Raw genomic sequence first — 56,208 nt, 5'->3', positions numbered from 1 at the left:
TTTCGGTCTTGTCGGTGGTGGTGGCAGGCGTCCGTGCTTCTGACATGAGAGCATCCTTTCGAGGGGCGGATCTGCGGATCATAGCGCGGCAATCATGGCATCGATTGATGACAGCATCATTCGCCGCTGCGATCGGAACGAGCATCTGCTGCGCTGCAGCAAAGATCAAGGGCCGGAATGTCGCGGGGTGCGAGGAGGGCTGTCAAATAAGTGTCATCGGCCTGATATAAATCCCCCACATTCCCATAAGACTACGCCAGTCCAGGGCTGAAACCGAAGCCGGAGATGATTGATATCATGTCGACGCTCCAGCAGATCGCCTTCCGCGCCGGCTGTTCCGTCGCGACCGCCAGCCGCGTGATGAATCGCAGCGGTCCGGTCAGCGACGAGATGGTGCGGCGCGTGCGCCGGGCGGCGGCGGAGCTTGGCTATCGGACAGGTGGGCGTACCGGCACCGGCCGACCGGCGATCGGCGTGCTCATTCCGAGCATCACCAATCCGGTTTTCGCGGCTTCGCTTTCCAGCATCCAGAACCGAGCTCTTCACGCGGGGCATAGCGTGCTGATCGCGCAATCGAACTACGATCCGGCGCAGGAGGTCGATGCCGTCGCCTCGCTGCTCCAGCAGCAGCCGACTGGGTTGATCCTGACGCTTTGCGATCCCGAGCGCAGTCTTGTTCTGTCCTCCGCCCTGCCGCCGACCGTATTGCTCGGTAACCTGCCGACCGCCCGCTTTACCGCCGCGGTCGCGACCAATAATTTCGGCGCGGGCCGGGATCTGACCGATCACCTCCTAGGCAAGGGTCATCGCCGCATCCTGTTCATATCAGGCCACTTCTCCGCGTCGGATCGGGCGAAGCTGCGCTATCTCGGCTATATCAGGGCCATGGAAGCGGCGGGGCAACAGCCCCTCGATGCGCTCGAAATTTCCTTCGTAAACAGCCTGGAACAGCTCGATCTTTCCGATGCGATTTCGCGGTTCGACCCGACGGCGATCATTGCTTCCAACGATCTTCTGGCGCTCGGCGTCATGGGCGCGCTTCGCCGTCAGGGTCTTTCGATTCCGCGCGATATTTCGGTCGCCGGCTTCGACGGGATTTCCCTCGGTTTTCTGGGCGAAGTGTCTCTGACGACGGTGGAAATTCCGGATGGAACCATGGGGGCCGCTGCCGCCTCGCTGCTGCTGGATATGGCGGAAAATGCCGCGCCCCCGCGTCATCTGACTGTGCCCTATCGAATGCGTGCGGGTGGCACAGTGCGCGATCTCACCATACAATCCTGACCCTTGCCCGGGAATGGAAACGCCGCCTCTTGTTGGGAGGCGGCGCAGGTTGCTCAGCCGGTTCGAATGATCAGCTGCGCGGCAGCAGGCCTTCGACGTCAGAAGCGGCGTCCTCGAGCGCTTCCTTCGGAGCGGCTGAGCCATCGACGATGCGCGAGAGGTTGTCGACGATGGTCTGAGTGACCTTGACGCCGTTGGCTCCCGGGAAGGCATACCAGGGAACCATGATCGACATCTGGCTGAGGCCAGCCTGGAACAGCGGGTTCTTCTTGTAGAAGTCGCCGAGATATTCGGCTGACTTGGCGGCAAGTTCGTTGTTCGGAACATAGCCGGTGCCGGGAACGACGACCGAGGCGCCGTAAGGGCCGGCGGCGAACTTGGCGAACTTCCAGGCTGCTTCTTCCTTGACCGGATCATGGGTCAGGATGACGACGGCGTTGCCGCCCGTCGGCAGGCGGCCGTTGACCGGGTCGATCAGCGGCAGCTTGGCGGTGCGCAGGTCGAACTTGGTACCGACATTCTTGATGGTGTTGACGAGAGCACCCGTGGTCTGGAATTCGAAGCCGACCTTGCCGGCAGCGAAGGCCTGTTCGCCGGCAGCCTTGGTGAAGACCGGCATGCCGCCTTCCTTGACGAAGCGCTGGATCAGTTCGACGGCCTTCTGGCCCTCGGGACCGTTGAAGGCAACCTTGCTTTCGTCGTCGTTCAGCATCTTGCCGCCGGCGCCGAAGAGGAGGGCGGAGAACATCCAGTCGTCGCCCTGCCAGCGGAAGTCCATGCCATCGACGCCGTTGCCGAGCGCCTTGATCTTGCCGGCAAGCGTAATGACCTCGTCCCAGGTCTTCGGCGGGTTGTCCGGGTTGCCGCCGGCAGCCTTCACTAGGTCGGCATTGTAGTACATGATCGGGTTGGACGTCGCGAAGGCGAGGCCGACCTGCTTGCCCTTGACCTGGGCGAGCTTCAGGATCGTGTCCGAGAAGCCTTTCTCGGCCATATTGCCCTCCTTCTTGACGAGGGGGCCGAGGTCGACGGCGACGTTGCGCTCGTCGATCATGCGCAGGCGGTTGAGGCCGATGAAGGTGACATCCGGCATTTCGCTGGTGCCGGCCTGACGCAGGATGGTCTGGATGCCTTCCTCATAGGTGGCCGAGGGAGCGGCGAACTGAATCTTGATGTCGGGATTTTCTTCCATGAACTTCTTCGAGATCGTGTCCATCACGTTCTTGAAGAAACCCGGCATGGGATAATGAACCGTCAGGGTGGTTTCGGCATAGGCCGGGACCGTCACGACCATAGAAATGGCCGCAGCGGCGAGAATCTGGGTGATATGCTTCATCGCTCGTTCTCCGTTGTCGAATTTCGAACCGGTCAGCCTTTGAGACCGGTCATGGTGATGCCCTCGACGAAGCGCTTCTGTGCCAGAAGGAACGCCGCGACGAGCGGAAGGGTGATGATCAGGGTTGCCGCCATGAGTGCGCCGTAGTCGTCCCCGGCTTCGGCGGCGCGGAAATACATGAGACCCAGCGGCGGCGTGAAATATTCCTGCTTGGTGATGACGATCAGCGGCCAGTAGAGGTCGTTCCAGTGCGCGACGACCGAGAAGATCGCAAAGGCGGTGACTGCCGGCCAGGCATTCGGCACGATGACACGGGCGACGATGCCGATTTCCGACATGCCGTCGAGGCGGGCGGCATGGATCAGATCGTCGGGCATCGAACGGAAGAACTGCAGGAACATGAAGATCGCAAAGACCGAGATCGAGAAGGGTGCGACGAGAGCCGTATAGCTGTTCAGGAGCGACAGGCTGTTGAAGCCGACATAGAGCGGCAGCGCCGTCGCATGGATCGGGATCAGCAGGCCGAGCATGACCAGCACCATCATCATGCGCGCCGCCGGGAATTTCAGCTTGGCCATGGCATAGGCGCAGGGGATGGCGATCAGCACCTGGAAGAAGAAGATCAGGCCGCAGACGAGGACGCCATTGAACAACAGCCTGCCCATATCGACCTTGCTCAGCGCCTTGGTGATGTTCTCGATATAGAAGAAGTGCGTCGGGATCAGCCTCAGCGCCGAGGTGAAGATATCGTCCTGCGCCTTGCCGGCGGTCGAGATCATGAAGATGTAGGGCGCCAGGAAGATGAGCGAGCCGATAATCAGCAGAGAGAGGCGCAGGATGCGGCCGGGAGTGAAGCCTGTCGAGGTCATGTGTAATGCACCTGCCGGTCTTGGACGCGATATTGCAGGAAGGTCAGCACCACGAGGATGGCGAGGAACACTGTCGTCATCGCCGAGGCATAGCCGACCCGGAGATAGACGAAGCCTTCCTGGTAGATGGTGAAAAGCAGCACCTCGGACGCATGGTTCGGGCCGCCGTCGGTCAGGGCCTTCACCGTGTCGAACACCTTCACCGCATTGATGATGCTGATCGTGGTCACGAAGAGCGTCGTCGGCCCGAGCATTGGCCAGGTGACGAGCCAGAAGCGGTCCCATGCCGATTTCGCGCCGTCGACTTCGGCCGCCGCGTAGAGTTCTCGCGGAATGGCGGTAAGGCCGGCGAGAAACAGCACCATGTTGAAGCCGACGGATTGCCAGACGCCGATGATAGACAGACTATAGAGCGCTGTTGCCGACGAGCCGAGCCAGTTCGGACCGTGCACGCCGATCTCGCCAAGTAGGGCGTTGATCGGGCCGATCGTCGGATGGAAGAGATACTGCCAGACGGTCGCCATCGCGACGATCAGCGAAGCGACGGGCAGGAAGTAGGCGGTGCGGAAGAAGCTGCGGCCGATGCCTTCGCTTTCAATCAGCAGCGCGACGCCGAGGCCGAGCGCGATCGAGACGGGCGCGACGATGGCCGTATAAGTCGCAGTGTTCCAGAGCGACTTTACGAAGGCGCGGTCACGCAGCAGATGCGCGTAGTTTTCGAAGGCGACGAAGCGCAGGCTCTTGTCGCCGAGCTGGAAATCCGTGAAGCCGAGCACGACGACGGCGACGATCGGCACCAGGATGAACAGCACGATCAGGACGATGGCGGGCAGCGCGAAGAGCAGGGCCGTGCGGGCCTCATTTCGCTCGCGGGCCGCGGCCGCCTGCATCGGCAGGGAGGTGGCGACAATGCTAGCCATGCGCTTTCTCCCGCGTGGCGTCGACGGTCGTCGAGCTCGCGCGCAAACGGCGGCCGTCTTCGGCGAAGACCATCGCCTGTTCGGCTGCAAGCGTCAGCGCAACGGGCATTCCTGCGGAAAGGCCGGCAGCTTCGGCCGGCGAGAGCTTGACGACCATGGTTTCGCCGATGGCATCGAGCTTGGCGTAGAGGATGACTTCGGAGCCGAGGAACTCCATTCGCTCGATATGGGCGGCGAGCGCATCCTGGCGGTTTTGCGTGAGGCTCACGAATTCCGGCCGGATGCCGAGGGTCACGTTCTTGCCGGTAACACCGCCGTCTTCCAGCGCAAGCCGGATGCCACCGAAGGCAACGATGCCGTTTTCGGCGAGCGCCGGCAAAAGGTTGATGCGCGGCTGACCGACGAAGCGGGCCACTTCAACATGGGCCGGGTCGTCATAGATCGTCTGGGGAGAGGCAAGCTGCAGCAGCTGACCGCCGATCATGACGGCGACGCGGTCGGCCATCGACAGTGCCTCGGCCTGATCATGTGTCACGTAGACAGTCGGCACGCCGGCGCGGCGATGCAGATCGACGATTTCGCCACGGGCATGGACACGCAGATTGGCATCGAGATTGGAAAGCGGCTCGTCCATGAGGAAGACGGCGGGGCGCACCATGGCACGGGCAAGCGCCACGCGCTGACGCTGGCCACCGGACATCTGCCCGGGCTTGCGGTCGAGCAGGTGATCGATCTTCAGCGAAACAGCCATTTCGCGGACGTCGCGGATGATGCCGGAGCGGGCAGCGCGCTGACCGGGGATCAGCGAGCCGATGAAGGGCAGACGCTGGACGCGCGACAGGCGGCGCATGGCGAGCGGCACGGCAATGTTTTCCGAGGTCGTCAGATGCGGATAGAGCGCGTAGGACTGGAAGACCATGGCGATGTTGCGGTCGGCCGCCGCGACGGCTGATACGTCGCTGCCGCCGAGGATGATTTCGCCGCTGTCGGCATGGTCGAGACCGGCGAGGATGCGCAATAGCGTGCTCTTGCCGCAGCCGGACGGGCCGACGAGCGCAATGAACTCACCGGGCTGGACATCGAGATCGACGCCCTTGAGAATGGCGTTGCCGCCGAAGGATTTGGCGATGCCGCGAAGCGAAAGCGCACTCATTCGGTCGGCTCCTTTGCCTCGGGGGCGGCCTGCGGATAGACTTCCATGACGACGTCATCGAGGAAGTAAGCGCTCATGCCGGGTACCGCGACGAGCTCGGTCGAGACCATCTCGCCAAGTTCGTGAATTGCTGCGCCGATCAGGCGTTCGCCCGGCATTTCGCGCTCCATCTCGCCGAGGATAAAGGCTGCGGGCGGTGCCCAGACCAGGTTGGTATCGTTGAAGCGGCCTTCCCAGGTCCAGTGCAGGTGGCCGCTGCCGAAGAGAGCCACGTCATGGGCCGCGATCAGATCATAGAGCCGGCGGCGCTGCGCCGGACGAACGCTCCAGTAGCCGGTATCGCCCTCATCCGGCGCATCGACGAAGAGCGGCTTATGGGCAAAGAGGGCAATGCGGCGCTCGCCACGGTTTTCGAGCTTCTCCTGCAGCCAGTCGAACTGCTTCTGCTCCTCGGCATCCTCGAAGCCCATCAGTAGGCTGTTGAGGCCGATCAGGCGCCAGTTGCCGACGTCCTTCGCCCAGTAGTCCGGGCCAACGAGGCGGCGCCAGCGGTCCAACCGTTCGGGATTGACCGGCTGATAGGAGCCGGGCAGGTGGCCGACATCGTGGTTGCCGGGCACGATCAGCATCGGCACCGACACCTGTCGCATCAGATCCATGGAAAAGAGGAGATCTTCGTCCTTGTCGGCGCCATCGACGCTGAGATCGCCAGTGTGAACGACGAGATCGGCGCCGCTTGCCTCGATCCATTTCGCCAGCGGCTCCCAATTGCCGTTGAAATGCGGCTTGTTGGGGCTCAAATGCGTGTCGGTGATCTGGATGATCTTCAAGGCGCTTCTCCGCAGTCTTCAGAAAGGGTGCGCCCGCGGAAGGAATGGCCTTCAAAACCGGCGCGTCTCTGCGCTCTCTTTAGAAGGCCGCCATGTCATTTAGGTAACGGGTCTTTTCAGCTGTTTTTCAGTTTTGTCACATTACCGTCAAACGACGCTGCAGCTCGCCTCATGCGGAATGGAAGGGCTGTACGCGACGGTACCGGTGCTATAGATCGTTGCGAAAGGGATCAGACATGTCAGACGAACAGAGCCGCATCACCAGACTTGAGGAAACGGTCGCCTACCAGGCCAAGACGATCGAGGAACTTTCCGATCAACTCGCCGAACAATGGAAGGTAGTCGAGCAGACCAGGCAGAAGCTCGACCGCCTGACCGAGCGGTTTCTGACGCTGGAGGAGCAGTCGCTCGACGCACCGGCCATTACCAAGCCGCCGCACTACTGAGCTGCGTTCGGCGTTCACGTTTCGGTGTTGCACGCGGGCGTGTGTAACAAAAATGCCCGTCTTCCCGTATTTCCTTGTGACTGTCGCATTTACAATCGCGGTCGAGAGGAAATCACCATGAAGATTTTATCGAAGGACACGATCCGCATTTATTCATCGCGCGTCACCCGCTTGGCCGGCTTTACGGCGCTCGCGGTGTTACTCGGCGGCGTTGCGCTGCAATTCGTCGGCCGCGCCTCGGCAGAGGATGCACGCGTCATTCCCGCGCCGAGTATGGATGAAAAGGCGATTACCGCCAGCACGGAAACAGCGGTGCTTGCCGGCGGCTGCTTCTGGGGCGTCCAGGGCGTCTTCCAGCACGTCAATGGCGTGATCAGCGCGACTTCGGGCTATACGGGCGGCAGCAAGGATGCGGCTCATTATGAAACGGTAAGCGCGGGTGACACCGGTCATGCCGAATCCGTGCGTATCGTCTTCGATCCCCATAAGGTCAGCTACGGGCATCTACTGCAGATCTATTTTTCAGTGGCGCATGATCCGACGGAGCTGAACTATCAGGGGCCGGATACCGGGACGCAGTACCGTTCGGCGATCTTCCCGACCAGTCAGTCGCAGGCTGATATCGCCAAGGCCTATATCGAGCCGCTCAACCACGCCAAGGTCTTCGATGCGGCTGTTGTCACCAAGATCGAGCCTGCGCGGCAATTCTATGCGGCCGAGGCCTATCATCAGGATTTCCTGACGACGCATCCGACCTATCCCTATATCGTCATCAACGACCTGCCCAAGATCAAGAACCTGCAGCATCTCTTTCCCGGCGATTATCGCGCCGATCCGGTTCTGGTGACGGCAAGCGCCAGTGTGAAATGATGGCCTGCCCTGACCGGCGAGCGATATCAGCCGGTCAGGGCCGCCTTGCAAGAAATGCTCGTTACTCCCGGCTCGTCTGGTGTATTGCTGCGCCGTCAGACATTCATCGAGAGTGCGTTTCGTCATGATCGTCCGCGACCGGCCGAATCTCTTCCAGCTTTTCTTCATCGTCCGCGGGTCGATCATCCGCCGCATCCTGCCGCAAATCATCGCTATCTTTTTGCTATCGGCGCTGATCGTCTGGGGTCATGAGGCTCGGCCGAACCTCATCGTTTCCTTCAACGGCTCGGCACTATCGCTGCTCGGTATCGCGCTTTCGATCTTCCTCGGCTTCCGCAACAATGCCTGCTACGATCGTTGGTGGGAGGGCAGGCGCGATTGGGGGCAGCTCGTCCATCTCGCGCGCGGCTTCGCCCGGCAGACGCTGGTGCTGGAGAGTGCAGGGGAGGCCGGTATCGAGGCGCGCAATAACCTGCTGCGCCTGACCATCGCCTTCACACAGGCGCTCGTCTGTCTTCTGCGGCCTGGCAGCGACGAGGGCAAGGTGTTTCGCCTGCTGATCGCAAGCGAGGCGGAATTCTACCACGCGGCCCGCAACAAGCCTGATCTCATTCTGCGCCTGATGTCCGCCGATCTCGCACGGCTGAAAGCATCGGGTGTGATTTCGGATATCCAATATCAGATGCTGGATATCACGATCGGCCAGATGGGTGCGGTGCAGGCGGCGTGCGAGCGGCTGCGCAACACCCCGCTGCCCTTCGGCTACACGCTGCTTCTGCATCGCACGGCCTATCTCTTCTGTTTCCTGCTGCCTTTCGGTTATGTCGATACGCTCGGCTGGGGCTCGCCCTTCGTGACTGCCCTCATCGCCTACACCTTCTTCGGTCTGGATGCGCTGGGCGACGAATTGGAAGACCCTTTCGGCAAGCGCCCCAATGCGCTCGCCATCGGCGCGCTTGCCGATACGATCGAGATCAATCTGCGCGAAGCGCTTGGGGAAACCGACCTGCCGCCGTTGCCGCAGCCCAAGGATTTCCTGCTGATGTAAAAAATCAGCAAAAAATATTCGCCGGGCGATGGAATAGAATCCGGAGTGCTTCCGTATATAGGTGTATGGAACGCAAAGGACGCACATTCGATGTTTTGGGGCAGCTCGGTTCGCTGAGACGTTACGCCCGCTCGCTTGTGCGCAATGCGGACGAGGCCGAGGATCTGGTGCATGATGCGCTGGTTAAGGCGTATGAGCGCAAGGCATCGTTCAGGCGCGACGGCAATCTGCGCACCTGGCTGCTGTCGATCCTGCACAATGTGCATATTGACCGCCTGCGCCAGAAAAAGTCGCTGAGCCGTCGTCACGAGGAGGCTGCGGCCGACCTCGAAACGGCATTGCCGGCATCGCAGGACCATACGGTGCGTTTGAGCCAGGTCAGCGAAGCCTTCTTCAGTCTGCCCGAGGAGCAGCGCGAGGCGCTGCATCTCGTGGCGATCGAGGATCTTTCTTATCAGGAGGCGGCATCAGCGCTTGGCATTCCCGTCGGCACGCTGATGTCCCGCATTGCCCGGGCTCGCGCGACGCTGCGTAGTTTCGAGGAGACCGCCTCCAAGGTTTCGCATCTCAGGCTTATCGAGGGGGGCGGCAATGAAAATCGTTGATCCGATCATCGATACCGATCTCGACGCCTATGTCGACGGCGAGCTCACGCTTGCGCGCCGTGTCGAGGTGGAATCCTATCTTTCGGAGCATCCGGAGATCGCCGCCAAGGTGATGGCCGACATGAGCATCCGTGGCGAGCTGCGCATGGCTCTGGCCGGAGAAGGCCATGTGGTCCGGGCGGAAACGCGGGAGGCCGCACGGCGGCTGGAGCGCGGGCTGGCCTATGGCCGCGTGCTGGGCTCGTTTCAGCGTATCGCCGCCATCGCCGTGCTGGTGACCACCGGCTGGGTTGCGCATACGTCCTTCGGCGCCTTCACGGCGAGCGAGGTTAGTGCGTCGACACGTCCACCGGCCTTCGTCGATGACGCGGTACGCGCTTACAAGACGACGGCCGTGCGCGAGGAGCTCAAGCCGCAGTCGGCGTCTGCGAATTACAATCCGGATGAAATCCGCGCATCGACGGCAATCATATTGCCGGAGCTGCCGGGTGGCTGGCGTGTCACCGATGCGCAAATCTATCCGTCCGAATTCGGGCCGAGCGTCGAAATGATGGTCGATGCCGGCGAAGACGGACATTTGTCACTGTTTGCCGTCCGTCCGGGCAATTTCGCCGTCCAGGATGTCAGTCACATCAAGCGTGACGATGTCCAGGCTGCCTACTGGCAGATTGGCGAAGTCGCCTATGCGCTGATCGGCAACGGCAAGGCGGGTCAGCTTGACGGCGATGCCGAAAAGCTTGCCCGCAGCCTCTACTAGTTTGGATTAAAGGAGAACGACCATGAACCCGACTAATCCGCGATACGGCTACGGAGCCGCCGCCGGCTCTCAGGCGCTCTTCGACGAGGGGCTGCGCCGGCACATGCTGCGCGTCTACAACTACATGGGTATCGGCCTTGTCGTGACGGGAATCGTCGCGCTGATCGTCGGCACGACGCCGGCGCTCTATGTGCCGATCTTCCAGAGCCCGCTGAAGTGGGTCGTCATGCTGGCGCCGCTTGCCTTCGTATTCTTCTTCTCGTTCCGCATCCAGTCGATGTCGGCGGGAACGGCGCAGATGATGTTCTGGGCCTTCTGCGCGGTCATGGGTCTGTCGCTGGCCTCGGTCTTCCTGGTCTTCACCGGTACGAGCATCGCGCGCACCTTCTTCATTGCCGCGACCATGTTCGGCGCGACCAGCCTCTACGGCTATACGACCAAGCGTGACCTTTCCAACATCGGCTCGTTCCTGATGATGGGTCTGTTCGGTGTGATCATCGCCAGCATCGTCAATATCTTCCTGGGTTCGAGCGCGCTGCAGTTCGCCATCTCGGTCATCGGTATCGTGGTCTTCGTCGGCCTGACCGCCTGGGATACGCAGAACATCAAGGAACAGTATGCCGAAAACTACGATCAGGAATCGCAGCAGAAGCTCGCCGTCTTCGGTGCCCTGTCGCTCTACCTGAACTTCGTCAACATCTTCCAGCTGTTGCTGAACTTCACCGGCGAGCGGGAGTAGTTTGAAATTGCCTGCTTGAGCATGGTCCAAGCTAAAGGGCACTCCACGCCTTTGGTGATCATGCTCCGGTAATGCGTCTCCCTGGGGGCTTGTTGAGACGCATGACGCGCCTGCAGTATCTGCGCCGATACTGCAGGCGCAACTTTTTTGAGGGCGAGCCAACTTGGCTAAACCGCTCGAAAATCACCTTCGCCGCCAGGCGGCAAAGGGGGAAGGTGCCGGACCAAGAGAGCACCGTCTAAAGAAAAGGCCCGATAGCGCAGATCTGCTGCCATCGGGCCTTTCATCATTGGAGATATGCGGTGTCTCGTCCGTCAGGTGACGAGCGTGGTCTTACCACTCCGCAACGCTGCCGTCCTCGTGGCGCCAGACGGGATTGCGCCAGCGATGGCCTTCCTTGGCACGCTCGATGACATAGGCTTCGTCGACTTCGATGCCGAGGCCGGGACCCTGGGGAATGCTGACGAAGCCGTCGGCATATTGGAACACCTCCTTGTTGGAGATGTAGTCGAGGATGTCGTTGCCCTTGTTGTAGTGGATGCCGAGGCTTTGTTCCTGGATGAAGGCATTGTAGCTGACGGCATCGACCTGCAGGCAGGCGGCAAGCGCGATCGGGCCGAGCGGGCAATGCGGGGCAAGCGCCACGTCATAAGCTTCGGCCATCGCCGCGATCTTGCGGCACTCGGTGATACCGCCGGCGTGCGACAGGTCGGGCTGCAGAATGTCGACATAGCCGTCCGACAGAACCGACTTGAAGTCCCAGCGAGAATACAGGCGCTCGCCGAGCGCAATCGGCGTCGAGCAATGATTGGCGATTTCCTTCAGCGCCTCGCGGTTTTCCGACAGCACCGGCTCTTCGATAAAGAGCAGCTTGTAAGGCTCGAGCTCCTTGGCGAGAACCTTGGCCATCGGCCGATGGACGCGGCCGTGGAAATCGACGCCGATGCCGATATATGGCCCGATCGCCTCGCGGATAGTGGCGATGGTTTCGACGGCCTTCTCCACCTTGTCATAGGTGTCGACGATCTGCATTTCCTCGCAGCCATTGAGCTTGATCGCCTTGAAGCCGCGGGCGACGACGTCCTTGGCATTGTTGGCAACGTCCGAGGGACGGTCGCCGCCGATCCAGGAATAGACCTTGATCTTGTCGCGCACCTGGCCGCCGAGCAGCGAATGGATCGGCTGTCCCAGCGCCTTGCCCTTGATGTCCCAGAGCGCCTGGTCGATGCCGGCGAGCGCCGACATGTGGACGGCGCCGCCACGATAGAAGCCGGCGCGGTACATGACGTTCCAATGATCTTCGATCAGGAACGGATCCTTGCCGATCAGATAATCTTCCAGCTCGTGGACAGCCGCCTGTACGGTCAGTGCACGGCCTTCGACCACGGGCTCACCCCAGCCGACGATGCCTTCATCGGTCTCGATCTTCAGGAACAGCCAGCGCGGGGGAACGATATAGGTCGTCAGCTTGGTGATTTTCATGGGAATGATTCCGTTTGGCTTTGGGTTGTGTCAGCGGCGCGATGCCGCAGATCTCTGGGTTGCGGGATTTGTTTTCCGGCCTTTGTCCAGCCGTCGTTCGACGGCGAGATCACGGGCGGCAAGATCGAGCATGCGGTGAGCGCAGACGCGCGCCGCATCGCGGTCGCGAAGGCGCAGGGCCTCGACGAGTTCGCCGTGCACGGCGATTGCTTCGTCGCGGCTGTCGGCGGCGACGTTGGAGGCGTGCAGCGCATATTTCAGGCCGGCATGCATGGCGCTGGAAAGACGGCGAAACACCTGGTTGTGACTGGCGTTGAGCAGCAGCTTGTGGAACGTCACGTCGGCTTCGGTAAAGCCTTCCGGATCATCGCCGCTGTCGCGCATCTGCTGCCATGCGCTCTCCAGGTCGGCAATTTCGCGAGCCGTGGCGCGCTCGGCTGCATATTCTGCCGCGGCGGGTTCTATGGTGCGGCGTGCCTCGAGGATGGAGCCGAGAATATCGAAATCGGCGATATAGGGACCCATCCATTCCAGCACGTCCTGGTCGAGAATGTTCCAGTCATCCCTGTCGCAGACAGTGGTGCCGATGCGCGGCTTGCCGCGCACGAGGCCCTTGGATTCCAGCACCTTGAGGGATTCGCGGATAACAGTGCGGCTGACGCCGTACATTTCGCAAAGATCGTTTTCGCGCGGCAGGGTCGAGCCGGATGAATAGCGTTCGGCGCAGATGTCTTCAGCGATTGCCGCCGTCACATTCTTGCGCACACGGGGACGACGCTCAGGCTTGGCCGACGCGCCATGCTCCTGCCCTTGCAGCGATTCCACGCTTTTTCCTCCGCACCATTCCGCATTCTCTGCGGAAACCTCTCGCTGCGAAGGAGCTGGACGTATTGGCACCTTCCCTTTTCGCATTGAGATGAAGATACGCTAATCATCATACATTGGCAATATTCTTGTATGATGATTTAGCCTGCTGCATTCCGGCCGTTTGGGAACAATCCGGGACCACCAGGCTTTTCAAAGTCGGCGCCCCTGCTGTTACTGCGGCGTCGTCTTCGAGAGATAGAAGGATTATGGTGACGACGCAGGCGGCCGTTCCGCCTGCCGTCGATCGTTACCGGGAGGCGGGACCGCCTCCCCAAGTTCATTCAACGACAAGGAGAACGACATGCAGATCAATCGTACGGGTTCGGCTCAATGGTCGGGCGGTCTGAAGGATGGCAAGGGTCAGATCTCGACCCAAAGCGGCGCACTCAATCACTATCCTTACGGCTTCGCCAGCCGTTTCGAAGGCGTTGCTGGCACCAATCCGGAAGAGCTGATCGGCGCGGCTCATGCGGGTTGCTTCACCATGGCCTTGTCGCTGATCCTCAACGAGGCCGGTTTCACCGCCGAAAGCATGGAGACGACGGCCAAGGTCACGCTCGAAAGCGTCGAAGGCGGCTTCGCCATCACCGCTATCCACCTGACGTTGACCGGCAAGGTGCCTGGCGTCGATGAAGCGACCTTCACCGAGCTTGCCAACAAGGCGAAAGCCGGTTGCCCGGTTTCCAAGGCGCTTGCCTCAGTTCCGATCTCCCTGGAAGTTCACGCCGCCTAAGTGGCCTTTTCAGGCCTTCGCGTCGCGCTGGCTGGCGCGGCGCGTTTCGTATATATTCCGCATTCGGGGCGTTGGGCTGTCATTTCTATCGGAATGCAATGCCCCTTGGAGGGGCGAATGTCTGGAATTCTCTTGATTCACGTCGTCATCAGCTTGGTCGCCATCATCAGCGGCATCGTGGTAGCCTACGGCTTTCTCACCGCCGATCGTCATAACCGCTCGACGCTCGTCTATATGCTGACGACGGCTCTCACCAGCTTGACGGGTTTTCTGTTCCCGTTTCATGGCGTGACGCCGGCGATCATCGTCGGCATCATCTGTCTGCTGATCTTCATTCCGACGGCGCTGGCGCGTTACACATTCCATCTTGCCGGCTTATGGCGTGCCGTCTTCGTGATCGGCGCGCTCGTGCTGCTGTTCTTCAACTGTCTGGTGCTCATCATCCAATCGTTCCAGAAGATTCCGACGCTCAATGCGCTGGCGCCTACCGGTAACGAGCCGCCGATCCTTGCGGCGCAGGTGGCGCTTTTGGTGGCCTGCCTGTTTGTTGGCTATTTCAGCATTCGGCGTTTCCATCCGGCTTTTGTAGGCGCCTGATCACGCGGCGATCAGCCTGCGGCAAAATGCCTGACACTTTTAGCCCGTTCCGCAAGGAGCATTGTTGAACGTTTAACTGTTGTTTCAAGTTCTTCGCCACATCATCGGTTTATTCAGTAGCATCTGAAGCTGCCTACGGTTGTGGGCGGCTTCTTGACATCGGCACTCTGATAGATTACGAGTGACGAAAATTGAAAATCGTCACTCGTAATCTATCAGGCTTCCTTCATGCTCGAGCTTTCCGATGTCAACGCCGATCCTGCCCGTCAGGAAAACATCACGCGCATTCTCGATGCCGCTGAAAGGCTGTTTCGCCACTACGGATACGGCAAGACGAACGTAGCCGATATTGCGCGCGATCTCGGCATGTCGACGGCGAATATCTATCGGTTCTTCGGTTCCAAGACGGAAATCCACCAGGCTATCTGTGGGCGTATGCTCGGCCAGAGCTACCAGATGGCTCTCGCCATCCGCAATCAGCCAATCAGCGCGACCGAGCGGCTGCGGACCTACGCGCTATCCCAGTACAAGATGATATTGGAGACCATGCTCGATGAGCAGAAGGTTCACGAGATGGTCATCGTGGCCATCGAGCGCGACTGGCACGTCATCGAAAAACATATCGAGCGCACGCAGGCGTTGGTCGCAGAGATCATCGCGGAGGGAATTGCTGCCGGCGAATTCGCCGAACAGGACCCGCATCTTGCCGCCAAATGCTTTGCTGCGACCACCGTCGATCTCTGTCATCCGCAGATGGTGGCGCAATGCCTTGCCAAGCCCTACCAGGCGGATCCCGAGGATATCATCGAATTTGTCATTAGGGCTTTGAAGAAATAACGGTGCGCTCCGGATGTCCGGCGTGCTCTCACTCTTTGTTCGACTTTAGGAGAGCGACATGGTTTCGCTGACGACCAACACTTTACGGACCATTGCCGGTGCGGCTCTCTTTGCCGCTTTCGGGCTTGGGCTTACGGGCTGCAATGAGAAGAAAGAGGAGACGGCGGAGGTGGTCCGGCCGGTCAAGGTCGTTGAAATCGCTCAAGCTGACACGACGCGCAAGCTTGATTATTCCGGCGTCGTTCGCGCGCGAACGGACATGAATCTCGGCTTTCGCGTCAACGGTAAGATCGTCGAGCGCAAGGTGGATATCGGCCAGAGGGTAAAACCCGGCGATGTGATCGCCCGCATGGACGCCACCGACTATATTCTCGCGGTGCGCCGCTCACAGGCCGATCTGGATGCGGCCGAGAAACAGGTGCAGACGACCGAGCTTGCCCGCACGCGTGCGCAGACACTCTTTAACAAGAATGTCACCTCCAAGTCGCAGCTCGAACAGGCGGAGCTCTCCTATGAGCAGGCCGTCTCGACCCGGGATTCTGCGGTGTCGGCACTTAGCGAAGCCAAGAACCAGGTCGCCTATGCCGACCTGACCTCCGACATGAACGGTATCGTGACCGCAATCAATGCCGATGTCGGCCAAGTGGTCAGTTCCGGCACACCCGTCATCACCGTTGCTGTCGATGGCGAGAAGGAAGTGCAAGTCGCTGTCCCGGAAATGGACATCGCCCAATTCAAGGTCGGCAAGGACGTCAAGGCGCGCTTCTGGTCCGACGCCGCCCTCGTGCTCAATGGAAAGGTGCGGGAAGTGTCCGGCAGTGCCGATCAGTCGCGCACCTTCGCTGTGCGCGTGAGCGTGCCGAACGATCCGCGCGTGCTGCTTGGCATGACCGCGACTATCGAGGCGCTTGCTGACAATACCCAGCCCTATGTTTCCATTCCGCTCAGCGCTCTCGCGCAGAAGGACGGAAAGCAGATCGTCTGGCTGGTCGATCGCAGCGCCGGCACGGTTCATTCCCGCGCGATCAAGGTTGCCGATTTCGCCGATGACGGCGTAAGGGTCGCCGATGGCCTGAAAGCCGGCGATGTCGTCGTTGCCGCCGGCACGCAATTCATGACCGAGAACATGAAGGTCAAGCTTGCGGCTTCATCAGCCCAGCAGGCCTCCGCTGAAACCAACGCCGCCTCGGCGGATATCGTACGCTGACCCGGATCGAGGGGGACGAGATTATGTCCATCAATAGCACCTCCGGTGAGAGGAAGCGTTTCAACCTGTCGCGGTGGGCGATCGCTCATCCAAGCATCGCTCGTTTTCTGTTCGGGCTCATCATCATCGCCGGCGCGCTCGGCCTGACCCATATGGGTCAGAAGGAAGACCCGGATTTCACCTTCCGCGTCATGGTCGTGCAGACCGTCTGGCCCGGCGCCTCGCTGCAGGACATGGAAGACCAGGTGGTCAACAAGATCGAGCGCAAGCTGCAGGAAACGCCGCATCTCGATTGGGTCAAATCCTATACCCGCGCCGGCTTTGCCATCACCACCATCCAGATCAAGGGCGACACCAACACCGCCGAGGTGAAGGACGCCTTCTACCAGATCCGCAAGAAGGTCGGCGATATCGGCAACGAGCTGCCCTCCGGCTTGCTCGGCCCCTATTTCAACGATGAATTCGGCGATACTTTCATCACGCTGCATTCGATCAGCGGCGACGGCTATAGCTATCCGGAGCTTAAGAAATTCGCCATCCAGGCGCGCGACATGCTGCTTTCGACACCGGGTGTCGAGAAGGCCACCATCATCGGCGACCAGGCGGAACAGATCTATATCGATGTCTCCTCCAAGGTTCTGGCCGAACGCGGACTGACGCTCAACGACCTGAAGAACGCCATTGTCGGCCAGAACAACGTCGATCCGGCCGGTAATGTCGATACCAGCACGCGCTCCGTGCGCATCTCGGTCGAGGGCGATGTCAACAAGATAGAGGATATCAAGAACCTGCGGCTCAACGCCGGCGGCCAGGTGACCCGTCTCGGCGATATCGCCACCGTCACCGCGGGGCTGCAAGACCCCTATACGGCCAAGTTCCTCTACAACGGCCATCCAAGCGTGCAGCTCGGGGTCGTCATGGCCCCAGGCTTCAAGGTGACCGATGTCGGTACGTCGGTCGAGGAAACCTATAAGCGCTTCGAAGCCTCGCTGCCGGTCGGCGTTCAGGTCGATCAGATCGCCAACCAGCCTGACGTCGTCACCGATGCCATCAGCGAATTCATGCATGCGCTCGGCGAAGCTCTCGTCATTGTGTTGATCGTCTCGTTCCTGTCGATCGGCTGGCGTTCCGGCCTCGTGATCGCCATCGCCATTCCGCTAGTGCTGGCCGCAACCTTCGCCATCATGTACGAGTTGGGCATCGACCTACAGCGCATTTCGCTCGGCGCTCTCATCATCGCGCTCGGCCTGCTCGTCGACGACGCCATGATCGTGGTCGAGCTCATGGAGCGCAAGCTGGAAGAGGGGCTGGTGAAGCTCGATGCTGCCAGCTTCGCCTATTCCTCGACTGCCTTCCCGATGCTGACGGGCACGCTGATTACCACCGCCGGCTTCATCCCGGTGGGATTTGCAGCGTCAACGGCGGGCGAATATGTCCGCTCGCTCTTCTATGTCGTCGGCATCGCACTGGTCGTCTCCTGGTTCGTGGCGGTCTATTTCACGCCATGGCTCGGCTACATGATCCTCAGGCAGCGCCATCATGCCGGCGAGCACCATGACGTGTTCGACACCCGCTTTTATCGGCGTCTGCACTCCTCGGTTGCCTGGGCCGTGCGCCACCGCGTTATTGTTCTGCTTCTGACGCTTGCCGCCTTCGTCGGCAGCCTATGGTCCTTCCAGTTCATTCCGCAGAACTTCTTCCCGCAGTCCTCGCGTCCGGAAATCCTTGTGGACTTGTGGCTGCCTGAAGGCACCAGCATCAAGGAAGTCGAGCGTCAGGCGCAGGCGCTCGAGGCACGCATGGCCGATGATCCGGACAAGCGCTTCATCGCCACCTATGTCGGCCAAGGTGCGCCGCGCTTCTTCCTGCCGCTCGACCAGCAGCTGACGAACCCGAACTATGCCCAGATGCTGGTCATGGCGAAGGACGAGCCGGCTCGCGAGCGGCTGATCACCAAGCTACGCGGTATCCTGGCGGCGGATTTCCCATCCGTGCGCGGCAAGGTAGACCGGCTGTTCCTCGGTCCTCCCACCGGCTGGCCCGTACAGCTGCGCGTCATGGGTCCCGACCGGCAGGAGGTTCGCCATATTGCCGACGAGGTGAAGCAGCGCTTTGCCCAAAACCCGCTGCTCGGCGCCATCCATGACGACTGGCTGGAGCCGGTGCCGGCCATGAAGCTGGTGATCGATCAGGACCGCGCCCGCGCTCTCGGCGTCACGTCACAGCGGATCCGCCAGATGCTGCAGGCCTCGATGTCCGGCTTCACCCTCGACAATTATCGCGAGGGCGAGGAAACCGTCGGGATCGTCGCCCGCGAGCCTGATGCGAGCCGCCATCTGCTGACCTCGGTGAACTCGGTCTATATTCCGACCGATAGCGGCGGGTTCGTGCCGCTGTCGCAGGTCGCCAAGATCGTGCCTGTCATGGAGCAGGGCATAGAATGGCGCCGTGACCGCCTGCCGACCATCAGCGTACGGGCAACCCTGCCCGACAATGTGCAGTCGAACGATGTGACAGCCAAGCTCTACAACGACATGGCCGATCTCAGGAACAGCCTGCCGGCCGGCTACAAGATCGAGATCCAGGGCGGTGCTGAAGACAGCGCTGAAAGCCAGGCTTCGATCGCCGCCAAGGCGCCGATCATGCTCGTCATCATCGTCGTGCTCCTGATGGCGCAGCTGCAGCACTTCGGCAAGGCGATGCTGGTGCTGGCAACCGGCCCGCTCGGCATCATCGGCGCGGCCGGTGCCCTCCTGATCAGCGGTGCGCCCTTCGGCTTCGTCGCGATCCTCGGCGTCATCGCGCTGCTCGGCATCATCATTCGCAACTCGATCATTCTCGTCGACCAGATCGACCAGGATATCGCGGCGGGCATGGACCGGAAGGAAGCGATCATCGGCTCGGCCGTGCGTCGTTTCCGGCCGATCATGCTGACGGCGCTGACGGCTGTGCTGGCGCTGATCCCGATCTCGCGCGGTGTCTTCTGGGGGCCACTCGCCTATGCCATGATGGGCGGTATCCTGGTTGCGACCGTGCTGACGATCTTCGTGCTGCCTGCCGGCTATGCCCTGTTCTTCGGCCGCGATCCCAAGAGCAAGTCGGCGGAGCCGGTTGCCAGCGATCAGGCCGACGAGGAAGAGGGCGATACGGTTCAGCTGCCGCCGGCGGTGGCGGCGGAGTAGGACGCCTGAAAGAAACAAATATCCCGGCTTCGAGCCGGGATATTTGTTTGAACCGTTCAGATCGACCGCAGGATTGTCGGCCTGCCGTCGGCGACCTTGAGGATCGTCAGGCTTCCGCCCATGGAAACGGCGGTGTCGATGCCAATGCGGCCCAAGCCGAAAGTGGGGTGCGAATGCGGCGTGTGACCGTGGACCACCAGCAGCGGCAGCTGCGGTCCTTCCGACAGGAAGGGTTCGCGGATCCACATCAGATCCTCATCTGTCTGATCGCTCAAGGGGATGCCGGGCTTGATGCCAGCATGGACAAAGAGCGTCGAGCCGAAACTGACGGCTACAGCCAGTGAACGCAGCAGATCGACATGCGTCGGCGGCATGGCGTTCAATATCACGTCGCGCAATTGCCGGACGTCATAGCCAAGGTCGAAGAGAAGATGTCTGGCATCGACGCCATAAGAGGCGAGTGTCGGCAGTGCGCCGAATTCGAGCCAGTGGCTGTTGGTTTCGGGATCATCGAGAAAGCGCAGGAAGACATCGTCGTGATTGCCGCAAAGCGCATAGCGGTCGAAGCCCTCGGGCGGCGGCGCGCTGAGATGCGCGAGCACATCGCTGGAACGTGGGCCGCGATCAACATAATCGCCGAGAAACATCAGCAGTTTTCGGCCTGGATGATTGCGGGCATCCGCAACGATGCGTCTTTCCGCTTCCACCATTTCGTCATGGCAGCCGTGGATGTCGCTGAGCGCATAGATCGCGGTATAGTCGCGTCCGGTGAGATCGATGCGGTCTCTTTGCTGCTGCATGAAATCAGCCGTTTCCTGCCGGTCGTGTCTAAACGGCGCGGCAGCCAATCCCTTGAGTGGTGTCGAGAAACTCGCCTTTGACGAGCCTATAACGAACGGTATTCCAAGCATCGAGTTGCCGCAAGTCTTACGGGCGCCGGCATTGGTCTGAACCGCTGAAATTGCAGAAAGATTCGGCATCCTCTTCGGGAGGTCGCACCTTGTGTAACTTCTCGAAGGGGTACCCCGCTCAGCCGCGATAGGCGGCTTCGAGGCCGGCAATGTCGAGTTTGACCATCCCCATAAGGGCTCGCATGACGCGGGCCGCCTTGGTCGGATCCGGATCGGCGATATACTTGCTGAGCACCGTCGGAACGACCTGCCAGTAGACACCGTAGCGATCCGTCACCCAACCGCATTCCACCGGCCTGCCGCCATCAACAAGACCGTCCCAAAGGCGGTCGACCTCAGCCTGGTCGGCGCAATCCACCTCCAGCGAGATCGCATGATTGTATTCGATGCGGTCGCCGCCGTTCAGTGCCATGAAGCGCTGGCCGGCAAGCGTGAAGTTGACGACCAGAACCTCGTCGGGTTTGCCGGCGGGCGTGTCGACAATGTTCTTCTGCACATGATCGATCCGGGAATTGGGGAAGAGCGAGACATAGAAGTTCGCTGCTTCCTCCGCTTCTCGCGCAAACCACAGGCATGGGGCAATCTTGGACATTTGGTACTCCTCTCTCCGATTGGATGCCCTTAGGACGAAGGAGAAGCGGCAGGGCCGACAAAGCTTTTGAAAATTTTTCGGCGACCTCGGTCGAGCCGAAACCAAAATGTCAGCCGGCTGCCAACCTTTCAGCGAATTCGATCGCCTCGATCAGGCTTCGCTCGTTGGCGATGCCCTTGCCGGCGATATCGAAGGCGGTGCCGTGATCGACCGAGGTGCGCACGATCGGCAGGCCGAGCGTGATGTTGACGCCGGAAAGATCCATCCATTTACCCGTCGCGGGATCGATCTCGAAACCCAGCAGCTTGACCGGGATATGCCCTTGGTCGTGATACATGGCAATAACGGCGTCATACTGGCCCGCGCGGAGCTTGACGAAGACGGTATCACCGGGAACGGGACCGACGATATCGAGCCCATCGGATACCGCCTTGGCGATGGTCGGCGCGGAGATGTCGATATCCTGCCGGCCGAAGAGGCCGCCTTCGCCGGCATGCGGATTAAGCGCTGCTACCGCAATCTTCGGGGTGGCGATGCCGAGGTTTTTGAGTGCCTTGTGCGTGAGGTCGAGGACGAGCCGCAGCCGTTCGGGCGTCAGGCGTTTCGGCACATCCTCCAGCGCGACATGGGTCGTGACGTGGCTGACGCGCATATTGCCATGGGCGAGCATCATGACAGAACCGCGCGCGCCGGTCAGTTCCGCCAACAGCTCGGTATGGCCGGCATAATGGAAGCCGGCCTTGTTGAGGGCTTCCTTGTTGAGCGGCGCCGTGACGATGCCGCCGACTTTGCCCGATAGCGCCAGCTGGACGCCCTTTTCGATCGCCTTGAACGCCATGCGTCCACCATCGGCGGAAAGCCGGCCCGGCAGGATCGGTTCTCCCTCGGCATCAGCCTGGATGAAGCAGAGGTTCGGCCAGTCGCCCTCCATCTCAGTCTCGGGAATCTCGATATCGAGGCCAAGCTGCTTTTCAGCGAGCCGCAGGGCAGGTCCGCTGCCGATAATTGTAAGTTTCAACTTACCCTGCTCAAGCCGACCCTTCAGCCGCATCGCAGCCTTGACGATGATTTCCGGGCCAATGCCGGCGGGGTCACCCATGGTGATCGCCAGATGCCGCGTCATGGTTCTTCTCCTCCAGCAATCAGCCCGTTTTCATTCAAGAGGTCGCGCCACAGGGTCGGGCCGCCGAAGGCACCAGACTTGGAGATGACCGTGGTGCCTTGCCACGGACCGCCAACGATCGTCGAGCGGGGGAGGCCGGGTGCGGCCTGGCCGGTGATGCTGAGGGCGGTCACGGCAAGCGCCGAGCAGAGATTGCGCAAGGTCTCGCCGCCGGCGACGATCAGCGTGCCCGGGGCCGGCAATGCCCTAACCATGCCGCCGAAAGTCGCCGCGATACGCGTGGCCGCATCGTCGCGTTCAAGCCCCGTCGGCAGGTCGAGACTGACCATGGCGACGCCGCTTTGCCGGATTTGATGATCGATGGCGTCGGCATCCGCGCCTTCCGCAAGCCTCAGCCAGTTAGGACCGCAGGCCTGGAGCTGCGCGAGCGTGATCGGCTGGTCCGAGCCGAAGAGGCCGAGCACCGGCCTTTGCAGCTTGCGCGAGATAGGGACCGATGGCGCGGAGCGTCGTTCACCCGCGCTTTTCTGGGCGCGAGGCAGATGATGCGTTGCCAACTCGATATTGCGTGCCAGCGCTCGGGCCAGCCCGCCGGTGCCGCTCCAGAGGACTGGCCCTTCCAGCTGCGACGACACCCATGCGATGACGGCATCGAGATCGTCATCTGTTTGCGCATCGAAAACATGGATGCCATCCGGAATGGACTGGTTTTCGAGGCTATCGGGCGTCGCGTTGAAGGCCGGCAATCCCTCGGCTCGCAGATGCGCGACGAGATCGCCGCTGATGTCGCGCCAGGCGTCCTTGCCGGCATAAAGCACCTGCCGGCCGCCGCGTGTATGCCGCCCGTGATGCGGAAAGGCCGGCGCGAGGATGCAATGCCGCCAGTGGCCGAGCCGGAAACAGGCGGCCAATTCCGCCGCCCAAGGGCCGCGAAACAGGCTGTCCACCTTCTTGAAGGCGAGATCGGCGCCTTGCAGCAACGGCGCAATGCCGCCGACGATCGCCTCTGCTTCGGCGGCCGTTTTCTCTCGGGTGCCGCTGTCGATCGCCAGGCAATCCGGCAGCTTCGTGGAAAGCGCATCGCTGCGCTCGACCGCGATCGGCCCGTAGACACCGACGAATTCGACGGCGGTATCGAGCGCGCCGGTCAAATCATCGGCAATGAGGCGGAGAGTGGGCATTGGCGGAAAAGCCTTCGGCGGGCCTTGCGGGTATCGGATATGGAAATGGACGTGAGGCCTTGCGGCGGCTCGGATGAAGCGCAATCTTCAGCCTTCCATGAAGGATGTCAACGGATTGCTTTGTCACCGAGTCATGTCGGGCCGCTGGATATGAAATATAAAAATGCCCCTCACCCCAGCCCTCTCCCCGTTTTGACGGGAGAGGGGGCGATCCAGTCAAACCCCTTCGCCCCGCGTGCGGGGAGAAGGTGGACTCGAACAATCGAGCGAAGCGAGACTGTGAGAGGACGGATGAGGGGCTCTTCTGTCCATATGCAATTCCCCCGCCGATACATCGATCGCGACTGCGACGTCTGCCCACGTTTACCCACTGGCGCATATGCGGATATGCTTGTAAGTGAACGGCGCGGCAGATCGCTTCAGTCGCTTCAAGGAGGGCAGGGTGAGTTACGATTTCCATGTGGGCCAGAAGGTCGTCTGCATCGATGACAAGTTCAAGCATGTCAGCATCGATCAGCTGATCCGCAAGGGGACGATCTACACCATCCGCTGGGTCGGCGAGTACACGCATTATGTCGATGGCACCTTCATCGGCGTGAAGCTGGAAGAGATCCATCGCGGCAATGATGACGGGCCGGAGGGCTATGGCGCCGCCGACATGCCCTATCGCGCCAGCCGCTTCCGCCCGCTGGTGGAGGACAAGATCGCCTCGCTCAGAAAGCTGCTCGCGCCGACGCCGGATGCGCCCGCCGAGCCGAAGGTCAAGACCAAGAAGAAAGAAAAGGTCTGACGGGCGGGCGGCATTAAAGCCAGCCGCCCCTTTGCATTACCCCTGCCGCGCCCGCGCAAGCCCGTGCTCGATCAGCCGGCTGATAAGCTCCGGATAGGAAATGCCCGAGGCGTCCATGGCCTTGGGATACATGCTGATATTGGTGAAGCCGGGCATGGTGTTGATCTCGTTGATGACAGCGCTGCCGTCCGGCCGCAAAAAGAAATCGACGCGCGCCAGCCCTTCGCATCCGAGCGCGCGAAAACCATCCGCCGCCATACGCTTCATCGCCTCCGCCGTGCCAGCCGGAATATCCGCCGGCGCGGTGACGACGGCGCCGTTCTGATCGAGATATTTCGCCTCGTAGGAATAGAAGCCGTGGGTCGCCGCCGTGGCGATTTCGCCCGGCACGGAGACGAAGAGCGTACTGTCAGGCTCTTCCAGCACCGCGCATTCGATCTCGCGGGCGCGCACGAATTCTTCCACCAGCACCTTGCGGTCATGCCGGAAGGCTTCGGCAAGCGCTCTCTCGAACGCCGCTGTATCCTGCACCTTGCTGACGCCGACCGACGAGCCCTGGCGGGTGGGCTTGACGAAGACGGGCGAGCCGAGCGTGCTCACGATCTCATCGAAATCAGGCTTGTCGCCGCGCGTCAGCGTTAGGGAGAGCGCCACCGGCAGGCCGGCCTCGCGCAGCAGGCGCTTTGCCATATCCTTGTCGATCGCGTTCGCCGAGCCGAGAATGCCGCAGCCGACGAGAGGCAGGCCGACGATCTGGGCAAGGCCCTGAATGGAGCCATCCTCGCCGTTCAGCCCATGCAGCACCGGAAACAGCACATCGACCGCAGGCAGCGCGCGAGCGCCAGACCCTTCCAGCGCCAGCAGCCGCCCCTTGCCGCCGGGAGCGAGGCAAACTTCCGTGCCTTCATAGGCAAGCGGCTCCGGCAACACGCCGCCCTTTTCCTCCACCAGCAGCCAGCGCCCGCCGCGATCGATCAGGATCGGCACAATCTCATATCGCCCGCCATCGATAGCCTTGACGACATTGCGGGCCGACATGACGGAAACCTCATGCTCGCTGGACTGACCGCCAAACAGAACGGCGACGCGTAGTTTCGACATCGAGGGTTGCTCTCCCGGGCAAGAAGGATGTGATGGGAGAAGGGTTTAAGCGGGGGATTGTAGCGGAATTGGGGTGGGTGGCTTCGCTCGTGTGATTGGCCGATTGTTACATCTAAGTGTTGGTACCATTGGGCATCAAGGAAAAGCCTATGAAACTGCGCTTTCGATGGATATCAATTGTTCACGCCACCAGTAGACTGTTTGTCTGAACATTTCGAAGGCGTCATAGCCGTCCTCGAACTCGAGAGCTGCTAGCTGCCCATCAGTTGAAATTATTCGTAGATCCGCTTTAAGTTGTCGCAACCTTGCATCATTCCGCCACCACATGCCTGTTTGTAAAGCCGCGTGGCAATGGTAGAATCCTGCGGCATGCCTTGCCCAAGTTCGTATATTGCACCAAGATTGTTACAGCCCGCCATGCTTCCACCGTCACATGCCTGTTTGTAGAGCTGTGCGGCGACGGCATAATTTTGTAGTATACCTCTTCCGGTGTAATACATCTGCCCAAGATTGTTGCAACCTCGCATCGCTTTACCATCGCAAGCCAGTTTGTAAAACCGCGCAGCAGTGGCGTAGTCCTGTGGCATGCCTCTGCCGTTCTCGGAGAATACTCCAAGGTTGAAGCAACTTTGCATCTCTCCGCCATTACACGCCTTTGTGTATAGCGATACCGCCGTACCGTAATCTTGCAGCACGCCCTTACCATCCGCGTACATGATCCCAAGTCCTCCGCAACCTGTCATCTCTCCGCTATCACAGGCTCTTTGAAAAAGCCGTGCGGCGATGGCGTAGTTCTGTGGTACCCCGTTGCCCCTCGCGTACATAAGCCCAAGCTCTACACATTCTGTTTTAATTCCGTTGTCACAGAGCCTCTTCTCTAGCTCGGCTTCGATGTTTGCCGAATTCTGTCCGGCGAAAGCTACGTCAGGAATCCAGAACAGCAATAGCAACGGCAGGAGCGCGCAGCGAAGAGTGCGGTGCAAAATGGGTGAGGCAACCTGAAACATTGCAAAGCTCCCGGACTTAGAAGGAATTTATTCTGCCGCGCGGACTGCAGCCTGTTCACACATCAGATTATCATTTTCTCCTTCGTTCGCGGAAGGGAAGATGACGATCTCCTGGGCTGCGTCAAAATAAAGGGCTGGTTCTAAGACGCCGTTTGCCAATTAACCTGACGAAATATCAAATCGTTCCGAGTGTCGTGTTTTACAGCCCCATTGATCTCAAACAGCTTTTTGAATGGGGATGGGCGAATTTTACAGCTAAGCCTTTGTGCTAAAGACAATAAGTCGAGTTTCCCAAGCTGATGCTCTCTCAATAGGATGAACGGTTTAATTGGATATAGGAAGCAGCTCACCAATGGCGCGCCCGATTCGTGGATTGTCCATGACGGCAGCAAATATAGCGACCGCGCTCTTCTGACACGAGGCGCTGTATTTACGATATACCTCAGTTCGATCTTGCGGGCCGTATTCGCTTTTTGCCGCCAGGTATTTTGAATACGCGGCGTCAAAGCCAGAATCCAACTTCATGTCGGTAATTTCCAAGAGGTATATCATGGCCTGCCGCGCCTGATCTTCCCTGAGCCAGAACGCAGCATATCTCCAATTCTGCTTGGCCTTTGAAAATAGACGATCAAAATCGGCAGGGATCGAGGCGCCCTGTTTGGAAGCCGCTTGGTCTGCTAACGCGCTAAATTGCTCGCAGATAGCAAAAGTGCTCTCCATGGCCTGTTCAACTAAGTGATTTTTGTCTGAGGACGTGAGGGCTTCGGTCATTCCGGCGGTTTGCCTTGCCGACATATAAAGTGCGGCGCATGAGACGATAAGGGCCGCAAAAGCCACTCGATCAACATCCTTTGCAGCGGATCGGAACCTTCTCCATATATTACGCATTTGCTTGCCGCCTTCTAAAACGATAAGGCGAATTTATTTGAGCGTTTTGCAACTGTCCACAAACCCTCTAGCTCGCACTCCAGAACTTTCCGCGAACATTGTGCGCGGATTCTGCGCGGATATGCTGCGCAATTCACGCTATGTTCTGTGCGTTTGGATAAGGTTAGGAGCGGCTATGTCTGGGAATGTAAAAGATAACTGTTTGAAAAATCTTGGAGAAACTGGTGCTGCTAGAGAGATTTGAATTTCCTCAAGCCAGCCATTAATTTCATGAAAATCAATGATTTATGTTCGTCTGCGTTGCGCCAGATGTAGCAGAGTGCTGTAGCAGTTGCAACCGCGGTTTGACCATAGTCTCGCCGACGCAATGTCGGCCTAGCCAATGGAAAGGTCGAAATGTATTCGGCAGTAAAGTTCGAGGCGGCATCATTTAGAATGCTTCGCGCGGACTCCCCCCGTGCCCCCCCCCGGGTTCGCTTATCCAAGGGGGCGCGAGCGGCGTACATCGCGTTCTCCAAGTTCTGCCGTTCGTTATTTAGGACAACACAATCAGAGCTTGGTCTAGCGGGTATCAAGTGCAATCGTCAGACTGACATGGCGGTCAACGCCAAAATCGCAAAAAGCGTAGTTACCAGGATTGTGACGCGATATGCAGTTTTTCGTGCGAGCATTCTGGAAAAGATGAGGTCCGACGGCAATGTCTTTTCAATGACCCACAGTATTCCGACACCTATTAGCACGCCTGCATAGGCGGAGAGGGCGGGCGTCGCAAAGAGGGAATTAGCTGGCCAGATCGATGTATACTTGGCCATAAGAACAGCTAGCAAGACAGCGAAGATGAAATCCGCTGCCGCATCCGACCAAAATGATTTCTTGGGATTAGTGTCTTCGGTGATTTTGGCGGTCTCTGTCCCTCTCAATACCCTTTGAGCAGCGTAACAGGTGAGTAGAGATAGTGCGATGCAAAGAAATGCGTAAAAGACGTAAAGCATTGAACCCTCAAATGTATTTTCAATGACGCGTTTTTTGCACGCATTCCTATAACGTCCGATAAATAGTGTCGTTAAAATTGTCTCCAGGCCGGATCGTCACGATATGCAGGAAATTTGCGCGACGGTCTCAAATTGTATACCTCGGATATGCATTAGTTTGCTCAAGGTTGTCGGCGCCCCACATATGTCTCCGTCGATGGTATCGAAACACCTTTGCCATGAGAAACGAACCCCTCGACTTCACGACATTGGCTCCTCTCCGACCGCAACTCGCGGGTACCCATTTCAATCTTATTCTGACAGCACTTGCCGAATACGGCGTGAAACCCACTCGGAGTCACATGGGTCCGAAGTGTAGGGTGCTTAAGGGCGCGTTTGTTTTCATCGCAGAAATTCTAGGTGGCATCATGAAGGTTAGCCGCGCGGCATCACCCCGTGGCCCCGTCGCCGCCTATCGAACGAGGTCGATCCGAGTAGGCGACCGATGCTTCGTTACGAAGTCTGCTGGCAAATCAATTTACTGAAATTGCTAATTTTTACATGCACAACGAACGTTGATGTTAGATAATTTCTGATGTAGACCTCTCTTTGCGGGCACAAGGGGGCAGAGTGACAAGGGTGAAGTACGTTCGATACACACGAGTTTCTACGGCGCGGCAAGGTGAGAGCGGCTTGGGTCTAGAGGCGCAGAACCTCGACATAGACGTCTATCTCCAGAACTACAGCGATGTACCCTACGAGGTCATCGGGTGCTTTCAGGACATCGAAAGTGGCGCCAATGACGATCGCCCAGAACTCCAGAAAGCGCTCGATCAATGCCGGAAGACGGGTGCGACGCTCCTCGTGGCGAAGCTTGATAGATTGAGTCGCAAGGTCGCTCGCATTGCCACGTTGATGGAAGACAGGCGGGTAAAGTTTGCCGTCGCAAACCTACCAAGAGCGGACAAGGCGATGTTGCACATGTATGCAGTGATGGCGGAGATGGAACGGGATTTCATCTCGGCTCGTACCAAGGCGGCATTGGCAGTCGCCAGGAAACGAGGCAGTCGGCTAGGTGGTCTGCGCGACAAGACGATGAAACGCAATGAGGCCGTTCAAAACAAGGCAGCAGCGGAGGCGCGGAAGCTCATGGGAACCATTGGCCCCATGCGGGACGGCGGGGCGACCCTAACGCAGATCGCGTCTGCACTCGACGCAAGTGGCGTGAAGACGTCGCGAGGCGGAACGTGGACGGCAACTCAGGTGTCGAGGGTGATCGCGAGGGGATTGAAGTAGGCCTGAGATGGCTCCCGGCTCATTTTAAATTCTCCCAAATTGGGAAAAATTATTATCGCGGGCATCTTTGAAGCTCTTGATTTCGTTCGGCGCCGGACAAGATTTAGCGTCTTGCGTATCTACTAACTACATGTTTTATTTATATTTTTTACTTGACCAGGATGTTCCCGCGAGACATATATGTCCTTGCCTGATGGTCTGGGGATAAAACCCTGGCGCAGGGGCCGGTAATGGCTCCGTAGAGCGGAAACAAAACACTAAATCGGGTACGGTCGAATGATCGTAAGCAATGGCAAGGCGAGCGGCAGGTGGCCGGAACGTTGAACCGAGCGGTGAGGGATTGGCAGGGAAGTGACCCGAGCCCCCTGGGATGCACCGACGGACGACCACAGTTGCAAGACATGACCTCATAGATCATCGAGACTGCTCAACTAAGTCCTGCCCCCGTGCCTCAGGGTCCAGGTACGGTTTCGGCCATGCAGTATGCTGCATGAACAGAGCGAGAAGACACCTCTCTCTGCCACGACCTATTTCCCAAACGAGATCATCAACACAAATGACAATCTGCAAGGCCTATGGCTGCACCACGCAGACCAATGGCTTCAGCTCCCTATGCGAGCGCCATAAGAGAACCAAAGCCCGCCATGGTCATCCTCATCAGGCCGGCGTGAAGAAATCGGACCTCAAACCATACCTCAAGGAGATCGACATATACCTGACTACTGTGTCAGCCGCCAACGCTGATGACATCATGAACGATATTTGGAGCCGAACGGTAGCCAAGGCTCAGGCGTGCGTCGACGGTTCAGACCGAGGGGTTCCGGTCAACGTGCATGAACTCCAGGCATCTAGATCAATCCTTTCGCTATCCAAAGAGACCAATAGCCGTACCGTATGCAGGCTCTTGATGGCCATGGGCTTCTGGTACGAAGACGACCAGCGCCGTTGGAAATACGATGAAGGCTTCCGCTTCCAGACTGTGCGGATGTTGCTGCGCCTCAACCCACGAGAGGCCGCCTACAAATGGTCGGCAACGGGCCTCGCCCGCACGGTCTACCGGGAAATACCACCAAGAACCATAAGGGCACTTTGGTCGATCATCGAGGATACCAAGCTTACCGGCTACGGCGTAGAGATCGCCCGTCGCAAGGCGCGAGCCTTGGAAGTTGCACGACAGAAAGCCAGAGCCGAGCGCGATGCCATCCTTGGACCAGAGCAGACCGGAGGTGCAGCATGAAGGTCCACCGGACACGCGACGAGTATGCCCTAATGCGTAAAGCTGCGGCGGTGGTGCGGCGGAAGCAAGCAAACAGGATCGACAAGGCAATACGAGCCGCACTCGACAAAGAAGAGCGGAGGGAGGAACGCGCTGCACGACGGTTGCAGGAAGCGGCCCAAGCACTTATGGCAAGCTCCCAAGCCCTACAAAACGCGGTGGAGGCGCTGCATAGTGATCGCCACTGAGATCACGCATGCGGGAAGCGATCGGGCACTGATTGTCAGACATCTCGAAATTGCCCGCAGTAACGATGATGCACCTGCCAACACCTTGCTCAGGGATACTTGGCACGAGTCATGTAGTTCCGATCACGACTGGCGTGTGCGACTAGGGACAGAGGTCGTCAACGCGGCAACGGGCGAAGTTACCGTCGTACCGGGTCCCGTCTCGTACCGGGGCGGAGACCTGACGATGGGCCAACTGGCCAAGCAGCTTGGGATGGGACCACGGAAAGCCCGCGCCGTCCTTGTAGACCTTGGCATCCTCCATGGGGAGACGGAGGTCAAGATGGTGTCAATGGTCTCCGATCCGAGGCAGGCAAAGCCAGAGTATTCAAGCCGTCTTAGGCTGTCCGAATGGGCCGTGAAGATGCGCTACGGTCGCCGGGTGACGGCTGGTAAGGGCTACGACCTGGATTGGGTTACTCCGACAGGGCGAGCCTACGTCAACGAGATGCTTGCCATGATTGCGACGCCGAGGGAACCACCGAAGAAGGAACCTAAGGCAGTCGAGGTTATCGGCCAGTTGCTCGCCGACGATCCCACGCTGCGGCAGGTGGACATTGTCCGGTTGACAGGGTTTTCGAAGATGACCGTGCACCGAAACCTGCGGCTTATGGGCAAAAGGTAACATCGAACCGTCCTTCCGCCATATACACCATAGTGGACACAGGTGGCCTGAACACCTCCGGAACATCGAACCGGACACCATCCTAACGATGGATAACCCGGAACGGGACTGAGACCAACCCCACCGGGCAGACCTCAACAACCCCGTAACGCCATCGTAACGATGACCGACGTGGAGAAGGCCCCCGGCCCTAGAGACCAATCCTTCAAACATCGACCAAGGATGTAGAGGCAACGCTTACATCCACCGTAACATAGCTTCTCTGCGCCCTTGGTCTGTTCATAGGTGAAGGGCTTCGCCCGTTCTGATCGGGGTGGTCCCTCACGCGGTGAATATCTGAGCATCGACGCTGGAGCCACTGAGGCCAACCTTAGAGTGTGACTTCAACCAACCAGCGTTCCATCCAATTCGATGGCAATTCCGCCTTCAGACAACACCCCGTTATAGAAAATATCGGAGAAAGAAAGCGAGATGGATAGTTTCGTCCTATCTGGAATGGCTGCATTTACAACGCTGTTCGAAACGACACGCTATTTGGTTCAGAGCAACTCAACTTGCAAAATCATCAGTGACATTCAATCGGGCGGCCCGGGCACTGAGGGGCCGCTATCCTACTGGTCGCAAAGGGGACGAAGGCTACTAAGCGGCTCTCCCGTAGTTAACGTTGAAGCCTCGTCTTTACCCAATCATAAAGTAGAGCATCGACAACAAGCGGAGCGACCGTCAACCTCGGCACCCAGACGTTCAACGATATCCTCGAAGGACTGACTCTGCCGTTTCACGGGATATAGTTTGTCCAGGAGCGAGATCGAACCGTCGAATAGCCCTCTCCAGCACTCGTTTACAGTCTATGAACAAGTTTCTGGGCGTAAGCGTGGTGGTATTCTCGATGATAAAGGCGATGGCCTCATTCGAAAATGGATAAAACTGCCCATTGTATTCGCTGTTTTCCGTTCGGAAGAAATTCAACTGAGTCCTTAAGAACGAAACTGCGTCACCATCGGCCAGCATTGGCACTTCGATATACGGTCTGGTCATACGTCGAAGAAGATGCTGTGGCATGATGGCTTCAATAAGAGCCGTCGCTGCTGAAAAGCTCATGATCAGGCCAAACCGATACGGAAGTCCATTGATCAGCTCCCGGAGACCGGTGAAAACGAGTTCACTTTCGGATGCCTTCGCTTCCGCTAACACTTCGCATTCATCTATAAACAGATAGATAGATTCCAAAATACGGATATTTGGTCGCAATTCTGAGGTTAAAACCCGGAAGAAATCGGACAAGACCTTTGCCGCTATAAAGTCGGAGTCTATCTTTCCCTCGTATCCGTCCTCGTCGCTTTTATCGACGCCTGAGAGAACTTCAAATATGTTTGATCCCTCCTCAGCGCCATTGACCAGCATTTTGATCATGGGCCGATCATCGAGCGGTAGATTACTCACTGCTTGATCAAAGAACGACGATTTGTTCTTCAGGTCGGCCATTCCGGCCTTTGTGGCTAAATCGATAGTTATTTCGTCGAGGTGGGCTTTCATCTGACCGCAATAGCTCTTGATCTGCTCGCGACCGATTATCTTTATGATGTATTTGTAGAGTTCTAAAAAGTTGAGTTTGTTTGCTACACGTGGACGTTCGAGATAAAGGGCAAGCGAATTATATTCAGCCTTGTCTTCCACAATCTGAGTTTTCAGATATCGTAAAGCATGACTCTTTCCTGCGCCGTATTCGCCGTGCAAAACGACGAATTCACTAATCCCGATGTCGCGAGCACGTATTCCTTTTATCAAGTCGATAAGGTCAAGCCTCAAATCTTCATGGCCGGCCCAATTGTGCACCGGCCCATCAGGGACGATAGGAAATGGGTCTTGGGTGAGATCGAATTCTTCAAGCTTCATTTGTGTTCCTTATCCCCTTCTGGTTGTCCCCTTGCCACCCAAGCGTTGTAGCTGAGTGCGCCGGTCTGAGCCATCCGCGCGATTTCAACATGACAAGGGCTCGCATCACCGACACCCTCCATTTCCGTTACCAACTCATGATTCCGCTCAAAGCCACCCAGTGTGAAGTTCGCCGAACCGACGAAAGTCCGAAAGAATCCGACCTCATATTCGAAGTGATACATCTTTGCGTGAAGATAAGGTTTAGCTCGGATAAATATCTCAACTCCCTGAGCGGCCAGAAGTTTTGCCATTTCTTTTGTCATTGCTTGGGCATCAGTTCCCGGCGGCCGGGTAATGATGTGAATGCTCTTTGTTCCTCTGACATTGAGAAACCGGCAAAAACCGGCAACGTCGCCAAAAGGCGAGGGCAGCTTGTCAAAAAAGGGCGAGCAGATGACAGCATGAGAAATCGCGGGGCTCATCGAAGATATAAATCGATTCTTGAACTCGCGAGTGTGATAAAGATTCTGAAAGGTAATCCGTCCAAACTTACTTGTTGCCATCGTTAAACTCAGCTTTAAGTCGGTAAAAGCCGACTTGCCCCCTATGTGCTGAAAAACGTTCTATCAGACCTCTCTTAACGGAAAATAGTCTTTGTATTACTGTTTCCCACGGGTAGAGGCGTTTATCTCGATAAGATCTGTAATGGATATACTCAATCGGAAGCTTCAAGGACGCTTGACTCGCATGGACAAGCTTTGCGTAAGGGAAGCCTCTGATCATAATCTCTGCGATGTCATCGAGTATCGATTCTATCTCCTCTTCAGAGGCTATCGGGTTACCGCCAGAGAGGTTGAACGTATCTTCGAAGGGGCCGCCCTTGCGCACTGCGGGAGCTAACTGGAGAGTCTCTTCAACGCCCTCGAGAGGGCCAAGCCAAAAGTAAGGTGAGCACGGCACTAGCGCCTTTATTACAGCTCTGCCAAAATCAGTAACTTTCTTGTTTTCGTCACGCATCCCAAGATAATAAAGCCACCCCTGTCTTGGAGTTGCATGATGCCTTGCAGTGTTGCGACTTGGGATTTCTATTTTGTGGGCAGCGCCAATACCTTTGCCAAGCTTCAGCCACGTAATCTGCCGAACGATCCGATCAAGTAATACTTTTTCCGGGATTGCCTCCGCCAGCCACCGCATCCGCCGCTCGCGCAAATCCTCTTGAAAGGATATGAAAGACGAGTGCAGATCAGCGCTATCTTGAGGGCCGTCATATAGGAGGATGGGCGTTAAATAATCGGCATCAGCTAAGAGAACGACTTTGGTGGCGAAGTAGGTAAAGAACTTATCGTTACCGAGATGCCGCGCCCCGAGAAGGGATCGACCATATTCAGTTGGCGCGAGACGCTGAAGGCGTGCATCCCTGGAAGAAACAGTTTCAATCAGCCGCATTGACTGGGCAAAATTGGTGATTTCAGCAAGATATGCTTCGGATGACTCCTCGTTGTCGTTGGCGCGAAGGTGTGCAATCACTTCCTCCTTGTAAGCAGACGGATTGTCGCTGAAGACGTCCAATACCGAGAATATTCTCGCTAGGTCGTATGCGCCGCTTGTGTAACCAATCTGCCGCGACAGGGCGTGCGCAAGTTCCTTCTCTGCATCGGCCCGTCCCCCGAGAAACATCACTTCGGCGTTGCTCCGCCGTGGGCGCTCACACGGGGACGTATCTTCGCAACGAATGCTCGGCTGCTGGAGCCGTCGGCGATGATCGCTTCGCCCGGCCCCAAACTGCGAATTACATCCGTTAGCGAGGCGGCTTTTTGATTGTCGACATCATAGTCAACCGTGGTTCGCGTGGGCATCCGCGCAGTCGCGGCCGTGAGGTCCGCGTCAAATCCAAGCATGTGAGTAATTGTTAAATCGACTTGGCTCATGAGCTTCGAGTTAACCGCTGAAGGTTGTTGTGTCGCAAAGACTAGGGATAGGCCGGCATCTCTCCCTCGCTTCACGTAGTCGATCAACGGCTCGGTTGCTGCTGTATAGCCGTCTGACGGAACAAGGACGTGTGCTTCATCCAGAACAAGCCAGAGCCTATTAGTCAATTCACCGTCGCGATCCACTTGAACCTGCGATGTTCTCATGGCGACTTTGCGAGCTTGTTGGATTCGCCCCATTCTGTCGGCGACAAGACGAGATATGACACCGACTACTAGGCCTCGAACTGCTTCGGGCAGATTCCGCATCAGAATCACCGAAAGTCGTCCGGGAATGAGCAGCTCGTCCACAGATACACCTTGGGAAGCGATTACAGATGTATTAGCCAAACTTTCTAAGCGCCATCTTAGAGCGTCTAAAGTTGCCTGTTGGAATGATGATAGGGGTCCGTTCGGAATGCAGCGTACTGCAAGTTCCGCTGGGGGTTTGGGGCCATCAATCCCTAGTAGGGTTAGCAGGGCTTGGCCCATGGCGCTAAACCGTTCCAAATCTAGAATCGCCAACCAGTCTCCAAGGTTTAGTTGACCCGGGGCCAACGAGAATTGTTCCGCATGGGGAACCTGAGTGTCACTCCCTGCAGGAACGAAAACCCGAACGCCCGAGACGGCGGCAGGTACCAGACCCCAGCGCCGAAGCTCGGACATCTGCCCCTGATCAGCGTCAATATCCGCTTTTGGCTCATACCTCAGGGTCCAAAATTGATCCTGAACGTCGAATACTATGGCTGCATCTCGCGTATCAGCATTCCGAGTAAGTTCTTCATTAAGAAAAATCCCTTCGAGGAAGACCCCCAAATCAAAACTTTTCCCGCTTCCGCGGCTTCCGAAAATACCCACAACGTGGGGGAAGCTTACGTCACAAAAAACATTGTGGTCCAGCAAGTTGCTTGACTTCCCTTGTTCAAGCACCTTCCCGATCATAGCCGTTCGCCGACGGTCCTCGCTACGAATCCCCACAAAAAGCTGCTTGTCGCGGGGTTCAACAGAAAAGCCATTAGGTGAACGAGTCTGAAATCGAGTTGAGTTAAAGACCTTTGTGTACTTCATCTCTTGCCTTGAAATTTGTCACGGGCTTGTCCCCACGGCGAAGCAAAATTGTCTGATTAACATCACCAAGCGGAAGAATTCGGTCGTAGGTGGCAGTTGCTACCACTACTGCAACGTTTAATTCTTTCGCCAACTGACGAACGCCTTTGGAGACGGCGATGGCTGTATATCTATCCAAAGGCTCGCAGAAATTGTCAATGAGAAGAACTTCTGGGTTGTTTAAGAATGCTAGGGCAATTTGAAGACGATATTGTTGCCCTGAACTCAGGCTTTCAACTGGTCTGACAAACATCTGCGGTTCTGCGAGACCACATTTTGCGGCAAGTCGGATGAAATCTTCGAGGCTTGCTCGACCTCGTAACGCGATAGGAACGCTCCCTTCTGGAAGAGCTGGTAGCTCTCCGACCTTAGCCCTGTGATCTACCTCACCTGATATTAGTAGGCTGGCAGAGTCAGTATCATACAAATCCACTGCGTGCCCCTGAAGAAGTGACGATAGAGCATTGAGTAATAGAGATTTCCCCGAACCGCTTGCTCCACAAACTAAGGTGACTTCTCCTGAGGTTAACTGCAGGTCGAGCTTTTGCACGACGGTTGATTTTAAGTCCGACCCGACGAAACCGAACGCATCTTGGAGAAGCCTTGCGTCTGAGGTTTGTGCCATCTTAGCAATGGCTCTGACCTCTACCCCCTCAAATTTCCACTGCCTAGTACGACCAATTGCCAATTTAGGGGCGGGTAAGCCGTGGAGGAATTTGCGTCGAATATCAATATAAGCCGTTGCGCAGGGGGTTAAACCCGACACGAAAGAAGGTTTGGGCCTACGATTCAGACGGTGGAGCGCTTCCCACATGTCTTGGTCCAGTACGGCCGCGTCATGTCGAAGTGTGCTGATAACGTCATGCAGTGATTGGTTCTTGGCCTCCAGATACTTCAACAATGTTTTCGCATAAGCGCGTTGTAACGTCATGATGCCGCCGCCGCCCTGTGGCATACCTTTGGTACCGAGATCTGATCGCGATTTGCGGATCAGATACGTCATATCTTTTGCGAGGCGGTGTTCGTTGCCTTCAGTTTCGCCCATTAGAGCAAATGACGGGTCCACGAATTTGTAGTACCGCAACATGTCGGCTGTGATTTCAAGAAATCGAGGGCGATAGCCTCCGAAATGCCAACGGGAGGCGGCGTATTCCCGAGCCGCTGCGGTGAAGTGTTTTGCTATCCCGAGGCCCCTGATTTCGGGATGAATGACGAATCGAGAGATCCTGCATATGATGTTGGAAAACTTCTTAGTCGCTGCGCGATCCCATGACTTCCAATGCGGCCCGCCGGGTTCGCCATAAGGAAAGTCGAAGAAGCGCTTTCGGGCAGTGTTTGCGATCATGCTGGAAGAGATTTCGATAAAACCGAGCACTGATGGCAAATCCCATTGATCAGACGTGCCAATCAAAGGAACGGTCCGGCCAATGCCGCCGCCGCCTCGGTAGTGAAATTTCCGCAGTTCATCATACAGAGCCAATTCCTCTGCCGTCTCTATCTCTTTGAAGGTGATAGTGGTTCGCGCGTTTGGCATCTCTAGCTGAAATTGACATGACCACGCCTTGCCAATCTCCAAGAACCGATTTTCGTTTTTTACCCAAACTAGAGTAGAGTCGCCATCGACGACTATATAGTCCTCGGTGCCTGCTGGAAAGAACCGCCGCATCGTCAGGCGCTGGCCGTCGGCGAGCTTCAAAATAGACTTATCATCCTTTATCATCCGACTGACAATTCGGATGCCCGGAGAAGCCTGATTGTGGTCGACGCTGTACGAAATGATCAAATCCTCAAGTAACCGTAGAAACGCTCCCAAGATACATCGAAGAAGGTGTGAGCGCCAGGAGCAAGTACCCGCCTCATGGAACTTTATCCGGCAGCGAGCTTCTAGGACACCAAACGATCGAACGATATTTCGACCGTTCCAACTTGGCCTTCAATAACGGTCGGCATCGATCTGATTGTACCGTAATAGCGCGGCACCACACCAATATCTGAAGTGGCTTGGGTCCTCGGGCCGGTTTAACCAGAAGATCGCCCGGGAGTGACCTCATAGGATTAGGTAACGCGCGGGTCAATTCCGGTTCTTTGCCCCTATCTCGCGTATATCTGTCATCAGAGCGCGAACCGAGATTTTCCAAGGCTACGAAAGTATAGGTAGCATCAGTCAAATTTATAATAATCTAAGATTGCAATTTCAGTTTCGAGCTGTTATCAAGTGAGATAAGTCTAGGCCGCTATAGTGTAGTTTTTCCATCTCCTCTTTCAGCAACTGAAGTCCAAAGAGCCCGTGGCCATATCGCCCCGCCATTCCTTGCTGGGCATGACCTTGCAGTGCGTTGGTGAAATCGAGCGGAATGCGACTGTTGCGGCAGGCGTCCTCGAACGAATGGCGGAAGCTGTGGAAGGCATTTTTGTCATGCTTGACGCCCAGCGCCTTCAGCGTGTTGCCAAATTTCGTCGAATAAGCAGTCGAATAGGTGCCGTCCGAAGCCTTGGGCATTTCCGGAAATATCCGCTTCTGCTTCTGCTGCCGCTGCTGCTCTACGAACCGCAAGAAGCCAATGTCCTTGAGGGCCTTGTGGATGGGAACGCGCCGCCGCGAACCACTGTTCTTAACGTTCAGGCCTTCGCCCTCGTCGGTGACCTCAAGGTAGGCGATGCCGCCTTCCACCTTTACATCCTCAGTGCGCAACTGGATGATTTCGCCAGACCGGCATCCCGTGAAGAGGCCGACCAAAGGAACCCAATAGACGCCTTGGTCACTTGGGACGAGGTCGCCGGGAGTATTGTGATAGCGGACGCTCTTACAGCCTGTGTAGATTGGAGAGCGGAAGATCGTCGAGAGTTCGTCGGGGGTGAATGGATGACGCTCGTCGCGAGCCTTGCCGCTGATCTTGATGTTCAACCCGTCGAAGGGATTGCTCGGAACATCGTCATAATTGGATTTGGACCAATTCCAGAACGCACGGAGGAAGCCGAGCACCTTGTTAACGTTCTTGCCAGCCATAGGCATTAGCTTCATTTCGGCTGCTCGCTTGGCCGCCTCCTTCATCGATAGTTTCTCAAAGCCCTTCGTTTTCGTCCAGTTAGGCGGGAGCGACAGTAGTGCTGCCTTGAACTCGCGGGCATCTCCCTTCGTATAGTCGCCCATCGGCTTGTCGCCGGCCATCTCAATGAAGCGTCCCGTCCACAGCCGGTTCGCCTCAGTAGTCTTAGGTGTCCAGCCGCCGTTGGCTCGGGTCTTCTCGGTAACCCAGGCTTCCATGATCTTGGATGCGTGAGGGCGCGTGTCGATTGGGTCTGCCTTGGGCATGACCGGTGTTTCTATGGGTGTCCCCTCGTTCCGTTGCCGTTTGGCGGTCGCCGCGCGGACGCTAGCGCTTAGGATTGCTCGGACGAGCTTCGGCCAGCTTGGAGAGGCCGGGTCGAGCCGCAAGTCGACATTGTCCCATGTGAGTACCTCGACAGCTTCAGCCTGCGCAAAGATTGAAGGTCTGCCTCGTGCGAGATCGAACCTGTTCACTTCATCCATGTCTTCGATCAGTTCCGCGTATCTATCGAAGTCCCGATCATTGAGACCGTCAAGGCGAACCTCGCCATCTTCGTCCAGCAGGTGGGCAAAATAGACGTCCTCGACATGCTTGATTTGGGCGTCAGACAATTCTGCCAGTGCGGGTTCCAATTGTCGGGCCAATAGCTGCCGATGCTCGTCAAACCGGTCGTCAACTTCCGCTGAGGCTTTCCGAAGCTTCTTTAGTGCCTCTTGGTAGTCTCGGGTCTCCAGAGAGAACGTTTCCTCCGTCTTGGGATAGGACTTCTTGATGTTACGCGGGATCGAACATCTGAACCAATAGACGTTTCCGCGTTTGATGAGGCGAGGGGGCAATGGCATGTCGTTCATGGCTCCGCTGTAGCAGTGTGCTGGAGCAAACGAAACTGTAACCCATTGATTTTCTGGTAAGTCCTTGAAGAAAAACAAGGAAAACTGGTGCTGCTAGAGAGATTTGAACTCTCGGCCTCTCCCTTACCAAGGGAGTGCTCTACCCCTGAGCTATAGCAGCATTCCGTGGCGCGGTGTGGTGCGCCGTATTGGGCGAGGCGGCTATTGCCATAGGTCGGGGCGGAGTGCAAGCCGCAAATTGCAAGTTCTGTGAAAGATCGTTGGAAAAAATGTGTCGGTCTTTTGACGCCTAAGGTTTTCCGCTATGAGGAAGCCATGGGTGCGGACAAGACGAAAATCGATGAGGGGCAGGCTTTGCAGGGCGGTTCTGCTCCAAGCGGGGCCGGCGGCGAGGCGGGCGAGCCCGTGGGCGGCAGGCAGGTTACGGAAGCGGATCGGCGGCGCGAGCGAGCGGCGCAGAAGCTGCGGGAGAATCTGTCCCGCCGCAAGCAGCAGGTCCGGGCGCGCCGCGCTGGCCAGGCCGACGAGACGGATGGGCTGCCGGCTGCAAAGGCTGGGGATAATGCCGATTCCGCCGCAAAAAGGGACGAATCGCAATGATTGATGTCGTCCATCATCAAACGAATTGATGCGTTAATCTATTTCGTCTAAAGAGCGCCTTTTACCAAGGTGCACGAAACTTAGGTGCGCAAAACTCGGCGCCCGCAACCTGGGCGCTCGGAACTATCAGGAAAGGCGGGCCTCGCCCGTATTGCTTATATGGATCGTATCAGGATTGTCGGCGGCAACGAGCTCAACGGTATCATTCCGATCTCCGGCGCCAAGAATGCCGCGCTGCCGCTGATGATCGCCTCGCTTCTGACAAGCGATACCCTGACGCTCGAAAACGTGCCGCATCTGGCCGATGTCGAGCTTTTGATGCGCATCCTCGGCAATCACGGCGTCGATGTCGCCGTCAACGGCCGGCGCGAGCGCCAGGAAGACGGCTATTCCCGCACGATCCATTTCACCTGCCGCACCATCGTCGATACGACCGCGCCTTATGAGCTCGTCGCCAAGATGCGCGCGAGCTTCTGGGTCATCGGACCGCTGCTCGCCCGCGAGGGCCAGGCGCGTGTGTCGCTGCCCGGCGGCTGCGCCATCGGCACGCGTCCGGTCGATCTCTTCATCGAAGGCCTGCAGGCGCTCGGCGCCACCATGGAAATCGACGGCGGCTATATCAACGCCACGGCGCCGAAGGGCGGCCTCATCGGCGCCCGCTATGACTTCCCGAAGGTTTCCGTCGGTGCGACGCATGTGCTGATGATGGCGGCCACGCTTGCCCGCGGCACCACCGTCATCGGCAATGCTGCCCGCGAGCCCGAGATCGTCGATCTCGCCAACTGCCTGATCGCCATGGGCGCCAAGATTTCCGGCGCCGGCACCAGCACGATCACCATCGAGGGCGTCACCTCGCTCTCCGGCGCGCGCCATCGCGTGCTACCCGACCGTATCGAGACCGGCACCTATGCCATGGCCGTCGCCATGGCCGGCGGCGATGTCACGCTGGAAAATACCGATGTGGCGCTACTCGACACGGCGCTTGAAAGTCTGCGCCGCGCCGGCGCCACGGTTTCGCCGACCAACAACGGCATCCGCGTCATGCGCAATGGCGGCGGTATCCAGCCGGTCGACGTCGTCACCGATCCGTTCCCCGGCTTCCCGACAGACCTGCAGGCGCAGTTCATGGCGCTGATGACCCGTTCTTCGGGCGTCTCGCATATCACCGAGACCATCTTCGAAAACCGCTTCATGCATGTGCAGGAACTCGCCCGCCTCGGCGCCAAGATTTCCCTTTCTGGCCAGACCGCGCGCATCGAGGGCGTCGAGAAGCTGAAGGGCGCGCCCGTGATGGCGACCGATCTTCGCGCTTCCGTCTCGCTCGTGATCGCTGGCCTTGCCGCCGAAGGCGAGACGCTGGTGTCGCGCATCTATCACCTCGATCGCGGTTTCGAGCGGCTCGAAGACAAGCTGACGCGCTGTGGTGCAGTGGTCGAGCGCATCAGCGACTAAGATCGTCGCGCTCCCCCCGAGCAGCGCTCCGGTTTTTGCATCCCGCTGTCGCAAAAGCGCGACAGCATTTTGCGGGATCCGGCCTATTTCCATCCATCGGCGAGAAGAGAGCGGACAACCCCGCTTTCTTCGGTTGCGTCTTTTGCGCTCGCATTTTATGTCCAGAATGGAGAAACCTCGGTAATCGTGCTTGCCGGGCGTTCTAGAGCAATTCCAGGAAAAGTGCGTAGCGGTTTTCCGTCCGGAATTGCGTAAGTAGAAAGGATAGAGCGTTTTCGCGATTCGAAGAAAAGCAGAAACGCTCTATTGGCGCGATTAGGGATAAAAGGACGAATGAGCGATCTCAAGCTAATGGCACTCGACACCGAGGACCTGGATGTCATCTCTGCCTATATGCAGGATAGCGTCTTCAAGGTCGGCGACATGTCCTTTGCGCCGAAGCAGGAGCAGTTTTCGCTCGCGGCCAACCGTTTCGTGTGGGAGCAGTTGGATCAGCGCAGCAAGCCTTACGAACGCCATCGTTCCGCGCTGGTGTTCAAGCGCGTCAAGGCAGTCCGCTCCAGTGGCATCGACCGGCGCAAGCGTGACGAGGTGCTGTCGCTGCTTGCCATCCGCTTCGAGCAGAAGGGCGAGGGGCCTGACGGCACGATCGAGCTTGCCCTTGCTGCCAACGCCACGATTGCGCTTGATGTCGAATGCATCGAGGCCCAGCTTGCGGATATCGGCGGCGCATGGGAAACGGCCCATAAGCCTCGACATCCCGACGCGGGCGAATAGATAGCGACGGTTGGATTTTTGCCGCCGCAGGCGGCCGCAGTGAAAGAGGAATATCAGTTTGGCTATCTGGCTGGATCAGGCGTCGGAAGGGTTCGAGCAGCAGTTCGCCGCATTCCTGACGACCAAGCGGGAAGTGTCCGAGGATGTGAATGCGGTGGTGCGCGGCATCATCGACGATGTGCGGGCGCGGGGCGATGCCGCCCTTGCTCACTATTCCAAGAAATTCGAGGGCATCGATTTCGCCGTGACACCGATGCGCGTCACCGAAGCCGAGATCGATGCGGCCGTTGCCGCCGTTCCGGCCGAGGTCCTGGGCGCGCTGAAGGTAGCCGCCACGCGCATCGAATCGCATCACCGCCGGCAAATGCCGAAGGACGATATCTATGAGGACGATCTCGGCGTCGGCTTGGGATCGCGCTGGACGGCGATCGAGGCCGTCGGCCTCTATGTGCCCGGCGGTACGGCTAGCTATCCGAGCTCGGTGCTGATGAATGCCGTGCCGGCCAAGGTCGCCGGTGTCGACCGCGTCGTCATCGCCGTGCCGACCAAGGATGGCGCCGTCAATCCGGCCGTGCTTGCCGCCGCCCGCATGGCCGGCGTCGAGGAAATCTACCGTATCGGCGGCGCGCAGGCGATTGCCGCGCTTGCCTACGGTACCGAGACGATCGAGCCGGTCTATAAGATCACCGGCCCGGGCAATGCCTATGTTGCCGCAGCCAAGCGCCAGGTCTTCGGCACCGTCGGCATCGACATGATCGCCGGCCCTTCCGAAGTACTCGTCATTGCCGACAAGAACAACGATCCGGATTGGATCGCCGCCGACCTGCTGGCGCAGGCCGAGCATGACGAAAGTGCTCAATCGATCCTGATTACCGACGATGCCGAATTTGGCAGAGCCGTGGAAGCGGCGGTCGAGCGGCAGCTGAAGCAGCTCAGCCGCTCGCAGACGGCGGCAGCGAGCTGGCGGGATTTCGGCGCGGTCATTCTGGTCTCCGATCTGAAGAAGGCCATTCCGCTTGCCAACCGCATCGCCGCCGAGCATCTGGAACTTGCGGTCGACGACCCCGAGCCGCTGCTTGCCGGCGTGCGCAATGCGGGCGCGATCTTCGTCGGCCGTCATACGCCGGAGGTGATCGGCGATTATGTTGGCGGCTCGAACCATGTGCTGCCGACGGCCCGCTCCGCGCGCTTCTCCTCCGGGCTCTCGGTGCTCGATTTCGTCAAGCGCACCTCGATCCTGCGGCTTGGGCCGGATCAGCTTCGTGCACTCGGGCCGGCGGCGATCGCGCTTGCCAATTCCGAGGGGCTGGATGCACATGCGCGATCGGTCGCGATCCGCCTCAATCTCGAGGGGTAAGGCATGACCAAGGGCGTCTTTCGGCTGAGCGATGTGGTCCTCGACGACACGATCGGCCGCTCGACGCCCGATGTCGAGCATGAGCGCGCGGTCGCCATTTTCGACCTGATCGAGGAAAACAGCTTCACGCCCGTCGGGCATGAGGGCGGGCCCTATCTGCTCAATCTTTCGCTGGTCGACCAGAAGCTGGTCTTCGACATCCGCATGGAAGATGGCGGCGTTGTCGCCACCCATATTCTGTCGCTGACGCCGTTTCGCCGGATCGTGAAGGACTATTTCATGATCTGCGAGAGTTATTACGAGGCGATCCGCTCGGCCACGCCAAGCCGTATCGAAGCGATCGACATGGGCCGGCGCGGCATCCACAACGAAGGCTCGCAGACGCTGATGGACCGGTTGAACGGCAAGATCAGTGTGGATTTCGACACGGCGCGCCGGCTCTTCACGCTCGTCTGCGTGCTCTATTGGCGCGGGTGATTGCCATGGACGAGCCGCAGGCGATCGAGCACAATGGCAGGTCGTCCGGGGGCAAATCCCCCGGTGCCATCCTCTTCATGTGCGGCCTGAATACCATCCGTTCGCCGATGGCCGAAGCGATCGCTCGGCAGATGCTGCCGCAGGGCACCTATATCGCCTCGGCTGGCGTGCGTGCCGGCGAGCGCAATCCCTTCGTCGATGTCGTGCTTTCCGAGATGGGGCTTTCGCTCGGCCGGCGCCAGCCGCAGACCATGGAGGAGCTGGAGGACGATTTCTTCGATGTCATCATCACGCTCTCTCCCGAGGCGCATCACGCCGCGCTGGAACTGACGCGGGCCAATGCCGTCGACGTCATCTATTGGCCGACGATAGACCCCTCCGCCACGGACGGAACCCGCGAGCAGATTCTCGATGCCTATCGCGGCGTAAGGGACTATCTTCTCGGTCTCATCGAGAGCAGGCTTGTGGAACATCGTGGTTCGCTTTAGAGCCGCAAGTGAAACAAATGCAGAAACCCTTATCAACGTGGTTCACAAAACCGCGGCGATTGTGTAGTTTCCGCCCAAATTTCCGGCGACCCAGCCTTTTTGTCACGGGCGCCGACCTCAACCGACAGGAAAAGAAGCTTTAATGCCGAAAGAAGAAGTCCTCGAATTTCCCGGTGTCGTTACCGAACTCCTGCCGAACGCAACCTTTCGCGTGAAGCTGGAAAACGAGCATGAGATCATCGCCCACACCGCGGGCCGCATGCGCAAGAACCGCATCCGCGTTCTGGCCGGCGACAAGGTGCTGGTGGAAATGACCCCTTACGACCTGACCAAGGGCCGCATCACCTACCGTTTCAAATAGTACGCCGCTCGCTGGAGCCGGATGCCCCGACATTTTTCGGCATCATGCTCCGGAGCCGGCTCTCATTCCCGCATGACAGGTCGAGATCTGATGGCGTTGAAACACAAGCTGATACTGGCCTCCGGATCGCCGCGTCGCGTCGAGCTCCTGCATCAGTCAGGCATCGAGCCCGCGCGCCTTATGCCCATGGACATCGACGAGACGCCGAAGAAGGCGGAGCATCCGCGCTCGCTGGCGCGGCGGCTTTCGGCGGAGAAGGGTGATGCAGCCTTTGCGGCTATCAAGAGCGATGCCGCCTGGCAGGGGAGCTATATTCTTTCGGCCGATACGGTCGTTGCCGTCGGACGGCGCATCCTGCCCAAGGCGGAATTCGTCGATGAAGCGGCTGCGGCGCTGCATCTGCTCTCCGGGCGCGGCCATGTCGTCTATACCGGCATCTGCCTGATCACGCCGGACCGCAAGGCGCGCCAGAAGGTCATCGAGACCAAGGTGCGTTTCAAGCGGCTCTCCGGCCGCGACATTGACATGTATCTCGCCTCCGGACAATGGCGGGGCAAGGCCGGGGCCTACGGCATACAGGGGCTTGCAGGCTCCTTCGTGCAGAAGCTGGTCGGTTCCTACACCAATGTCGTCGGATTGCCGCTTTATGAGACCATGCTGCTGCTCGCGGGCGAGGGGTTCGACGTCCACGCCGGATGGCAGGAAGGATAAAGCTGATGACGAAGGCTGAAGAGATCAAGGTTGGCTCGAAGGTCGAGCCGCTGCGCAAGACGCGTCCCTGTCCGGAATGCGGCCGCCAGTCGGTGCGCGAGCACTATCCCTTCTGCTCGGATCGCTGCCGTTCCGTCGATCTTTCGCGCTGGCTCAACGGCTCCTATGCCATCCCAGTGACCGAAGACGAGACGAAGGCCGGCGGCTCAGATCAGGACTGAATGAGGTTTTCCAAAGAGGTTCTATGTTGCGAACCTCCTCATTTTGTTCGCGAATTGGCAAAATTCGATTTCCTGTCAAAAAAGAGTCATTTGCGGCTGGACATGGCCGAACAAGATGCTATAACCCCGCTCGCTTCCGGGGTGAACCAACCGCCCAGCGCCTTTCACGGCTCTTCTCTCGACGCGAAGCACGGATGCCCAGATAGCTCAGTTGGTAGAGCAGCGGATTGAAAATCCGCGTGTCGCTGGTTCGATTCCGGCTCTGGGCACCACTACCAACTTTCGAAATTTTTCACTTCTGTCGGATGCCTGGTCGGTCTTGGTGATATCAGAACGAGGGTGGAGTACGCGTTTGCGTCCATCCGACTATCAAGTCGGAAGAATTATCAAACGATGCTCTCTTCGGGGTCAGGTCCTTCGGCGGTTCGATGGCCGCGGCGGAGGCCAGCTCCTCCGCGATCCTCAGGATCATGGCTCGCAGCTCAAAGCCAAATAGCCAACGGCGCTCGTCCGATGGAGGGAGAGCGTTTGTAAGCAGCTTTCAGCTTCGCTCGCTGAACGTTTGGTATGTCATGACAGAAATCGTTCAGCGCCAAAAGAAAGGCGACCTTGGTCAGTTGATCGGGGCGGACTATGCCGCATTGAAACAAAACGATCAGCTTTGATGCAAAACCTTCCTTACTATAGTCATTTGGATCGAACCATGTCTGCTTTATCACCTCATTAAACACTATTCGAACTTTGTCCAAATCGTTCGGCATCAGAGTGCCATTGGAGAGGCGTTGCAAACGCTCCATGGTATCCCTTTCAACCAGCCTAGCGCTGGAAGCGCCTAAAGGAACTATTGAATGCTTCCGGATTCAGGGGGGCGGCTAAAGTACAGTTTGAGGACGCGTTGGCCGATCGCGCTCGATCCGTAGGGCCTTAAGCATTGCAGCCTTCTCGATCCGGGCGGCAACGTCACCCGTTGTAATGGGACGGAAGACCGTGTCGGTTTTCTCTCTGATGGGGCATTGGAACCGCTTTGAACGTTTTGACATGATCACAACCAAAGATGAACTGACGGAAGGCTGAGGCTGAGAATAGCCGCCACACCAGCGATCAAGACAGAGGTCTCTATCAGCATGCGCATCGAGCGTCGTACTGTGTTGGCAATAAGAACGTTTTGCATTTTGGCTCCTTGTTATAATTATTTTTTAGGATTTAGGCATTCTATCACGTTTTTTAGAAAATTTTCATAATATTTTTGATTGTTAATTTTAGCGGTAACTTACTGTTTTGGCTCTGTCATTGGGAGAGATTGAATAGCCCCAAGTTTCGTAGAGATCTCGGGTCAGATTTTCTGCTGCTTCTCGAACGCGACAGGCGATAGCATCCCGTTCCTGACGTGTTTGCGTTTCGGCTTGTGGAACATCTCGATGTAATCGAACACGTCCCGACGTGCTTCATTGCGTGATCGGTAGACCCTGCCTGCATCGGAACTGCGCGGCTGCGATATCGATACAATTGCGACATGACATGCTAGAATGTCTACGAATGGTAGAATGGTTCGATTCCGGCGCTGGGCACCATCTTTTCTCCCAAATCATGCGGACAATGAAGCGCGACGCTGGCTTCGACCAATTCTTCGTTCAGATCGCGTTTTCGGATGAGTGCCCGCCGTGCATGCTTGGTCATTGAAGTGAAGATTTTTGCGTGCGGTGTTTTGATCGCAACCATCTTATGGTTGTTTTTCATTAATTCGGTGCATGATCCCATCAAGATATTGATGACATTCGGAATCAAGCGTACGAATTATTGACAGATCACCTATTGATTCGAAGCGAGTCATACCGCACTTTAGATATGGCGGGATAAAGTGATCTCGTAAAAGCCGGCGTTAATTGCAATAGCAAGCTACCGAGGCGCCATGTTAAACAACGATGTTCTGTTCAACACGTTCGCCCGTACTTTTGAAGCACGGCGCGAAGTCGAGATGTCATTCTCAGAATACCTGGAAGCCTGCCGGGATGACCCGCTCATGTACGCAAATGCGGCAGAGCGGCTACTGGCAGCCATGGGCGAACCACTGCTGATCGATACGGCCAAGGATACAAGGCTTGGGCGTATTTTCATGAACCGGACCATCCGGACTTATCCGGCTTTTTCGGGCTTTTTCGGCATGGAAGAGACGATCGAACGCATCGTCGCCTTCTTCCGACATGCGGCCCAGGGGCTGGAGGAGCGCAAGCAGATCCTCTATCTGCTCGGGCCAGTCGGCGGCGGCAAGTCATCGCTTGCCGAGCGGCTGAAATCCTTGATGGAAGTTCATCCCATCTATGTGCTGAAGGCCGGAAACGAGCTGAGCCCGGTCTTCGAAAGCCCGCTCAGCCTGTTCGATCCCGTCACCATGGGGCCGATGATCGAGGAGCGCTACGGCATTCCGCGTCGGCGTCTGACCGGGCTTATGAGCCCCTGGTGCCTCAAGCGGCTGGAAGAGTTCGAAGGCGATATTTCCCGCTTCCGCGTCGTCAGGATACAGCCCTCAAGGCTGCGGCAAATTGCCGTCGCCAAGACGGAACCGGGCGATGAGAACAACCAGGACATTTCCTCGCTGGTCGGCAAGGTGGATATCCGCAAGCTCGAAAGTCTCGCGCAGAATGATCCGGATGCCTATAGCTACTCCGGCGCATTGAACCGTGCCAACCAGGGCATTCTCGAGTTCGTCGAAATGTTCAAGGCGCCCATCAAGATGCTGCACCCGTTGCTGACGGCGACACAGGAAGGCAATTACATCGGTACGGAAAATATCGGTGCGATACCCTTCTCCGGCATTATCCTGGCGCACTCAAACGAGTCGGAATGGCAGACATTCAAGGCCAACAAGAACAATGAGGCATTCATCGACCGTATCTGCGTGGTGAAAGTGCCTTATTGCCTCAGGGTCACCGAAGAGCAGAAGATCTACGAGAAGCTGATCGAGGAATCCGAGCTCAGCGACGCGCCCTGCGCGCCGTCGACCCTGGAAACTCTCGCCCGCTTCACGGTTCTGACGCGGCTTTCCAAGCACGAGAATTCGACCGCCTTCTCCAAGCTTCGGGTTTATGACGGCGAGAGCCTGAAGGAGACCGATCCGAGAGCGCGCAGCGTGCAGGAATATCGCGATACGGCCGGTGTCGATGAAGGTATGGATGGGGCCTCTACCCGTTTTGCCTTCAAAGTGCTGGCGGCGACCTTCAATTACGATACGACAGAAGTCGGTGCCGATCCGGTGCATCTGATGTACATGCTGGAGCAGGCAATCCGCCGCGAACAGCTGCCGCTTGAAACCGAGAAGCTCTATATCGAGTTTATCAAGAGCGAACTCGGACCACGCTACGCGGAGTTCATCGGCAACGAGATCCAGAAGGCCTATCTGGAATCCTATTCGGATTACGGACAGAACCTCTTTGATCGCTACGTCGACTATGCCGACGCCTGGATCGAGGATGTGGACTTCAAGGATCCCGATACAGGCCAGCTTCTGGACCGCGAGCTTCTCAACCAGGAGCTCACCAAAATCGAGAAGCCGGCCGGCATCGCCAATCCGAAGGATTTCCGCAACGAGGTCGTCAAGTTTTGCCTGCGGGCGCGAGCGAGCCACGGCGGCAAGAACCCGTCCTGGACCAGCTACGAGAAGATCCGTGAAGTCATCGAAAAGCGGATGTTCTCCCAGGTCGAGGACCTTCTGCCCGTCATCTCGTTCGGTTCCAAGAAGGATGGCGAGACGGAGAAGAAACATGGCGAATTCGTCGAGCGGATGGTCGCGCGGGGTTACACCGAGCGGCAGGTCCGGCGCCTTGTGGAATGGTACATGCGTGTGAAACAGGCGGGATGAGCCACCAAGGAAGAAGGAATGCACATTGTTGACAGACGCCTGAACCCAGGCGGAAAAAGTCTGGAAAATCGTCAACGATTTTTGCGAAGAGCAAAAGCGCTGGTGCAGAGAGCGGTCTATGAATCCTCTCAAAATCGCGACATTCAGGACATTCTGAAGGGTGGCGAAGTCAGCATTCCCCTGGATGGAACCGAGGAACCTCGGTTCCATCGTGGCCCAGAGGGCCTGAAGGAACATATTCTTCCCGGTAATAAGGACTTCATCGAAGGTGATGTTCTGCCGCGGCCAGAAGGTGGCGGCGGCAAAGGTCGCGCCGGTGGTGACGGCTCTGGGGAGGATGCCTTCCGCTTCATCCTGACGCGGGATGAGTTCCTCGATCTCTTCCTTGATGATCTCGAATTGCCCGATCTTGCCAAGCGGCGGTTGATGTCGGCGGATCAGATCAACCCGGTGCGCTCGGGCTATTCGGTGACGGGATCTCCCGCCAATCTCGCCATCAACCGTACGATGCGGCTTGCGATGATGCGCCGTGTCGCGCTGCATCGCCCGAAGCCGGAAACGGTCGAAAAGCTCATCGAGGAGGCCGAGGAGTGCACGGACGAGAAGCGCCGCGCACAGCTCGAAGAAGAGATCAAGAGGCTGGAATCGAAGGTCCGGCGCATTCCCTATATCGATCCGATCGACATTCGCTATCGTCGTTTCGAGAACGAGCCGAAACCGGTGGCACAGGCCGTTATGTTCTGTCTGATGGACGTCTCCGGTTCGATGACCGAGCATATGAAGGATCTCGCCAAGCGCTTCTACATGCTCCTCTATATTTTCCTGACCCGGCAGTATCGCCGTGTGGAGATCGTCTTCATCCGCCACACTGACGTCGCCGAGGAGGTGGACGAGGAGACCTTCTTCCGCAGCCCTGCAACCGGTGGCACCCAGGTTTCGAGCGCGCTCGAGGCGATGCGGCGGATCGTGCGTGACCGCTTCCCGGCGTCCGACTGGAACATCTACGCCGCCCAGGCGTCGGACGGCGACAACGCCTATTCAGACAATGCGACGACGGCAGCGCTGATGACGAGCGAGATCCTGCCCGTCTGCCAATATTTCGCCTATCTCGAAGTGGGGGAATCGCGCAGCGTCGCAATCTCGTCCGGCTCGGCGATCTGGTCGCTCTACGAACGGCTGCAGGCGGGATGGCCGGTGCTTTCCATGCGGCGTGTCAGCGATCGCAGCCAGATCTATCCGGTCTTCCACGATCTCTTCCAGCGCCGGACGGCGGAAACAAGGAGCGGATAATGGCAAAGAAGGCATCGATGGAGCGGCTTTTCGAAGGTGCGGACTGGGATTTCGCCACCATCCAGCGAATTCACGATGCCTGTGAGAAGATCGCCGTCGGCGAACTCGGTCTCGATGTCTATCCCAATCAGATCGAGATCATCACTGCCGAGCAGATGCTCGACGTCTATTCCTCGATCGGCATGCCGCTGTTCTACAAGCACTGGTCCTTCGGCAAGCATTTCGCCCATCACGAGGCCTTCTACCGCAAGGGCCTGCGCGGCCTTGCCTATGAGATCGTCATCAACAGCTCGCCCTGCATTTCCTACCTGATGGAGGAGAATACGGCGACGATGCAGGCGCTCGTCATCGCGCATGCCGCCTTCGGCCATAATCATTTCTTCAAGAACAATTATCTCTTCAAGCTCTGGACCGATGCCGAAGGCATTCTCGATTATCTCAACTTCGCCAAGAGCTATATCGCGCGTTGCGAGGAGCGCTACGGTCACGCCGCGGTCGAGCGCACGCTGGATGCCGCGCATGCGCTGATGTCGCATGGCGTGCATCGCTATGCGGGCAAGAAGACGCCGGACCTGCGCGACGAGGAGAAGCGCGAGCGCGAGCGGCGCGAATATGACGAGAAGATCTTCAACGATCTCTGGCGCACGGTTCCGGCCGGGTCTGGCAAGAAGACCCATGATCTCGATCTGGAGCGCCGGCGTGCGCTGGCCGGTCTGCCGCAGGAGAACATCCTCTATTTCCTGGAAAAGATGGCGCCGCGGCTGAAACCCTGGCAGCGCGAGATCATCCGCATCGTGCGGCATGTCGCGCAATATTTCTATCCGCAGAGCCAGACCAAGGTGATGAACGAGGGCACGGCGACCTATGTGCACTATCGCATCATGACGCGGCTGCACGAGCTTGGCGGCATCGGCGACGGCGATTTTCTGGAATTTCTGAAATCGCATACCAACGTGGTTTTCCAGCCGACCTTCAACGATCCCCGTTATTCCGGCCTCAACCCGTACGCGATCGGTTTTGCCATGATGCAGGATATCGAGCGCATCGTAACGAAGCCGGAGGAAGAGGATCGCCAATGGTTCCCGGAAATCGCCGGCACCGGCGATGCCATGGCGGTGCTGCGCGATCTCTGGGCCAATTATCGCGACGAGAGTTTCGTTGCGCAGTTCCTCAGCCCGCACCTGATGCGCAAGATGCGCATGTTCCAGCTGACGGATGATCCCGAGGAGGAAGAGGGGCTGAGGGTTGCAGCCATTCATGATGAGCGCGGCTACCGGCGTATCCGCCGCGAGTTGTCACGGCAATATGATGTCGGCTGGATCGATCCGCATATCGAGATCGTCGATGTGGATCTTGCCGGCGATAGGCGGCTGCTGGTCAAGCATACGGTGCTGAACGGCGCGATGCTCGACGACATGGATGCCAAGCGCGTGCTGCAGCATCTGGCCGATCTCTGGAGCTACGACGTGCTGATGCAAGAGGTCGATCGCTCGGGCGCGGTGCTGCGCGATCATCTTGTGCATCCACGGTCTTCGGCGCTGGCGGCGTAAACACCTCTATCCCCGTTTTATGTCTTCGGCAGCCGGTGGTGGCCGCTCACCTGCATGCCATCCTCAGGCTGCAACTTCAGAAAGCCGGGTATGCCGAGCAGCGGGATGACCGCCATCAGCAAAAATGCAATGTGGAATTTTTCCGGCGTCAGCGGCGATCCATCCAAGGTCACCAGCCCCAGTAGCATGGCGGCGACGGAGACGCCGAAGCTGACGCTCAATTGCTGCAGCACGCCGCCCAAGCTGGTCGCGCGGCTGAGCTGTGCCGCCGGGGTATCGGAATAGGACAGCGTGTTGGACGTCATGAACTGACCGGCCCGCGCCAGCCCGAAGATGAAAACATAGACGATGATGAACCAGTGCGGCGTGTCGGGCGTGATCAATGCGAAGCCCGCGACGACGGCGGCACCGAATACGGCGCTCCAGGTGAGCATGCGATCGAAGCCATAGAGCTTCAGCAGTTTTGCCGAGACCGGCCGCACGGCAAGCGCGCTTAGGGCGCTGACGAAGGTCAGCGTGCCCGAGACGATCGGGCTCAAGCCGAAGCCGATCTGCAGCATCAGCGGTAGCAGGAAGGGCACGCCATTAAGCCCGACACGACAGATGCCGCCGGCAAGGGTACCGATGCGGAAGGTGCGCAGCTTGAAGAGGGTGAGATCCACGGCTGGCGACGCCGCCGTTTTTGCGTAGCGGATGAAACCGACGAGCAGCAGACCCGCGGCAGCAAGCGTGAGGACAATAGCCCAGCCGGGGATCGTCGGCCGGCCGATATTTTCGATGCCGTATTGCAGCAGCACGCAGCCGAGGCCGACCATGATGAAGCCGGGAAAATCGAATTTGATCGTCGCGTCGCGTTCGGTATCCTCGACATAGCGCAGCGCCATGGCCATGCCGATCAGCCCGAAGGGCAGGTTTACCCAGAAAATCCAGCGCCAGGACAGATAGGTCGTCAGGAAGCCGCCAAGTACCGGGCCGATGACAGGTCCCATGACGGCTGGCAGGGTCATGTAGGTCATGGCAGTCACGAGTTGGCTGCGCGGGAAGCTGCGGATGAGGATGAGGCGCCCGACCGGCGTCATCATCGCGCCGCCAAAGCCCTGCAACGCGCGCGTGGCGATGAGCATCGGCAGGCTGGTCGCCAGCCCGCAGAGGATCGAGCCAATCGTGAAGATGAAAAGGGAAAGCGTGAAGATGCGCCGGGCGCCGAAGCGATCCGCAAACCAGCCGCTCACCGGAATGAACATGGCAAGCGTTAGAATATAGGTCGTGACAGCCAGATTCATGCGAAGGGGCGTCGTATCGAGGCTCTTGGCGATATCGGGAACGGCGGTGACGAGGATGGTCGAATCCAGCTGCTCCATCAGGAAGGCGACGGCGACCACGGCGGGGATGATGTAGCGCAGGCGAGGATTGCGTTCGACCGCAAAAGTCTGACCCTGCGGATTGGGATCTATCGAATCCATGGAATGTAACGGCTTTCCAACGCCCGGCTGGGGACCGGCGCGTTTGACGATTTGCATGGATCCCTTCGGAAACCGCCTCGTGCTCTCGGGAAACATGGTGCTGGCGGCCGGTGATCCGCCGGCCATCGGAATCGTTGCCTATATGAGCATCATCCCTGGCGCGGTGCAACAGGAACACGGCCTCTTGAATTCCCGGAAATCCATATGATCAGTTGGTTGATGGGGGAGAGGGCAATGTCCAGCGTGCCTTGTCGAAGACGATCGCGGTTCGGAGCTGCTCCGGCGAGGTTCTGCGCAATTCCAGCTGCAGATTGAAATTGTTGTTGCTCTGGAATTCCTTGAAGAAGGCAAGCTTGGCGCCGAAGGCTTGCAGCGTCACGTCCTGCAGTTTGCCGATTGCCTCGAGCGCGGCCTGAAAGTCCAACCAATGGGTCTCGTTCAGCAATAGGACGACAGTATCGACAAAAGTGCCGGCAACGGCCTTTCCGTCGTCATTGTCCGGCATGATGACCTTGATGCGGATGGCATCGATTTCACCTGATGGTTTGCCCCTGGCGATGATGAAGAAGGAAGCCGCCTTGGGATCGCCATAGGCGCCCTTCTGAACGGCATAGCTGCACTCCGAAGTGCCGGTCCCCAGCTCGCTTTGCCGCCATTCGCCCACGGACAGGCCGAATTTCTGGAGATCAGCGCAAAGCGTCTGGCCCGATATCCGCCAGCTTCGCACGAAGGCACTCAGCAGCGCGTCGATAGGCTCGTCCAGCAGATGGGATCTTTTCTTGACGAATGGCTTGGCGGTGACGGTCGCCGGCTTGACGCGGACGCTGCTTGATGCCGGGGCTGATGTCTTTGGCGCCGCTGCCGGAGGCGTGGCTGCATGAGATGGCTGCGGTTCCTGCACGGGCGTAGTCGGCGCTGCTGCGTGTTGTTCCGGTTTCGGAAAAAGATTGAGATGATAACGATCATCCAGCGCCCGCAGATTGCGCATATCGTTAGCCAGGAGCG

Annotated in this window: 54 protein-coding genes, 2 tRNA genes and 1 pseudogene (2 of these 57 cut by a window edge); 29 read left to right on the top strand and 28 right to left on the bottom strand. The window is 58.2% G+C overall.

The window, feature by feature from the left end; genetic code table 11:
* Positions 1-46, bottom strand: the 5' end (the start) of a protein-coding gene (locus ACK83U_RS13430) for a 3-hydroxyacyl-CoA dehydrogenase (RefSeq protein ID WP_112603057.1). 869 nt of this gene lie to the left of the window's left edge; 46 of the gene's 915 nt are visible here — the first part of the coding sequence; it begins with the start codon at positions 44-46; its stop codon lies beyond the left edge, outside the window.
* Positions 47-297: 251 nt separating this feature from the next.
* Here ACK83U_RS13430 and ACK83U_RS13425 point away from each other — a divergent pair, with 251 nt between their 5' ends.
* On the top strand, positions 298-1,281 hold the full coding sequence (locus tag ACK83U_RS13425) for a substrate-binding domain-containing protein (protein WP_112603055.1): 984 nt from the start codon (positions 298-300) through the stop codon (positions 1,279-1,281).
* A gap of 70 nt (positions 1,282-1,351) precedes the next feature.
* Here the strand turns inward: ACK83U_RS13425 and ACK83U_RS13420 are convergent, their stop codons facing one another.
* From ACK83U_RS13420 to ACK83U_RS13400, 5 genes are read right to left on the bottom strand one after another with little or no spacing between them, the layout of a single operon-like run.
* Positions 1,352-2,617, bottom strand: coding sequence for an ABC transporter substrate-binding protein (locus ACK83U_RS13420; RefSeq protein ID WP_112410098.1), 1,266 nt, complete (start codon positions 2,615-2,617; stop codon positions 1,352-1,354).
* Positions 2,618-2,649: 32 nt separating this feature from the next.
* On the bottom strand, positions 2,650-3,486 hold the full coding sequence (locus ACK83U_RS13415; RefSeq protein WP_112603007.1) for a carbohydrate ABC transporter permease: 837 nt from the start codon (positions 3,484-3,486) through the stop codon (positions 2,650-2,652).
* Positions 3,483-4,406 (bottom strand): carbohydrate ABC transporter permease, encoded by a 924-nt coding sequence (locus ACK83U_RS13410; RefSeq protein ID WP_112603005.1) that lies wholly within the window; start codon positions 4,404-4,406, stop codon positions 3,483-3,485. The genes ACK83U_RS13415 and ACK83U_RS13410 overlap by 4 nt, the downstream gene beginning before the upstream one ends.
* Positions 4,399-5,559 carry an ABC transporter ATP-binding protein gene (locus ACK83U_RS13405; RefSeq protein ID WP_412474632.1) on the bottom strand — a complete coding sequence of 387 codons (1,161 nt, stop codon included), beginning with the start codon at positions 5,557-5,559 and terminating at the stop codon, positions 4,399-4,401. Before ACK83U_RS13405 ends, ACK83U_RS13410 begins: the two co-directional genes overlap by 8 nt.
* The gene (locus ACK83U_RS13400) at positions 5,556-6,389 is read right to left on the bottom strand and encodes a metallophosphoesterase family protein (protein WP_112603004.1); all 834 of its coding nucleotides are present in this window, start codon (positions 6,387-6,389) and stop codon (positions 5,556-5,558) included. The genes ACK83U_RS13405 and ACK83U_RS13400 overlap by 4 nt, the downstream gene beginning before the upstream one ends.
* 236 nt (positions 6,390-6,625) lie before the next feature.
* Here ACK83U_RS13400 and ACK83U_RS13395 point away from each other — a divergent pair, with 236 nt between their 5' ends.
* From ACK83U_RS13395 to ACK83U_RS13370, 6 genes are all read left to right on the top strand, one after another.
* Positions 6,626-6,835, top strand: a complete 210-nt coding sequence (locus ACK83U_RS13395; RefSeq protein ID WP_112603002.1) for a SlyX family protein — start codon at positions 6,626-6,628, stop codon at positions 6,833-6,835.
* Positions 6,836-6,952: 117 nt separating this feature from the next.
* Positions 6,953-7,705, top strand: coding sequence for a peptide-methionine (S)-S-oxide reductase MsrA (gene msrA / locus ACK83U_RS13390; protein WP_412474631.1), 753 nt, complete (start codon positions 6,953-6,955; stop codon positions 7,703-7,705).
* 124 nt (positions 7,706-7,829) lie between these two features.
* The gene (locus ACK83U_RS13385) at positions 7,830-8,753 is read left to right on the top strand and encodes a bestrophin family protein (protein WP_112413450.1); all 924 of its coding nucleotides are present in this window, start codon (positions 7,830-7,832) and stop codon (positions 8,751-8,753) included.
* Positions 8,754-8,818: 65 nt separating this feature from the next.
* Positions 8,819-9,358: a sigma-70 family RNA polymerase sigma factor gene (locus tag ACK83U_RS13380; RefSeq protein WP_412474630.1), complete on the top strand. Its 540-nt coding sequence runs from the start codon at positions 8,819-8,821 to the stop codon at positions 9,356-9,358.
* Positions 9,345-10,115: an anti-sigma factor family protein gene (locus tag ACK83U_RS13375; protein WP_112602998.1), complete on the top strand. Its 771-nt coding sequence runs from the start codon at positions 9,345-9,347 to the stop codon at positions 10,113-10,115. The genes ACK83U_RS13380 and ACK83U_RS13375 overlap by 14 nt, the downstream gene beginning before the upstream one ends.
* Before the next feature lie 22 nt (positions 10,116-10,137).
* Positions 10,138-10,854, top strand: a complete 717-nt coding sequence (locus ACK83U_RS13370; RefSeq protein WP_106999018.1) for a Bax inhibitor-1/YccA family protein — start codon at positions 10,138-10,140, stop codon at positions 10,852-10,854.
* A 333-nt stretch (positions 10,855-11,187) separates the two neighbouring features.
* On the opposite strand, the gene dgoD is transcribed toward ACK83U_RS13370, so the two are convergent.
* A complete protein-coding gene (gene dgoD / locus ACK83U_RS13365) occupies positions 11,188-12,336 on the bottom strand; it encodes a galactonate dehydratase (protein ID WP_092712672.1) in 1,149 nt (382 codons plus the stop codon).
* Between the two features lie 30 nt (positions 12,337-12,366).
* Entirely contained in the window at positions 12,367-13,161 is a 795-nt protein-coding gene (locus ACK83U_RS13360; protein ID WP_112602997.1) for a FadR/GntR family transcriptional regulator, read from the bottom strand.
* 343 nt (positions 13,162-13,504) lie between these two features.
* Between ACK83U_RS13360 and ACK83U_RS13355 the strand changes: the two genes are divergently transcribed.
* From ACK83U_RS13355 to ACK83U_RS13335, 5 genes are all read left to right on the top strand, one after another.
* On the top strand, positions 13,505-13,936 hold the full coding sequence (locus tag ACK83U_RS13355) for an OsmC family protein (RefSeq protein WP_112602995.1): 432 nt from the start codon (positions 13,505-13,507) through the stop codon (positions 13,934-13,936).
* A gap of 117 nt (positions 13,937-14,053) precedes the next feature.
* Positions 14,054-14,533, top strand: coding sequence for a hypothetical protein (locus tag ACK83U_RS13350; RefSeq protein ID WP_112602993.1), 480 nt, complete (start codon positions 14,054-14,056; stop codon positions 14,531-14,533).
* Positions 14,534-14,761: 228 nt separating this feature from the next.
* A complete protein-coding gene (locus ACK83U_RS13345) occupies positions 14,762-15,370 on the top strand; it encodes a TetR family transcriptional regulator (RefSeq protein WP_112602991.1) in 609 nt (202 codons plus the stop codon).
* A gap of 58 nt (positions 15,371-15,428) precedes the next feature.
* Positions 15,429-16,577 carry an efflux RND transporter periplasmic adaptor subunit gene (locus tag ACK83U_RS13340; RefSeq protein WP_112602989.1) on the top strand — a complete coding sequence of 383 codons (1,149 nt, stop codon included), beginning with the start codon at positions 15,429-15,431 and terminating at the stop codon, positions 16,575-16,577.
* Between the two features lie 23 nt (positions 16,578-16,600).
* Positions 16,601-19,759, top strand: coding sequence for an efflux RND transporter permease subunit (locus tag ACK83U_RS13335; protein WP_112602987.1), 3,159 nt, complete (start codon positions 16,601-16,603; stop codon positions 19,757-19,759).
* A gap of 56 nt (positions 19,760-19,815) precedes the next feature.
* Here ACK83U_RS13335 and ACK83U_RS13330 read toward each other — a convergent pair whose 3' ends face one another.
* From ACK83U_RS13330 to ACK83U_RS13315, 4 genes are all read right to left on the bottom strand, one after another.
* Entirely contained in the window at positions 19,816-20,559 is a 744-nt protein-coding gene (locus ACK83U_RS13330; RefSeq protein ID WP_112602985.1) for a metallophosphoesterase family protein, read from the bottom strand.
* A 229-nt stretch (positions 20,560-20,788) separates the two neighbouring features.
* Positions 20,789-21,262, bottom strand: coding sequence for a VOC family protein (locus ACK83U_RS13325; RefSeq protein ID WP_112602983.1), 474 nt, complete (start codon positions 21,260-21,262; stop codon positions 20,789-20,791).
* A gap of 109 nt (positions 21,263-21,371) precedes the next feature.
* The gene (pdxA, locus tag ACK83U_RS13320) at positions 21,372-22,385 is read right to left on the bottom strand and encodes a 4-hydroxythreonine-4-phosphate dehydrogenase PdxA (RefSeq protein ID WP_112602981.1); all 1,014 of its coding nucleotides are present in this window, start codon (positions 22,383-22,385) and stop codon (positions 21,372-21,374) included.
* Positions 22,382-23,566, bottom strand: coding sequence for a four-carbon acid sugar kinase family protein (locus ACK83U_RS13315; RefSeq protein ID WP_112602979.1), 1,185 nt, complete (start codon positions 23,564-23,566; stop codon positions 22,382-22,384). Before ACK83U_RS13315 ends, pdxA begins: the two co-directional genes overlap by 4 nt.
* Positions 23,567-24,008: 442 nt before the next feature.
* Here ACK83U_RS13315 and ACK83U_RS13310 point away from each other — a divergent pair, with 442 nt between their 5' ends.
* Positions 24,009-24,356: a CAP-Gly domain protein gene (locus ACK83U_RS13310; protein WP_112410135.1), complete on the top strand. Its 348-nt coding sequence runs from the start codon at positions 24,009-24,011 to the stop codon at positions 24,354-24,356.
* A 36-nt stretch (positions 24,357-24,392) separates the two neighbouring features.
* On the opposite strand, the gene ACK83U_RS13305 is transcribed toward ACK83U_RS13310, so the two are convergent.
* From ACK83U_RS13305 to ACK83U_RS13290, 4 genes are all read right to left on the bottom strand, one after another.
* Positions 24,393-25,457 (bottom strand): D-alanine--D-alanine ligase family protein, encoded by a 1,065-nt coding sequence (locus ACK83U_RS13305; RefSeq protein ID WP_112602977.1) that lies wholly within the window; start codon positions 25,455-25,457, stop codon positions 24,393-24,395.
* A gap of 272 nt (positions 25,458-25,729) precedes the next feature.
* Positions 25,730-26,464 (bottom strand): tetratricopeptide repeat protein, encoded by a 735-nt coding sequence (locus tag ACK83U_RS13300; protein WP_112602975.1) that lies wholly within the window; start codon positions 26,462-26,464, stop codon positions 25,730-25,732.
* A 324-nt stretch (positions 26,465-26,788) separates the two neighbouring features.
* Entirely contained in the window at positions 26,789-27,301 is a 513-nt protein-coding gene (locus ACK83U_RS13295) for a hypothetical protein (RefSeq protein ID WP_112602973.1), read from the bottom strand.
* Positions 27,302-27,936: 635 nt separating this feature from the next.
* Complete coding sequence (locus ACK83U_RS13290) at positions 27,937-28,344, bottom strand: hypothetical protein (RefSeq protein ID WP_412474629.1); 408 nt, start codon at positions 28,342-28,344, stop codon at positions 27,937-27,939.
* A 672-nt stretch (positions 28,345-29,016) separates the two neighbouring features.
* Between ACK83U_RS13290 and ACK83U_RS13285 the strand changes: the two genes are divergently transcribed.
* The 3 genes from ACK83U_RS13285 (at position 29,017) to ACK83U_RS13275 (ending at position 31,747) form a co-directional block, all read left to right on the top strand.
* Positions 29,017-29,619: a recombinase family protein gene (locus ACK83U_RS13285; protein WP_412474628.1), complete on the top strand. Its 603-nt coding sequence runs from the start codon at positions 29,017-29,019 to the stop codon at positions 29,617-29,619.
* A gap of 556 nt (positions 29,620-30,175) precedes the next feature.
* Entirely contained in the window at positions 30,176-30,856 is a 681-nt protein-coding gene (locus ACK83U_RS13280) for a hypothetical protein (protein WP_412474627.1), read from the top strand.
* A gap of 453 nt (positions 30,857-31,309) precedes the next feature.
* Positions 31,310-31,747, top strand: coding sequence for a hypothetical protein (locus tag ACK83U_RS13275; protein ID WP_412474626.1), 438 nt, complete (start codon positions 31,310-31,312; stop codon positions 31,745-31,747).
* Positions 31,748-32,491: 744 nt separating this feature from the next.
* Here the strand turns inward: ACK83U_RS13275 and ACK83U_RS13270 are convergent.
* From ACK83U_RS13270 to ACK83U_RS13240, 7 genes are all read right to left on the bottom strand, one after another.
* The gene (locus tag ACK83U_RS13270) at positions 32,492-33,643 is read right to left on the bottom strand and encodes a hypothetical protein (protein ID WP_412474625.1); all 1,152 of its coding nucleotides are present in this window, start codon (positions 33,641-33,643) and stop codon (positions 32,492-32,494) included.
* A complete protein-coding gene (locus ACK83U_RS13265) occupies positions 33,640-34,188 on the bottom strand; it encodes a phospholipase D family protein (RefSeq protein ID WP_412474624.1) in 549 nt (182 codons plus the stop codon). The genes ACK83U_RS13270 and ACK83U_RS13265 overlap by 4 nt, the downstream gene beginning before the upstream one ends.
* The gene (locus tag ACK83U_RS13260; RefSeq protein ID WP_412474623.1) at positions 34,175-35,302 is read right to left on the bottom strand and encodes a hypothetical protein; all 1,128 of its coding nucleotides are present in this window, start codon (positions 35,300-35,302) and stop codon (positions 34,175-34,177) included. Before ACK83U_RS13260 ends, ACK83U_RS13265 begins: the two co-directional genes overlap by 14 nt.
* Positions 35,302-36,660 carry an ATP-binding protein gene (locus tag ACK83U_RS13255; RefSeq protein ID WP_412474622.1) on the bottom strand — a complete coding sequence of 453 codons (1,359 nt, stop codon included), beginning with the start codon at positions 36,658-36,660 and terminating at the stop codon, positions 35,302-35,304. The genes ACK83U_RS13260 and ACK83U_RS13255 overlap by 1 nt, the downstream gene beginning before the upstream one ends.
* A complete protein-coding gene (locus ACK83U_RS13250; protein WP_412474621.1) occupies positions 36,638-38,419 on the bottom strand; it encodes an ATP-binding cassette domain-containing protein in 1,782 nt (593 codons plus the stop codon). The genes ACK83U_RS13255 and ACK83U_RS13250 overlap by 23 nt, the downstream gene beginning before the upstream one ends.
* 474 nt (positions 38,420-38,893) lie before the next feature.
* Positions 38,894-40,678, bottom strand: a complete 1,785-nt coding sequence (locus ACK83U_RS13245) for a DUF6538 domain-containing protein (RefSeq protein ID WP_412474620.1) — start codon at positions 40,676-40,678, stop codon at positions 38,894-38,896.
* A 7-nt stretch (positions 40,679-40,685) separates the two neighbouring features.
* Positions 40,686-40,760 (bottom strand) — tRNA-Thr (locus ACK83U_RS13240).
* Between the two features lie 155 nt (positions 40,761-40,915).
* Here ACK83U_RS13240 and ACK83U_RS13235 point away from each other — a divergent pair.
* The 10 genes from ACK83U_RS13235 to ACK83U_RS13190 all read left to right on the top strand — a co-directional run bounded on the left by ACK83U_RS13235 (position 40,916) and on the right by ACK83U_RS13190 (position 47,316).
* Positions 40,916-41,200: a hypothetical protein gene (locus ACK83U_RS13235; RefSeq protein ID WP_412474619.1), complete on the top strand. Its 285-nt coding sequence runs from the start codon at positions 40,916-40,918 to the stop codon at positions 41,198-41,200.
* Positions 41,201-41,359: 159 nt separating this feature from the next.
* Positions 41,360-42,652 carry a UDP-N-acetylglucosamine 1-carboxyvinyltransferase gene (murA, locus tag ACK83U_RS13230; protein WP_112335243.1) on the top strand — a complete coding sequence of 431 codons (1,293 nt, stop codon included), beginning with the start codon at positions 41,360-41,362 and terminating at the stop codon, positions 42,650-42,652.
* Between the two features lie 333 nt (positions 42,653-42,985).
* Positions 42,986-43,429: a DUF2948 family protein gene (locus tag ACK83U_RS13225; RefSeq protein ID WP_112335242.1), complete on the top strand. Its 444-nt coding sequence runs from the start codon at positions 42,986-42,988 to the stop codon at positions 43,427-43,429.
* 58 nt (positions 43,430-43,487) lie between these two features.
* On the top strand, positions 43,488-44,786 hold the full coding sequence (hisD, locus tag ACK83U_RS13220) for a histidinol dehydrogenase (RefSeq protein ID WP_112335241.1): 1,299 nt from the start codon (positions 43,488-43,490) through the stop codon (positions 44,784-44,786).
* Positions 44,787-44,789: 3 nt separating this feature from the next.
* Positions 44,790-45,263, top strand: coding sequence for a UPF0262 family protein (locus ACK83U_RS13215; protein WP_112602971.1), 474 nt, complete (start codon positions 44,790-44,792; stop codon positions 45,261-45,263).
* 5 nt (positions 45,264-45,268) lie between these two features.
* Positions 45,269-45,751 carry a low molecular weight phosphatase family protein gene (locus tag ACK83U_RS13210; protein ID WP_015341223.1) on the top strand — a complete coding sequence of 161 codons (483 nt, stop codon included), beginning with the start codon at positions 45,269-45,271 and terminating at the stop codon, positions 45,749-45,751.
* A 142-nt stretch (positions 45,752-45,893) separates the two neighbouring features.
* Entirely contained in the window at positions 45,894-46,112 is a 219-nt protein-coding gene (gene infA, locus ACK83U_RS13205) for a translation initiation factor IF-1 (protein ID WP_004117876.1), read from the top strand.
* A 90-nt stretch (positions 46,113-46,202) separates the two neighbouring features.
* Positions 46,203-46,823 (top strand): Maf-like protein, encoded by a 621-nt coding sequence (locus ACK83U_RS13200; RefSeq protein WP_112335240.1) that lies wholly within the window; start codon positions 46,203-46,205, stop codon positions 46,821-46,823.
* 5 nt (positions 46,824-46,828) lie between these two features.
* A complete protein-coding gene (yacG, locus tag ACK83U_RS13195; protein ID WP_112602969.1) occupies positions 46,829-47,044 on the top strand; it encodes a DNA gyrase inhibitor YacG in 216 nt (71 codons plus the stop codon).
* A gap of 196 nt (positions 47,045-47,240) precedes the next feature.
* Positions 47,241-47,316, top strand: a tRNA-Phe gene (locus ACK83U_RS13190).
* 210 nt (positions 47,317-47,526) lie between these two features.
* On the opposite strand, the gene ACK83U_RS13185 is transcribed toward ACK83U_RS13190, so the two are convergent.
* From ACK83U_RS13185 to ACK83U_RS13175, 3 genes and pseudogenes are all read right to left on the bottom strand, one after another.
* Positions 47,527-47,841: a hypothetical protein gene (locus tag ACK83U_RS13185; protein ID WP_112602967.1), complete on the bottom strand. Its 315-nt coding sequence runs from the start codon at positions 47,839-47,841 to the stop codon at positions 47,527-47,529.
* Between the two features lie 536 nt (positions 47,842-48,377).
* Positions 48,378-48,512 (bottom strand): annotated as a pseudogene (locus ACK83U_RS13180) (IS3 family transposase); the annotation flags it as partial.
* A 62-nt stretch (positions 48,513-48,574) separates the two neighbouring features.
* A complete protein-coding gene (locus ACK83U_RS13175; RefSeq protein WP_412474618.1) occupies positions 48,575-48,781 on the bottom strand; it encodes a hypothetical protein in 207 nt (68 codons plus the stop codon).
* A gap of 172 nt (positions 48,782-48,953) precedes the next feature.
* Between ACK83U_RS13175 and ACK83U_RS13170 the strand changes: the two genes are divergently transcribed.
* Genes ACK83U_RS13170 through ACK83U_RS13160 form a run of 3 tightly spaced genes read left to right on the top strand, consistent with a single transcriptional unit; the run spans position 48,954 to position 53,740 of the window.
* The gene (locus ACK83U_RS13170) at positions 48,954-50,900 is read left to right on the top strand and encodes a PrkA family serine protein kinase (RefSeq protein WP_112335236.1); all 1,947 of its coding nucleotides are present in this window, start codon (positions 48,954-48,956) and stop codon (positions 50,898-50,900) included.
* Positions 50,901-50,918: 18 nt separating this feature from the next.
* Complete coding sequence (locus tag ACK83U_RS13165; RefSeq protein WP_112335235.1) at positions 50,919-52,190, top strand: YeaH/YhbH family protein; 1,272 nt, start codon at positions 50,919-50,921, stop codon at positions 52,188-52,190.
* Entirely contained in the window at positions 52,190-53,740 is a 1,551-nt protein-coding gene (locus tag ACK83U_RS13160; RefSeq protein WP_112602965.1) for a SpoVR family protein, read from the top strand. Before ACK83U_RS13165 ends, ACK83U_RS13160 begins: the two co-directional genes overlap by 1 nt.
* Before the next feature lie 17 nt (positions 53,741-53,757).
* Here the strand turns inward: ACK83U_RS13160 and ACK83U_RS13155 are convergent, their stop codons facing one another.
* Both ACK83U_RS13155 and ACK83U_RS13150 read right to left on the bottom strand, forming a co-directional pair.
* Positions 53,758-55,203, bottom strand: a complete 1,446-nt coding sequence (locus ACK83U_RS13155) for a DHA2 family efflux MFS transporter permease subunit (protein ID WP_112602963.1) — start codon at positions 55,201-55,203, stop codon at positions 53,758-53,760.
* A gap of 208 nt (positions 55,204-55,411) precedes the next feature.
* A protein-coding gene (locus ACK83U_RS13150) for a DUF6030 family protein (RefSeq protein WP_112602959.1) crosses the window boundary here: on the bottom strand, positions 55,412-56,208 show its 3' portion. It continues 85 nt past the right edge of the window; the window shows 797 of its 882 coding nt (coding positions 86-882); its start codon lies beyond the right edge, outside the window; the stop codon is at positions 55,412-55,414.

It is taken from the genome of Rhizobium sp. WW22 (assembly GCF_047041135.1).
GTDB lineage: Bacteria > Pseudomonadota > Alphaproteobacteria > Rhizobiales > Rhizobiaceae > Rhizobium.
The sequence above is the reverse complement of the archived record's forward strand: the minus strand, read 5'-3'. Positions and strand labels throughout refer to the sequence as shown.

What these genes read in the sequence shown, in the direction of transcription:
- ACK83U_RS13425 (WP_112603055.1), top strand. Translation starts at nt 298, where the DNA reads ATGTCGACGCTCCAGCAGATCGCCTTCCGCGCCGGCTGTTCCGTCGCG.
- ACK83U_RS13420 (WP_112410098.1), bottom strand. Translation starts at nt 2,617, where the DNA reads ATGAAGCATATCACCCAGATTCTCGCCGCTGCGGCCATTTCTATGGTC.
- ACK83U_RS13415 (WP_112603007.1), bottom strand. Translation starts at nt 3,486, where the DNA reads ATGACCTCGACAGGCTTCACTCCCGGCCGCATCCTGCGCCTCTCTCTG.
- ACK83U_RS13410 (WP_112603005.1), bottom strand. Translation starts at nt 4,406, where the DNA reads ATGGCTAGCATTGTCGCCACCTCCCTGCCGATGCAGGCGGCCGCGGCC.
- ACK83U_RS13405 (WP_412474632.1), bottom strand. Translation starts at nt 5,559, where the DNA reads ATGAGTGCGCTTTCGCTTCGCGGCATCGCCAAATCCTTCGGCGGCAAC.
- ACK83U_RS13395 (WP_112603002.1), top strand. Translation starts at nt 6,626, where the DNA reads ATGTCAGACGAACAGAGCCGCATCACCAGACTTGAGGAAACGGTCGCC.
- msrA (WP_412474631.1), top strand. Translation starts at nt 6,953, where the DNA reads ATGAAGATTTTATCGAAGGACACGATCCGCATTTATTCATCGCGCGTC.
- ACK83U_RS13385 (WP_112413450.1), top strand. Translation starts at nt 7,830, where the DNA reads ATGATCGTCCGCGACCGGCCGAATCTCTTCCAGCTTTTCTTCATCGTC.
- ACK83U_RS13380 (WP_412474630.1), top strand. Translation starts at nt 8,819, where the DNA reads ATGGAACGCAAAGGACGCACATTCGATGTTTTGGGGCAGCTCGGTTCG.
- ACK83U_RS13375 (WP_112602998.1), top strand. Translation starts at nt 9,345, where the DNA reads ATGAAAATCGTTGATCCGATCATCGATACCGATCTCGACGCCTATGTC.
- ACK83U_RS13370 (WP_106999018.1), top strand. Translation starts at nt 10,138, where the DNA reads ATGAACCCGACTAATCCGCGATACGGCTACGGAGCCGCCGCCGGCTCT.
- dgoD (WP_092712672.1), bottom strand. Translation starts at nt 12,336, where the DNA reads ATGAAAATCACCAAGCTGACGACCTATATCGTTCCCCCGCGCTGGCTG.
- ACK83U_RS13355 (WP_112602995.1), top strand. Translation starts at nt 13,505, where the DNA reads ATGCAGATCAATCGTACGGGTTCGGCTCAATGGTCGGGCGGTCTGAAG.
- ACK83U_RS13350 (WP_112602993.1), top strand. Translation starts at nt 14,054, where the DNA reads ATGTCTGGAATTCTCTTGATTCACGTCGTCATCAGCTTGGTCGCCATC.
- ACK83U_RS13345 (WP_112602991.1), top strand. Translation starts at nt 14,762, where the DNA reads ATGCTCGAGCTTTCCGATGTCAACGCCGATCCTGCCCGTCAGGAAAAC.
- ACK83U_RS13340 (WP_112602989.1), top strand. Translation starts at nt 15,429, where the DNA reads ATGGTTTCGCTGACGACCAACACTTTACGGACCATTGCCGGTGCGGCT.
- ACK83U_RS13335 (WP_112602987.1), top strand. Translation starts at nt 16,601, where the DNA reads ATGTCCATCAATAGCACCTCCGGTGAGAGGAAGCGTTTCAACCTGTCG.
- ACK83U_RS13330 (WP_112602985.1), bottom strand. Translation starts at nt 20,559, where the DNA reads ATGCAGCAGCAAAGAGACCGCATCGATCTCACCGGACGCGACTATACC.
- ACK83U_RS13325 (WP_112602983.1), bottom strand. Translation starts at nt 21,262, where the DNA reads ATGTCCAAGATTGCCCCATGCCTGTGGTTTGCGCGAGAAGCGGAGGAA.
- pdxA (WP_112602981.1), bottom strand. Translation starts at nt 22,385, where the DNA reads ATGACGCGGCATCTGGCGATCACCATGGGTGACCCCGCCGGCATTGGC.
- ACK83U_RS13315 (WP_112602979.1), bottom strand. Translation starts at nt 23,566, where the DNA reads ATGCCCACTCTCCGCCTCATTGCCGATGATTTGACCGGCGCGCTCGAT.
- ACK83U_RS13305 (WP_112602977.1), bottom strand. Translation starts at nt 25,457, where the DNA reads ATGTCGAAACTACGCGTCGCCGTTCTGTTTGGCGGTCAGTCCAGCGAG.
- ACK83U_RS13300 (WP_112602975.1), bottom strand. Translation starts at nt 26,464, where the DNA reads ATGTTTCAGGTTGCCTCACCCATTTTGCACCGCACTCTTCGCTGCGCG.
- ACK83U_RS13290 (WP_412474629.1), bottom strand. Translation starts at nt 28,344, where the DNA reads ATGCTTTACGTCTTTTACGCATTTCTTTGCATCGCACTATCTCTACTC.
- ACK83U_RS13280 (WP_412474627.1), top strand. Translation starts at nt 30,176, where the DNA reads ATGACAATCTGCAAGGCCTATGGCTGCACCACGCAGACCAATGGCTTC.
- ACK83U_RS13275 (WP_412474626.1), top strand. Translation starts at nt 31,310, where the DNA reads ATGGGCCAACTGGCCAAGCAGCTTGGGATGGGACCACGGAAAGCCCGC.
- ACK83U_RS13270 (WP_412474625.1), bottom strand. Translation starts at nt 33,643, where the DNA reads ATGAAGCTTGAAGAATTCGATCTCACCCAAGACCCATTTCCTATCGTC.
- ACK83U_RS13265 (WP_412474624.1), bottom strand. Translation starts at nt 34,188, where the DNA reads ATGGCAACAAGTAAGTTTGGACGGATTACCTTTCAGAATCTTTATCAC.
- ACK83U_RS13260 (WP_412474623.1), bottom strand. Translation starts at nt 35,302, where the DNA reads ATGTTTCTCGGGGGACGGGCCGATGCAGAGAAGGAACTTGCGCACGCC.
- ACK83U_RS13255 (WP_412474622.1), bottom strand. Translation starts at nt 36,660, where the DNA reads ATGAAGTACACAAAGGTCTTTAACTCAACTCGATTTCAGACTCGTTCA.
- ACK83U_RS13250 (WP_412474621.1), bottom strand. Translation starts at nt 38,419, where the DNA reads ATGATAAAGGATGATAAGTCTATTTTGAAGCTCGCCGACGGCCAGCGC.
- ACK83U_RS13235 (WP_412474619.1), top strand. Translation starts at nt 40,916, where the DNA reads ATGGGTGCGGACAAGACGAAAATCGATGAGGGGCAGGCTTTGCAGGGC.
- murA (WP_112335243.1), top strand. Translation starts at nt 41,360, where the DNA reads ATGGATCGTATCAGGATTGTCGGCGGCAACGAGCTCAACGGTATCATT.
- ACK83U_RS13225 (WP_112335242.1), top strand. Translation starts at nt 42,986, where the DNA reads ATGAGCGATCTCAAGCTAATGGCACTCGACACCGAGGACCTGGATGTC.
- ACK83U_RS13215 (WP_112602971.1), top strand. Translation starts at nt 44,790, where the DNA reads ATGACCAAGGGCGTCTTTCGGCTGAGCGATGTGGTCCTCGACGACACG.
- ACK83U_RS13210 (WP_015341223.1), top strand. Translation starts at nt 45,269, where the DNA reads ATGGACGAGCCGCAGGCGATCGAGCACAATGGCAGGTCGTCCGGGGGC.
- infA (WP_004117876.1), top strand. Translation starts at nt 45,894, where the DNA reads ATGCCGAAAGAAGAAGTCCTCGAATTTCCCGGTGTCGTTACCGAACTC.
- ACK83U_RS13200 (WP_112335240.1), top strand. Translation starts at nt 46,203, where the DNA reads ATGGCGTTGAAACACAAGCTGATACTGGCCTCCGGATCGCCGCGTCGC.
- yacG (WP_112602969.1), top strand. Translation starts at nt 46,829, where the DNA reads ATGACGAAGGCTGAAGAGATCAAGGTTGGCTCGAAGGTCGAGCCGCTG.
- ACK83U_RS13185 (WP_112602967.1), bottom strand. Translation starts at nt 47,841, where the DNA reads ATGGAGCGTTTGCAACGCCTCTCCAATGGCACTCTGATGCCGAACGAT.
- ACK83U_RS13175 (WP_412474618.1), bottom strand. Translation starts at nt 48,781, where the DNA reads ATGAAAAACAACCATAAGATGGTTGCGATCAAAACACCGCACGCAAAA.
- ACK83U_RS13170 (WP_112335236.1), top strand. Translation starts at nt 48,954, where the DNA reads ATGTTAAACAACGATGTTCTGTTCAACACGTTCGCCCGTACTTTTGAA.
- ACK83U_RS13165 (WP_112335235.1), top strand. Translation starts at nt 50,919, where the DNA reads ATGCACATTGTTGACAGACGCCTGAACCCAGGCGGAAAAAGTCTGGAA.
- ACK83U_RS13160 (WP_112602965.1), top strand. Translation starts at nt 52,190, where the DNA reads ATGGCAAAGAAGGCATCGATGGAGCGGCTTTTCGAAGGTGCGGACTGG.
- ACK83U_RS13155 (WP_112602963.1), bottom strand. Translation starts at nt 55,203, where the DNA reads ATGGATTCGATAGATCCCAATCCGCAGGGTCAGACTTTTGCGGTCGAA.